Here is a 43,211-nt window from a genome sequence, read left to right as displayed (position 1 = left end):
GTCTTCGTCATGCGCCGCTCCTGTAGCAGGCCGACCATAGGCGCGGCCTGCTATTTGTCAAACCTTCAGAAACTCTATCACCATCGCCGCCGTCCAGGTGAAACGGCCGCCGCCGAGCGGTTCGCCGCTGAGCGGATCATAATATTCGGCAAAGCCGCTTTCGGTGATGAGGTCGAGGCTGGACTGCGTGATCCGCTGGGCAATCTGCGCATGGCTGGCGGCAAGGCCATCGGCGATCATGTAGTTGACCACCAGCCAGACCGGCCCGCGCCAGTAGCGTTTGGCGTCGAAGCGCGCATCGCCGGGATCGTGCGACGGCACGATGTAGCGCGCCTTGCCGGCGATACGCTCGATGGTGTCGGCGATTGCCGTGGCACGGGGTTTCGGGATGGCCGAAAAGACCGGCAGGAGGCCGCCGACGGAGGCGCTGTCGACCAGCCTGCCGGTGACGCGGTCGAGGCAGAGATACTGGTCGTGTGTATCGCTCCACAATCGCTCCATCGCCGAAAGGCCTTTTTCCACCCGGGCGCGATTGGCTTTTGCGATTTCCTTCTCACCGAGTGTATCGGCGAGATCGGCAAGGTCGGTCGCCGATCGGATCAGGATGGCGTTGAAGCCGGGATCGACGATCCGGAACGGCGAGGCGTCGTGCAGTCTCGCATTGTCCCAGCCAAGCGCGCGAAAATGCTGCACCAGCCAGAGATAGCGGTCATATTGCTCTTTTGTCGGCCGGTGCGCCGGATCGGCATGCAAGGTGTCGCGGCGGACATAGGGATCGACGCCTTCGGTCGGCACGCGCTCGAAGGCGTCGTCCCAGTCGATGGAATTGTCGCGGCCGGACTCCCAGGGATGGATGATGGCGACCAGTCCTTCGTCCCTTGGGTCGCGGTTTTCGTAGAACCAGCGGTGCCAGGCATCGATCTTCGGCAGCAGGGCGCGGGCCCGCTCGGCCGCCAGTTTCCTGTCCTTCGCCCGGTCGAACAGGCGGCGCACGGCAAAGCCCGCCACCGCCGGTTGGGTGATGCCGGAAGTGGCCGTCGGGCGGTTGGTTCGCCAGATCTCCGGCCCGGGAAAATAGCCGTCATTCAGGACGTGGAAGACGATGTGCGGCACCATGCCGTCCGGCCACTGATGGGCAAACAGCGTCTCGATCTCTGTCCAGGCGCGCGCCTCGTCATAATGGGCAAGACCAAGCGCGGTCAGGCAGGAATCCCAGTTCCACTGGAACGGATAGAGGCCCTTGGTCGGGATGGTGTAGTCGCCATAGTCGTTTTCCCTGAGTACTTCCACGGCGCGGGCGATGGTTTCGTTGATGGCAAGTGAAGTCATTGAAGCGTTCGTTCTTCTCTGGTCAAAGCGCGTTGGTGGTTTCGGGATCGAACCAGCGGATGCGGTCGGCCTTGGGCGTCAACCGCAGACGGTCGCCGACGGCGACCGTGGCACTCGATTCGAGGATGGCGCGAAACAGCCCGCCCTGGACATCGCAGGTGACCAGCGTATGCGGGCCGAGCGGCTCGATCACCCGCACGGTGGCTTCAAGCCCGCTCTCGCCGGGCTCGACGTCTTCCGGGCGGATGGCGAATTCTATTGTCTGCCTGTCCGTCTTCGGACCGGCAAGCGTCAGCCCGGCGACCGTCCAGCTGCCGTTCGCGGCCTTTGTCGCGGGGATAAAATTCATCGGCGGATTGCCGATGAAGGAACCGACGAAGTGGGCGGCCGGGTTGCGGTAGACCTCGACTGGTGAGGCGGCCTGGACGATGCGGCCCTGATGCATGACGGCGATGCGGTCGGCGAGGCTCATCGCCTCGACCTGGTCGTGGGTGACATAGACGGTCGTGGTCTTCGATGCGGCGAGCACGCCCTTCAGCTCGGCGCGCATTTCGAGCCGAAGCAGCGCGTCGAGATTGGACAGCGGCTCGTCCATCAGGATGACGTCGGGCTCCATGGCGAGCGCACGTGCCACCGCCACACGTTGGCGCTGGCCGCCGGAGAGCTGACCGGAATAGCGTTTCAGCAATTGCTCGATATGCATGAGTTCGGCGGTGCGGTTGACGCGGCGTTCGACCTCCTGCTGCGCCAATTTCTTCATCCGCAGCCCGAAGGCGATATTTTCGAACACGGTCAGATGCGGAAAGACCGCATAGTTCTGGAACACCATGGCGATGCCGCGGTCGCGCGGCGGCAGATGATCGACGCGGCGGCCACCGATCCAGACCTCGCCCTGGCTCGGCGTTTCCAGTCCGGCGACGATCCTCAGCAATGTCGTCTTGCCGCAGCCCGAGGCGCCGAGCAGCACCATGAATTCCTGGTCGGCGATGGTGAGGTCTATCGAATGCAGAGCGGTGAAGCCGCCGAACCGTTTGGCCACGCCCTTGATAGCGATTTCAGCCATGAGCCGTATCCATGTTGCACGTCATCGGTTGGCGATCCCCCACATGGCGAACAGATATTTGCGCACGGCGAAGATGAAGATCAGCGCCGGGATGACCAGCGCCGCGCCGCCGGCGAATTTGAGATAGAGCGGCGATTCGCCGAGGCTCTGCAGCAGGAACGCGGTCAGCGTCCGGTTCTCGATGGTGAGCACGGCGGCGGCAAACACTTCGTTCCAAGAGATGGTGAAGGCAAAGACCGCCGAGGCGGCGATGCCCGGCAGCGCCAGCGGCAGGACGATCTTGCGAAACGCCTGCCAGCGTGTGCAGCCGAGCGTCCATGCTGCTTCCTCGAGCTCCACCGGGATGCCCGAGAACAACGAGAAGGTGATCAGCACGGCGAAAGGCAGCGCCAGCGTGGTGTGGACCAGCGCCAGGCCGATTGCGGTGTCGTCGAGGCCGGTGCGGATGAACATCACCGCCAGCGGTAACGCCAGCAGCGGCAGCGGAAAGGCGCGTGTCATCAGCACCAGGAAGCGGAACGTGCCCTTGCCCGGAAAGTCGAAGCGCGACAGCGCATAGCCGGCGGGAGCGCCGAAACCGATGGACAGGATCATCGTCAGGGAGGCGACCAGCACCGAGTTCCACAGCGCCCTGCCAACGCCGGCGAAATTGATGAAGAAGGCAAGGCTGCCGAAGTCGAAGGACGGGAAGAAGCGCTTGGGAAAGGCGGTCACCTGATCCGGCGACGACAGGGCATTGACGATCAGGAGATAGATCGGCAGCAGCACCCAGACGGACAGCAGGATGACGGTGGCGACCAGCAGCCAGTTGCCGGCCTTGCGGGCCGCGGGCGCGGCGATCGGAATCTCGGCGACCGCACTCATATGCGCGCTTCCTTCGGCACCCGCAGCACGCGCAGGAAGAACAGCGTCAGTCCTACGGAAATGGCGAGGATGAGCAGCGCGAAGGCGGCGGCGACGTTGCGGTCCTGCAGCGAGAACTGCCAGTTGTAGGTCTCACCCATCAGCACCGGCAGATTGGTGCCGCCGAGTGCGGCCACCACGGCGAACACCTCGAAGGCAAGGATGACGCGCAGGATGATCGCCGTCTGCAGGCTGGGGCGCAGCAAGGGCAGCGTGATCTTGACGAAGCGCTTCCACGGGCTTGCGCCGAAGACCTCGGCCGCCTCGTAATATTCCTTGGGGATGAGCCCCATGCCGGCGACCAGGATGACCATCATGATCGCCGTCGCGCGCCAGATCTCGGCCAGCACGACGGCAATGAAGATCGTCAGCTTGCTCTTGTAGCCGAGAAACATCACGGGCTTGTCGACGAGGCCGAGGTTCGACAGCAACGTGTTGAGGAAACCGGACTGGTCGAAGATGGCGAGCCAGATCAGCCCGGCGGCGAGATCGGAGATGCCGAGCGGGATGGCAAAGATGTAGAGTGCCGCCCCGCGCCCGGTTTCGAGCCTGGACACGACGGTCGCCATCAGCAGCGCCATGACCAACTGGATCGGCACGACGATGGCGGCGAGCAGGATGGTGTTCCACAACGCGATCGGGAACTTCCAGTTGCCGGCCATGGTGCGGAAATTGTCCAGCGTGAAGCCGCCGTCGCGGGTGAAAGCCTCGAAGGCGACCAGCGCGAACGGGTAGAGGAAGAAGATGCAGAGGAACAGCGTCGCCGGCATCAGCAGCAGATAGGGCAGGGCCTTGCCATGCATGGCGTGTCCTTTGGCGCGTGGCGGGCGCCCGGAGCGCAACAGACCTCCGGACGCCTCCCTCGGGAGGATTTCTAGTCGACCGGGCAGGCGCCTTCCGACGGCTTGTCGGGCGCCCAGCACGGCGCCTTGGCCTGGTCGACGAGGGCCTTGAGCGCTGCCGCTTGCTCCTCGAGCACGCCATGCACATCCTGGCCGCCGAGCACGATGCGCTCGAAGCTGTCGATATAGACCTGGTTGAACTTGCCATCGAGATCGCCGAGCCCCATTGGCAGCAGTGCCGGCAGCGCATCCGGGGCACCGGTCATGGTGGCGATCGCCGGGCCGAAGGCTTTCACCGAGGCCGGCATGTCGTCGGGCAGCTTGACGTCGACAACGGGAAAGAAGTTGGTGGCCTTGAGCGTCGCGATCTGCGTTTCCGGCTTCAGCATATAGGCGACCAGTGCCTTGGCCTTGTCCATGTCCGGCGAGGTCTTGGGGATGGCGACGCCGGCGACCACCGGCATGAAGCCGCGCCCGGCGGGACCGGCCGGCGCCGGAAAGGCGACAAACTCATCGGGTTTCTGGTTGAAGGCGTCGGCCAGGCGCGCGACATGGTCGAACGCCACCCAGACTTCGCCGGTCAGCAGCGGTTCCTGCATGAAGGCGTAGTTGGTCGAATTCGGATTGGTGTATTGCCAAAGTTCCTTGAACTTGTTCCAGGCGGTCTCGGCCTCCGCCGAGCGGAACTTGGTCACCATCGAACCGGTGTAGGACGGAAGCAGAAAACCTTCGAAAAAACGGTGCTTCAGCCCCTTCGGTCCGGCCGGGAAGCCGAATTTCGGCGAACCGGTCTTCTCGGCGATGTTCTTCGACCATTCGATGAGCTGGTCGTAGGTGATGGTGTTGAGATCGGCGCCGGCCGGCAGATATTGCAATGCCTGCTTGTTGGCCGCCATCAGGTAGGTGGCCTGCATCCACGGCAGGTATTTCTGCTCAGCCGTGCCGAGCATGCCAAGCTTCTTGTAGGCCTCGTTGACCTTGACGCCGCCGACATCGATGCCGGACAGATCGACAAGATCCGCACCCACGCTGGAGAAGTCCCCGTGCAGCCCGCCAAGCACGCCGATGGTTCCGGAGCCGGCCTGCAGTTCGGCCTGGAGACGGGTGAGCCAGGGCCCGACTTCCGCGACCTGATAATCGACCCCGCCATCGAATCCTTTCAGCACCTCGCTGCGCATCTTCTGGGTCTCTTCCACAGGCCGCGCCTGCGTCGACCAGAACAGCACCTGGGCCTGCGCGCCGCCGATGCCGAGCGACAGCGCGAGTGCGGCGCCGGCCAATGTCTTCCACGCATTCATCATGGTTTTCCTCCCTGGTTGTGCGCCGCTACGCTGGCGTCAGTTTTTTCCTGTGGGTGCCGGGCCATGGCTTGCCCGCGATACAAATGTCGGCCGGACCAGTCGCGTCAGCGGCGCGGCCGGCCTTTCGCCGATGACGGTCAACAGCATCTCGCCGATCTCGCGCGCGCATTGGCGGATCGAGGCATCGAATGTGGTGAGGCCCGGCGGCGCATAGGCCGAGGCGGCGATGTTGTCGAAGCCGATGACGGAAAGGTCGCGAGGGATGGTCAGGCCGGCGCGGGCTGCCTCTTCCATGACGCTGAGCGCCAGCTCGTCGAACAGCGCGACGATGGCCGTCGGCCGCTTGGCAGCATGCAGCAACCGGTTGATGGCCTGGATGCGGGCGCCCCGATCGAAGCGCGGCGCTGTCGCCACATCGAGCCTGACCGACGGGTCGCCTCGGCGGGTGATCGCCGCGGCGAGCCCATCCTGCCGCAGATGCCGAAACGTCATCGGCTCGGAAATGGTCACCAGGCCGAAATGGCGATGTCCAAGATCGTAGAGCATGTCGAAGGCTTCGCCGAAGGCATGCGCGCCATCGGTATCGAGCCAGTTGTAGGCAAAGTCGGTGTCGAGCAGCCGGCCATGGGCGACGAACGGGAAGTTGCGCTCACGCAAATAGGCGAGCCGCTCGTCGACCTCGGCGATGCGGGTGACGACGACGCCATCGGCGCGTCCGGATTCGACGACATGGCGAAGCACGGAAAGTTCCGACTGGCCTTGCGCTACAGCGGCAAGGATCAGGTCGGTGCCATGCGAAACCAGTCCTTCGCCGAGCCCGGTGACGAACTCGCCGAGGAAGGAATCGACCAGATTGGGCGCGCGGATCGGCAGCACCATGCCGACAAAGCCGCTGCGGCCGGAGACCAGCGTTCGGGCCGCCGTGTTGGGCACGTAGCCGGCTTGGCGCGCGGCCTCAGCGACGCGTTCGCGCGTCTTCAGTGCGATCTGCTGATGACCTGCAAGCGCCCGCGACACCGTGGTGATCGACAGGTCGAGTTGTGTTGCAAGTTCCTTGAGCGTGGTGATGCGGGCCGGCACTGTTCCTCCCGAACAAAGTGTTTGAAACGTTTGTAATAGCCTCGGCGAAAATTGCAAACGTTTTAAATCAACGTTCGACGTGGCTGCTCAGGTGCAGGTCCAGCCAGGCTCCGGGCGGCAAATGCGAGAAAGCCTGGGGCGATCGCCGCTCCGGCGGGTCTATCGGCACTGCATTTCGAACGGACGCCAACCTGCACGATGGCTCGACAGCGAGCTAAACCTGTTTTGCCCCCCTTGACGTGATTTGAGCCACGCGGCGCTTGACACCGGCGATGCTCTGTGAAAAATTTTGCACTAACTGATAAAAATATCATAGGGCGGAAATGGTTGGTTTTGGCAACGGCCTCCTGCGCGACGATGAAACCAGCATGGCGACCCGCGCCGCCTGGCTTCATTACGCCGGCGGGCTGACCCAGTCGGAGGTCGCCAAGCGGCTCGGCCTCACCAGCCTCAAGGCGCATCGCCTCATCACCAAGGCCAATCAGGAAGGCCTGGTAAAAGTCTATATCGACGGCGAAGTGTCGGAATGCGTCGCGCTGGAAGACGAATTGTCAGGACGGTACGGTCTCGATTATTGCGAAGTCGTTCCGGACTTCGATGCGGAAGAACTGCCGCTCAAGGCGCTCGGCATCGCCGGCGCGCAGTTTCTCAAGCGTGAGATCGAACGCGGCGAGGGCACGCTGATCGGCGTCGGTCATGGCCGCACGCTGGCCGCCTGCGTGGAGTATCTGCCGCGCATTGCGGCCGACGGGATCCGCTTTGTGTCGCTGCTGGGCGGCTTGACGCGCAAGTTCTCAGCCAATCCGCACGACGTTATTCATCGCCTGGCCGAACGCACTGGCGCGGAAGCCTATGTCATGCCGGTGCCGATGTTCGCCAACACGGTCGAGGATCGGGCCGTGCTGCTCGGCCAGAAGGGCATCAGCGAGGTCTTCGATCTCGCCAGATCGGCCGACCTTTTGATTGCCGGCATCGGCACAGCCGAGCGCGAGGCCTCGCTTGTCGCCACCGGCATGATCGAGAAGGGCGAAATGGAGGAAACCCGTCGCAAGGGAGGCGTCGGCGAACTGCTCGGCCATTTCTTCGATGACACCGGAAAGGCGGTCGAAACGACGCTTTCCAACCGGGCGCTGGCGCTGGCGCGCGAAGACATCAGCAATCGCAGGATTGTCGCCGTTGCCGGCGGCAAGGTGAAGGTTCGTGCCATCAAGTCGGTGTTGGAGGGCCGCTATCTCAAGGGCCTGGTCACCGATGAGCGGACGGCGCGAACGCTCGTGGGAGAAACGCCGGTCGGGTAGCCGGCAACATCCAAGTTGAAACTACCCTGTGGAGGAGAAGAAAAATGCATGAGAAAGAAAAAGACCTGATCGACGCGTTCCTGCGCGGACAAGTCGATCGTCGTGGCCTGATCAAGGGCCTTGGCGCAATGGGCCTTGCCGCCGGTACGGCCGGCACGCTGCTCAATCTGGGGCAGACCCGCGCGCTTGCCGCGGATTTCGACTGGCAGGCGCACAAGGGCAAGACCATCAAGCTCTTGCTCAACAAGCATCCTTATGCGGATGCGATGATCGCCAACCTCGAAAACTTCAAGAAGTTGACCGGTATGGAAGTCGTCTATGACGTGTTTCCGGAGGACGTCTACTTCGACAAGGTCACCGCCGCGCTGTCGGCCAGTTCGCCCGAATACGATGCCTTCATGACCGGCGCCTACATGACCTGGACATACGGCCCGGCCGGGTGGATCACCGACCTCAACGAGTGGATCAAGGACCCGGCCAAGACCAACCCGAACTATGCCTGGGACGACTTCCTGCCCGGCGTCAGGAGTTCTTGCGCCTGGAACGGTCAACCGGGCGGAGTGCTCGGGTCGGAAGACGCCAAGCAGTGGTGCATTCCGTGGGGATTCGAACAGAACAACATCACCTACAACAAGGGCATGTTCGACAAGGCCGGCGTCGCCGTTCCCGGCAACATGGACGAGATGGTCGCCGCGGCGGCCAAGCTCACCAAGGATGTTGGCGGCGGCGTCTACGGCATCGGCGTGCGCGGCTCGCGCTCCTGGGCGACGATCCACCCCGGATTCCTGTCGGCTTACGCCAACTTTGACCAGAAGGACCTCAACGTCTCGGCCGACGGCAAATTGTCGGCCGCGATGAACACCGCCGAATCCAAGGCCTTCCACAAGCAGTGGGTCCAGATGATCCAGGAGAGCGGTCCGAAGGACTGGTCGACCTACACCTGGTACCAGGTCGGCACCGATCTCGGCGCCGGCGCCTCGGCGATGATCTTCGACGCCGACATCCTCGGCTACTTCATGAATGGCGGCGACAACAAGATGGCCGGCAAGCTGGCCTTCGCCGCCTTCAAGGCCAATCCTGCGGCCAAGGCGCCGACGCCCAACATCTGGATCTGGTCGCTGTCGATGTCCAACTTCTCCAAGGACAAGGACGCTACCTGGTACTTCATGCAATGGGCATCCGGGCCAGAGCATGCCTTGTTCGGCGCCACCAAGATGGATTTCGTCAATCCCGTCCGTCAGTCGGTCTGGAAGGACGAGGTGTTCCGCGAGAAGCTGAACAAGAGCTATCCGGGCTATGTCGAGATGTTCGACGTCTCGGCGCCCGGCGCCAGCATCAAGTTTACCCCACAGCCGCTGTTCTTCGACCTCACCACCGAATGGGCGGCGACGCTGCAGAAGATGGTGGCCAAGGAAGTGCCGGTCGACGAAGGCCTGGACAAGCTGGCCGAGAGCATCAACGGCCAGCTCAAGGAAGCCGGTCTCGGCTAACCTGCTGCTGGAGGCTGGCCAGCTGGCCAGCCTCACCGATGTTGAATAGTTGCGATGCGGCGCTCCCGGCGCCGCCATTCGCCCAACCGGCCGCCTTGCTCCCTTGGGCGGCCGGCAGGGCGAAGCACAGGAATGACGGGTGAGCCACGATGACTGCGGCAACAATGCAAAGAAACAGGCCTTCCGGCTTCAGGATCAGCAAGCGTGTGCTGCCCTATGTGCTCAGCCTGCCGGCCTTGCTGGTCTGCATTGGCATCCTGATCCCGTTCTTCACATCTGTGGTCTATTCGTTCCAGCGCTACCGGCTGAGCCAGCCCTGGGCGCGGCAGTTCAACTGGGGCGAGAATTACCTCAACTTCTTCACCGACCCGAAATTCTGGAACACGCTCCAGGTTTCGCTGCTCTATGCGGGCATCACCGTGCTGCTCGAACTGCTTCTCGGCCTTGCCATCGCCATGCTGCTGCAGAAGCGCTCGACGCTGAACAACTTCATCTCGATCATGCTGTTGATGCCATTGATGACGGCGCCGGCACTTGCCGCCCTGATGTGGAAGCTGATGACCAATCCCGGCTTCGGCGTGCTGAGCTATCTGGCCAGCCTCATCGGCCTGCAGGATTTCCGCTGGGCCTCGTCGCCGTCGACCGCGCTTTTCACGGTCGTGCTGGTCGACATCTGGGTCTACACGCCCTTCATAATGATCCTGCTGCTTGCCGGCCTGCGCAGCCTGCCAACGCAACCTTTCGAGGCGGCCGCGCTTGACGGCGTGCCGAGGAGCTTCGTCTTCTTCCGCATCACGCTGCCGATGCTGACGCCCTATATCCTGACGGCGACGCTGTTTCGCCTGCTCGATTCCATCCAGCAGTTCGACATCATCTACGCTATGACCCAAGGGGGGCCGGGCGACACGCTGACCGTCTTCCAGGTCGAGGCCTATCTCAACTTCTTCCAGTCGACCAATGTCGGCCGCTCGGCGGCATTGATGATCATCCTGTGGGCGATCACCTATTTCCTGTCGAATATCTTCATCAAGAACTGGCTGCGCCTGCGCGAGCGCGCCCGTGGTCAGGCATAGGAGGCCGGGATGGAACACACCTCGCTTCTCGAACGCATCCTGCGCGGCGTGGCACTCACGCTGGTCGTCATCTTCTTCATGTTCCCGATCGTCTGGATCTTCATGATGTCGTTCCAGACCAACGAGACCATCCTGCGCATCCCGCCGCAGCTTGTCTTCGAACCGACGCTCGCCAACTATACGGCGCTGATCACCGGCAAGCTGACGACGATGTCCGGCACGCTCGATATCGCTTTCATGCGCAATCTCTGGAATTCGGTGTTCCTGTCGGTCACCTCGGTCGCCGTCGCCCTGCTGCTCGGCGTCCCGGCGGCCTACGCCTTTGCTCGGCACAAATTCCGTGGCTCGGAGGACATCGCCTTCACGCTGTTGTCGTTCCGCTTCGCGCCGGCGCTGCTGGTGCTGTTGCCGCTCACCCTCTATTTCCAGAAGCTCGGGCTGGCCAACACCTATATCGGGCTGATCTGGGTCTATCAGTTGATCTGCCTGCCGCTGATCCTGTGGATCGTGCGCGGCTATTTCGAGGACATCCCGGCCGACATCGAATACGCCTATCGCATCGCCGGCCATTCCTGGTTCGCCACCTTCCGCAAGATCGCGCTGCCGCTTGCAGGGCCCGGCATCGCGGCCGCCGGCCTGCTCGCCTTCATCTTCGCCTGGAATAATTTCGTCTTCGCGCTTGTGCTCGCCTCGGCCGACAAACAGCCGGTAACGGTTGGTGCGCTTGCCTTCATCACCTCTTCGGGCATCCAGTACGGGCAGATCTCGGCGGCGATCGTGCTGTCGATCACGCCGACGCTGGCGCTCGCGCTCTACGCGCAGCGCTATCTCGTCGAAGGCCTGTCGCTTGGCGCGGTGAAAGGATAGGTCCGATGGCAAGCCTTGAACTGAAAAACATCGTCAAGCGCTACAAGAGCCAGACCGTCCTCGACAATCTGTCGCTGACAGTCGCCGACGGCGAGACTCTGGTGCTGTTCGGACCCTCGGGAGCCGGCAAGACCGTGCTGTTGCGACTGGTCGCCGGCGTCATCGATCCCGACGAAGGCAAGATCCTGATCGGCGGCGAGGACATGACAGACGTCGACGCCGAGTTCCGCGGTGTCGGCATGGCATTCCAGAACTTCGCGCTGTTTCCGCATATGAGTGCCTTCGACAACATTGCGACGCCGCTTGAGGCCAGGCACTCCTCGCAATCGACGATCAAGGCAGGTGTCGAAAGCGTCGCCAAGCTGCTCAAGATCGGCCATGTGCTCAGCCACAAGCCGCGCGCCCTGTCCAACGGTCAGAAGCAGCGCACCGCGCTCGCCCGCGCCTTGGTCGGCGCGCCGCCGCTGCTGCTGCTCGACGATCCCTTGCGCAATGTCGATGCCAAATTGCGCTTCGAGATGCGGCTCGAGCTGCCAAGGCTTCTGGCCGATCGTGGCGCCACGGTCGTCTACGTCACCCAGGACTACAAGGAGGCGATGGCGCTCGGCGATCGCATCGCGGTGATGTCGCAGGGCGTGATCAGTCAGCTCGGCACGCCCGAGCAGATCTATCGTGAGCCGGCCAATATCGAGATCGCGCGGCTGTTTGGCGACCCGACCATCAACCTGCTCGATGTCAAGCCAGTGCGTGACGGCAAGGGTGTCTATGTCGGCCTTTCTAATGTCCAGGTTCATCTGCCAGCCGCCTACGAAACGGCGGTCGGCCGCGACTGCGTCATCGGCTTGCGCCCTGAAGCGCTGAGCTTCGTCGATGGAGGGGTGCCCGGCGCTATTCCCGTAACGGTCGAGGCCGAGACGCCGCTCAACGAAAAGATCGTCACGCTGGTGCGCACCGTGCGTGGTCGCGAGATTCTGGTGTCGCGTCCGGCCGGAACGCCCGGCCAGGCCGAAGGCAAGGCCCATATCGCCGTCGACAGCAAGAGCGCGCTGTTGTTCGATCAGGCTAGCGGCGAGCGGATAGGCTCGAAGAACGTCGTCAGCCTGCGCAATGGAGAAGCGGCATGAACGCCAGCGCACTCACCATCACCGGCGTCGACAAATTCTACGGCCCCATCGACAGAGGCGTGCACGCCGTCCAGAATCTGACGATGGAGATCGGCAAGGGTGAGATCGTCGCGCTGCTCGGCTCGTCCGGCTGCGGCAAGACCTCGACCTTGCGCATGATAGCCGGCTTCGAAGAGGTCTCGCGCGGCACGATCTCGGTTGCCGGCCGTCAGGTACACAGGCTGGCGCCCGTCAAGCGCAATGTGGCGATGGCGTTCGAGGGCTATTCGCTCTATCCGCCGCTGACCGTGCGCGAGAACATGGCTTTCGCGCTGAAAGCGGCCAGGCTGCCGAAGAGCGAGGTCGACGCCAAGGTCGCCAGCATCGCCAAGCTGCTCGAGATCGAGGATATCCTCGAGCGCTATCCAAGCTCCATCTCGGGCGGCCAGCAACAGCGCGCCAGCCTTGGGCGGGCGCTGATCCGCGAGGCCGACCTGCATCTGCTCGACGAGCCGATGGGCCAGCTCGAGCCGCAGCTGCGCGCCGTGCTGCGCGGCCGCATCAAGCACTTCATCAAGGAGCGTGGCCTGACCGCGATCCTGGTCACCCACGACCAGACCGAGGCCAATGCGCTGGCCGACCGTATCGCGGTCATGGAAGGCGGCGTGCTGCAGCAGTTCGATACGCCTGACAGGATCAAGCAGCGGCCGGCGAACCTGTTCACCGGCACTTTCGTCGGCGAGCCGCCGATGAATGTCTTCGAAGCCTACGTCGGCTCGACGGCCGGCAAGATCAATCTGCGGCTGCCCGACGGGCTCTCGCTCGACTATGACAAGGACGCCTTCAGCGGCCCTGTCCGTGATGCGCTGCTCAACCGCGAGCGGGTGGTGATCGGCGTCAGGCCCTATGCGGTCCGCCGCTCCAAGGACGGCGTGCCGGCCACCGTTTCGGCCAATCAGTGGCTCGGCGACCAGACGCATATCGCCGCCGATTTCGCCGGCGGATCGCTGGTGCTGGTCGAGCATGACCGGACCCGCCTGGAGCTTGGCGCGCCGATCAATGTCAGCATCGATCCGAAGAACCTGCACGTCTTCGACCAGGTCAGCGGTAACGCCATTTCGCACGGCATGGAGCTGGCCTGATGCGGGATGTGCTGATCGGCATCGATGCCGGCACGTCTGTCATCAAGTCCGTCGCCTTCGACACGGCGGGCCGGCAGATCGCTGCCGCCGCGCTGCCGAACAAATATGAGACGTTGCCGGGCGGAGGCGCCGAACAGGATCTCGCGCGCACCTGGCTCGATACCGCTGCTACCTTGCGCCAACTCGCCGACAAGGTGCCCAACCTCGCCAGCCGGGTGATTGCGATCGCTGTGACCGGGCAGGGCGACGGCACCTGGCTGATCGACAGGGAGGGCGAGCCGGTCGCCAAGGGCTGGCTGTGGCTCGACGCGCGCGCCGCGGGGGTGGTCGAGGAAATCCGCGCCCGGCCGGAGGACCGGCTGCGGTTTGAGAAGACCGGCAGCGGTCTCGCCGCCTGCCAGCAGGGATCGCAGTTCGCCTTCATGAAGCGCAACATGCCCGAGATGCTTGGCAGGGCGGCAACCGCATTCCACTGCAAGGACTGGCTCTATTACAAGCTGACCGGCGAGCGCGTCACCGACCCGTCGGAAGGGACCTTTACCTTCGGCGATTTTCGCACGCGCGGTTACAGCGACGAGGTGCTGGATGTGCTCGGCGTCACCGATCTCAGGCATCTGCTGCCGCCGATCGTCGACGGTACCAGGCATAGTGCGAGCCTGTCGCAGGCGGCGGCCGACGCCACCGGGCTCGTCGCCGGCACGCCGGTCGTGCTCGCCTATGTCGACGTCGTCTGCACCGCGCTCGGCGCCGGCCTGTTCGATCGTGAGCGCAGGCCCGGTTGTTCCATCATCGGCTCCACCGGCATGCACATGCGGCTGGCCGAGACGCCGGAAGAGGTGCTGCTGAACGAGGCTGCGACCGGCTACACCATGACGATGCCGGCGCCGGGCGTCTTTGCGCAGATGCAGTCGAACATGGCGGCGACGCTCAACATCGACTGGGTGCTTGGCATCGCCTCCGGCATCCTCGCCTCGCAAGGCATCACGCGGACAAATGGCGAGATGATCGCACTGGTAGACGAGTGGATATCGTCGTCTGAACCGGCCTCGCTGCTCTATCAGCCCTATGTATCGGAAGCCGGCGAGCGCGGGCCGTTCGTCGATGCCAATGCCAGGGCCGGCTTCATCGGCATTTCATCGCGGCACGGCTATGCCGATATGGTCCGCGCCGTCTTCGAAGGGCTGGCCTTCGCGGCGCGCGATTGCTACGCCGCCATGGGTCCGCTGCCCAAGGAGATTCGTTTGACCGGCGGCGCGGCCAGAAGTCCGGCCTTGCGCAAGATACTGGGCGCCGCGATCGGCTCAGACATTCGCACCAGCGAGCGCGAGGAGGCGGGTGCGGCGGGCGCGGCGATGATCGCAGCGGTGTGCGTTGGCCAATACGCATCGATGGATGAATGCGTCGAGGAATGGGTCACGCCGCTGCTTGGCGCGGCCGAGCCGAGCGACCAAAAACTTGCCGCCGTCTACGAGCGGCTTGTTCCATCCTACACATTGGCCCATGAGGCGCTGCGGCCGGTCTGGCGTTCGATGGCCGCGCCCAGAACAAAAACCGACGTGACCAAAACTGGCCTGACGAACTGAGAAGTCGAGTATGCGCAAGATAGCGATCATTGGCGACCGTTTCATGCTTCCCGAAGTGTTCCGCGCGAAAATCGAGGAAGCCTGCGGCGACAATCTCGACATCCGTACCCATGAGACCGCCTGGCCCGACGAGCCGATGCAATTCGGCGATCCCGCCCTCGGCCTCGACAAGGTCAAGGAGTATTTTGGCGATCCGGACGAGGTGGTGGATTTCATCGGCGATGGCGAAATCTTCGTCACTCAGCTCTCGCCACTCTCCGAGGCCATGATGCGGCGTCTGCCGGCGCTCAAGCTGGTTGCGGTGTCGCGCGGCGGCCCGATCAACATCGACATGGCCGCTGCCAAGACGCACGGCATCACCGTCGTCAACGTGCCGGGTCGCAATGCCAGCGCCGTGGCCGAGTTCGCCATAGGCGCCATCCTTGCCGAAACCAGGTTGATCCGGGTGGGGCACGAGGCCCTTCGCAAGGGGGAATGGCGCGGCGATCTCTACCGCGCCGACCGCACCGGCCGCGAGCTCAATGAAATGACTGTCGGCGTCATCGGCTATGGCAACATCGGCACCAAGGTTGTCCGCTTGTTGCGTGCCTTCGGCTGCCGCATCCTGGTCACCGATCCCTACGTGCAACTGAGCGCGGACGACCGCAACGGCGGCGTCGAACTGGTCGCGCTCGACGAGCTTCTGTCCCGCTCCGACGTGATCACGCTTCATCCCCGCGTGACCGAGGAAACCCGCGGCATGATCGGCAAGGAAACCATCGCGCGGATGAAGCCGGGGGTGACCCTCGTCAACACCGCGCGCGGGCCGCTGGTCGACTACGACGCGCTTTATGATGCGCTCGTTTCTGGACACATCGCCAGTGCCATGCTGGAAACCTTCGCGGTCGAGCCGGTGCCCGCCGACTGGCCGCTGCTGCAATTACCGAACGTGACCTTGACGCCGCACATCGCCGGCGCCTCGGTGCGCACCGTCACCTATGCCGCCGAGCAGGCAGCCGAGGAGGTGCGCCGCTACATCGCCGGCCTCCCGCCGGTCAATCCGTGCTGAAAGCCACAGGAGCCATGAAGGACTTGCTACGCATCAAGGGCCCAGTGACATGAGCGGCGATAGCGAGATCGTCGACCTCTTCGTCATCGGCGGCGGCGTCAACGGTGCCGGCATTGCGCGCGATGCCGCCGGCCGCGGCCTTTCCGTCATCCTGTGCGAGAAGGACGATCTCGCCGAAGGCACCAGTTCCCGCTCCGGCAAGCTCGTCCATGGCGGCCTGCGCTATCTCGAATATTACGAGTTCCGGCTGGTGCGGGAGGCGCTGATCGAGCGCGAGGTGCTGCTGGAATCGGCACCGCATATCATCTGGCCGATGCGCTTCGTGTTGCCGCACAGTCCCGACGACCGGCCGGCCTGGCTGGTCCGGCTCGGCCTGTTCCTCTACGACCATCTTGGCGGCCGCAAGCGGCTGCCGGCCACGCGTACGCTGAACCTGCGCACCGCGCCCGAAGGTGCGCCGATCAAGGATGCGTTCAAACGCGGCTTCGAATATTCGGACTGCTGGGTCGACGACGCCCGCCTCGTCCTTCTCAATGCGCTGGACGCAGCGGAACGAGGCGCGAAGATCCTGACCCGGACCGCCTGCACCGCCGCCCGTCGCGAAAACGGTCTGTGGTGGGTCGAGATGCGCGACGGCAGGACCGGTGTCAAAACCACGGTGCGGGCGCGGGCTCTGATCAATGCCGCCGGTCCCTGGGTCAACGACGTCATCAACCGCGTTGCCGGCCAGAATTCCAGGCGCAACGTACGCCTGGTCAAGGGCAGCCACATCGTCGTGCCGAAATTCTGGGAAGGGCGTCAGGCCTATCTCATCCAGAACAGCGACAAGCGCGTCATCTTCATCAATCCCTACCAGAACGATCTGGCACTCATCGGCACCACCGACATTCCCTACGAAGGACGGCCGGAAGACGTTAAAGCTGATGCCAGCGAGATCGATTATCTGATCAAGGTCGTCAATCGCTACTTCAAGCGGGGGCTTGCCCGCGAGGATGTCGTCCATTCGTTTTCCGGGGTCAGGCCGCTCTATGACGACAACGCCGACAATCCGAGCGCGGTGACACGCGACTACATCTTCGAGCTCGACGCTTCGGCAGGGCAGGCGCCGCTGCTCTCCGTTTTCGGCGGCAAGATCACCACTTTCCGCAAGCTGGCCGAACACGCGCTGGACCGGATCGCTCCTTTCTTTCCAGCAATGGGCAAGCCCTGGACGTCGAAAGGGCATCTGCCGGGCGGCGACATCGCCAATGCCGACTTCGAACAGTTCCTCGGCGACCTCGGCCGCGATTATCCCTGGATGCCGGCATCCCTCGCCAAGCACTATGGCCGGCTCTACGGCACACGGACGCGCGTTCTGGTCGGTTCGGCGCGCTCGCTCACCGATTTGGGACGGCGCTTCGGCAAGGATTTCTTCGAGCGCGAAGCCAATTACCTGTTCGAGCACGAGTGGGCGCTGACATCGAGCGATATTGTGGAACGGCGCACCAAGCATGGCTTGCATCTGTCGGCCGCGGAAAGAACCGCATTCGAGAATTGGTGCGCGAGCCGGCTGGCGAAGGCGGGTTGATGACCTTCACGCTGTCCCTCAACACCAATCCGCTGGTCAACCGGTTTGCCGATCCGGACGATCTGATCGATACGATCGCCTACGATATCGGCATCAGGGACGTGCAGTTGACGCATGAATTCGTCAATCCCGGCTGGCCGGCGGCGACGATCGCGAAATTCATCCGGCTGTTCCGCGGCGCGCTCGACCGCACCGGCGTGCGCGTGACATCGGGGATGACCGGCCCCTATGGCCGGCTCAACCATTTCGGCCATCCCGACGCCGATGTCCGCCGCTACTATGTCGACTGGTTCAAGACCTTCGCCGACATTTCCGCCGAACTCGGCGCCGGCGGCATGGGCACCCAGTTCGCGATCTTCACCCACAGGGACTATGACGACGCCGAGCGCCGTGCCCGGCTTCTCGACATCGCCATGGAATGCTGGCGCGAGGTCGCCGAACACGCCAAGGCGGCCGGCCTGACCTACCTGTTCTGGGAGCCGATGTCGGTCGGCCGCGAGTTCGGCCACACGATCGAAAGCTGTCGGGCATTGCACCGGGAGATCGAGGCCGCCGGCATGGCCATTCCGCTGAAAATGATGGTCGACATCGATCATGGCGACGTGACGTCGAGCAACCCCGCAGACATCGATCCCTATGCCTGGGCCGAAGCGTTTCCCCTGGAATCGCCGATCATCCACATCAAGCAGTCCTCGATGAACAAGGGCGGCCACTGGCCCTTCACCGCCGCCTACAACAGGGATGGCCGCATCACGCCGGAGAAATTCCTGGAGACGGTGCGGCGCGGCGGCGGCACCGACAATGAGATCTGCCTGGAACTGTCGTTCCGGGAGCGCGAGCCGGTCGATCACCAGGTCGTCGCCATGATCCGCGAGTCGGTCGACTACTGGGCGCCATTCATCGACGCGGGCAGGGCCGCAATTCTGCCGCGAGCAGGATAATCGGGCAGGAGCCGAAACAGCTCCTGCCCGAGAAACTCTCAGCCGAACTTCGGATCGAGGCTGCCCGACTTGTAGCGCTTGGCCATTTCCGAGACCGGCAGCGGCTTGATCTTCGGCGCGTTGCCGGCGGTGCCGAACTGCTCGAAGCGCTCCTTGCAGAGCTTGCGCATAGCCGCCATCGCCGGCGTCAGATATTTGCGCGGATCGAACTCGCTCGGGTTCTCGGTCAGCACCTTGCGGATGGCACCGGTCAGCGCCATGCGGTTGTCTGTGTCGATGTTGATCTTGCGCACGCCGTGCTTGATGCCGCGCTGGATTTCCTCGACCGGCACGCCCCAGGTCGGCTTCATCTGGCCGCCATATTTGTTGATGATCTCCTGCAGGTCCTCCGGCACCGAGGACGAGCCGTGCATGACAAGGTGCATATTCGGCAGGCGGCGGTGAATCTCCTCGATGACGTTCATGGCGAGCACCGCGCCATCGGGCTTGCGCGAGAACTTGTAGGCGCCGTGGCTGGTGCCCATGGCGACGGCCAGCGCATCGACATGCGTATCCTTGACGAATTCCACCGCCTGTTCCGGATCGGTCAAAAGCTGGTCGTGGCTGACGGCGCCTTCGACGCCATGGCCGTCCTCCTGCTCGCCGCCGCCCATCTCCAGCGAACCGAGCACGCCGATCTCGCCTTCCACCGACACGCCGCCCCAATGCGCCATGTCGACGACGCGGCGCGTGATGCCGGAATTATAGGCGTAGTCGGCCGGCGTCTTGCCGTCTTCCTTCAGCGATCCGTCCATCATCACCGAGGTGAAGCCGTACTGGATCGCGGTCACGCAGGTGGCTTCGTTATTGCCATGGTCGAGATGCATGCAGACAGGGATATCCGGGTGGATTTCGACCAGCGCGTCGATCAGCTTGGCCAGCACCACGTCATTGGCATAGGCGCGCGCGCCGCGGCTCGCTTGCAGGATGACCGGTGACTTGGTCTCCTCGGCGGCCTCCATGATGGCGAGGCCCTGTTCCATGTTGTTCATGTTGAAGGCAGGCACGCCATAGCCGTGTTCGGCGGCATGGTCGAGCAATTGTCTCAATGTGATGCGAGCCACCCAATAGTCTCCCGTGTCTGGTTTCAGGCCTGTGGTTGCGAGCTGTCCGGTCGTCGTTCAGCCCGCTGATGCTTCTGGCCGGATTTCCGCCGGACCGCAACCTTTGGACGCCCCGGCCGGAGCAATTCTTGTTACAGGAAAGCGATCTGGAGAACGATAATATCTCATGTGAATATATCATTATCACAAAGATTTTGATTGGATTGCGATCCTCTGTGTTATAATGCTGTGAGGAATTCGGGGCGTCAGGTCGCCCGGAGAAACTGCGCAATGAAGAGCGACGGCCGGCGGCAAGGCATCATGGATTTTTTGATGGACGCTGGCACGGCGAGCGTCGACGACCTCGCCTCGCGTTTTGGCGTGTCCAGGATGACCGTTCATCGCGACCTCGACGAGCTCGAGGAAAGCGGTTTCCTGCGCAAGGTGCGCGGCGGCGCCTCGATCCAGCCGAGCGGCCTGTTCGAGAGCGATTTCCGCTACCGCCAGAAGCAGGCGCGCGAAGAGAAGCGGCGCCTGGCCGCCGCCGCGGTGGCGGCGATCGAACCGGGCCAGACGGTGATCATCGATGACGGCTCGACGGCGGGCGGCATTGCCGGTCATTTGGCCGATCTGCGGCCGCTGACAGTGATCTCCAACAATCTGGCCGTCATCCAGGAACTGGCCGGCGTTGGCGGCATCACGCTGATCGCGCTCGGCGGCCAGTACAGCAAGAAGTTTCACGGCTTCTTCGGTCTGCTTGCCGAGGACACGTTGAAATCGCTGCGCGCCGATGTCGCCTTCCTGTCATCGTCGGCCATCCACGGCGCCTCCGCCTTTCATCAGGACCAGGAGGTGGTCCAGACCAAGCGTCTGATGATGGCCGCCGCGGCGCGCAGATATCTTCTGGTCGATCACGGCAAGTTCGGTCGCACGGCGCTGCATTTCCTCACCGATCTCAAGGCGTTCGACACCGTCTTCACCGGCCGCGAACTGGAGCCGCCCATGCGTGAAGCGCTGGACGCCGCTGGCGTTGCGGTAACGATTGTCGAAAAGGATTGAGAGGTACGCGTGGTTTACTGGGTCGGTACGAGCTGGAAGATGAACAAGACACTCGCCGAGGCGCTTGCTTTCGCCGAGGCGCTGGCGGGGTTCATCCCCGGTTTCGACGAGCGCATCCAGCCTTTCGTCATCCCGCCTTTCACGGCGGTGCGCGAAGTCAAGAAAGCGCTGTCACGGACACGGATCAAGGTCGGCGCGCAGAATATGCATTGGGCCGATGCCGGCGCCTGGACCGGCGAGATTTCGCCGGTGATGCTGACCGATTGCGGACTCGACCTCGTCGAACTTGGCCACAGCGAACGGCGCGAGCATTTCGGCGAGACCGACCATGCCGTCGGCCTCAAGACCGCGGCGGCGGTAAAGCATGGTTTGATACCGCTGATCTGCGTCGGCGAGACGCTTGCCGAGCGCGAGGGCGGGCGGGCCGATGCCGTGCTCACCGCGCAGGTGCAAGGCGCGTTGCAATTCCTCGAAGGCGAGGCGAGGGGCGAAAAAATCCTGTTTGCCTATGAACCGGTCTGGGCGATCGGCGACAAGGGCATTCCGGCCAGCTCCGACTACGCCGACAGGCAGCAGGCACTGATCAAGCAGGTCGCCGCCGCGCTGCTCCCTGCCACACCGCCGGTTCTCTATGGCGGCAGCGTCAACCCTCAGAATGCCGCCGAACTGATCGGCCAGCCCAATGTCGACGGCCTGTTCATCGGCCGCTCGGCCTGGCAGGCGGAAGGCTACATCGCCATCCTCGGCCGCGCCTCGGCCGCGGTCTGAACCAATCGAACACGCATCAAGTCAAGGAAGGACACGACCATGAAAATAGCCATTGGAGCCGACAGCGCCGGCAAGCCGCTGCTCGACGTCATTGCCGCCCATCTCGCCACCAAGCCCGGCCTCACCGTCAGCGACCTCAGTCAGGCCGGCTACTATGCCGACCTGTCGCAGAAACTCGCCCAGACGATCGTCGATGGCGAGAACGATCGCGGCATCCTGTTTTGCGGTACTGGCATCGGTGTTTCGATCTCAGCCAACAAGGTGCCGGGCATTCGTGCCGCACTCACCCACGACACTTATTCGGCCGAGCGCGCGGCGAAATCCAACAACGCCCAGATCATCACCATGGGCGCACGCGTCATCGGTCCGGAGCTGGCCAAGGCGATCGTCGATACGTGGCTCGCCTCGGAGTTCGACGAAAATGGCCCGTCAGCGGGGAATGTCCAGGCGATCAACAAGCTCGATGCGGCGAAGGCAGGCTAGAGTCCCGGATTGAAATTCAGACGCTTAAACAGTAAGTTAGAGCGGCAAACGGATTCGTCGCTCTAAGCTAGGCCTTTCCGCATCGCGCCGATGACAGTGACAGCCGATGCTGCCCCTGGATCAACGTGCCCGAGCGAGCGCTCGCCAAGCCGCGACGAGCGGCCCTTCGCGGCGATCATGTCCTTGGTCCCCTCGGCACCCTGCTCAGCCGCTTCAAGCGCCGCGTCGAGACTTTCGGCCAGCGTCTTGCCGGTGGCATGCGCGGCGGCCGCTGCCTCGGCCGCCGGCTGCCAGGCGTCGACCATCGTCTTTTCGCCGATCTCGGCCTTGCCGCGATCCCTGATGCCTTGCGCCATCGCCTGCAACATGGCGACCGCATCCGTGTCCGCCAGCGTCGCCTTGCCCTTGACGGCGGCGGCAGCGCGTATGAACGCCGTGGCATAGAGCGGGCCGGACGACGCACCAACGGCGTTGAGGAAGGATTTCGCCGCGGTGTTGAGCAATGCCGTCGGTTCGATCGCCGAAAGGTCGAGCGCGGCCAGCGCATCGCGCACCGCACCGAAGCCAAGCGCCATGGCGATGCCGTGATCGGCGTCGCCGATGACGCCGTCGAGCTGACAAAGCCGGTCCTTGTCGGCCTCGATCGCCACCGCGATTTCATCGAACATTGCTCTCAGGCGAGCCGTGTCTATCATTGTCATGGGTGCTTTCAGCCGGCGCGGAACATGGCGCAGTCGCAGGGGTGGTCGAGCATGGTCTGCAATTCGTCGTCCAGATGCATCAGCGTCACCGAGGCGCCGGCCATCTCCAGCGAGGTGCAGTAATTGCCAACCCAAGTCGCGTGGATGGAGACGCCAATATCGTCGAGCCTCTGCTTGACCCTGCGGTTCATGATGTAGAGTTCCATCAGCGGCGTCGAACCGAGCGAATTGACGAGCACCGCGACCTTGTCACCACGCGACGGCGCCATCTCGTCGAGGATCTTGTCCAGCATCTCGTCCGTGATCTCGTCGGCGGTTCTGAGCTTGCCGCGCGCGATGCCTGGCTCGCCATGGATGCCCATGCCGATCTCCATCTCGTCGGCGCCGATCTCGAAGTTCGGCCGGCGGGTCTGCGGCAGCGAGCAGGGCGACAGCGCCACGCCCATGGTGAAAGTGTGGTCGTTGGCTTTGCGGGCGATGCGCTCGCATTCGTCGAAGGAGAGCATCCGGTCGCAGGCCGCGCCCGCCGCCTTGAAGATGAAGAAATTGCCGGCGACGCCACGCCGCTTCTGCCGCTGGTCGCGCGGTGCCGAGGCGACATCGTCGGTGCTCAGCACCGTGCGCACCTCGATGTCGTCCATCGCCGCCATCTCGGCCGCCATGTCGAAATTCATAACGTCGCCGGCATAGTTGCCATACATGAACAGCACGCCGGCGCCGCCGCTGACCGCCTTGGCGCATTCGAGGATCGGGTCCGGCGGCGGCGAGGCAAAGACGTTGCCGATGGCCGCCGCGTCCGCCAGCCCCTTGCCGACAAAGCCGAGAAAGGTCGGCTCATGGCCCGAACCGCCGCCGATGACGAGGCCGACCTTGCCGGGGCGCGGCCCGTCGCGGGCGATGATCGAGCGCGGGCTGCCGGCAGCGCTTTTGAGGTGGCGCGGATGCGCGGCGAGTATGCCTTCCAGCATCTCGTCGACGGAGCGGTTACCATCGTTGATGATCTTCTTGGTCTGCACCGGCATCCTCCCCAACTCGGCATTTTCGCAAATACTACCGCGTGTTACCGCGATTTCCACCCGGCTGCGAACATTCACGCCGCAAGTTTTTCACGCGCGGCCAGGATATCGACGCAGGCCTTGGCCGCCTCTTTTCCCTTCACTTGGAAATGTTCGAAAAAGAAGCGGTGGTGCTCGGCGCTGTCATGATAATTGTGTGGCGTCAGCACCGCTGAAAGCACCGGCACGCCGGTCGCAAGCTGCACGTTCATCATGCCGTCGATGACGGCGCTCGCCACGAATTCGTGCCGGTAGATGCCGCCATTGACGACGAAGGCCGCGCCGAGGATCGCGGCATAGCGACCGGTTCCGGCCAGGGTCTTGGCATGCAGCGGGATCTCGTAGGCGCCCGGCACGTCGAAGACATCGACGACAAAGCGGTTCTCCCGGAGTACGGCGAGTTCCGCTTCGAAGGCTTGCACGCATTGGTCGACGATGTCGGCATGCCAGCGCGCGCGAATGACGGCGACGCGGACAGTTTCAAAGTTTTGTGGGAATGCTGATTCATGGGTCCATCCTTCCGTTTCGAAGCAGAATCAGGACGCACGATACGGAATCCGGTCCGTCGAGACGGTCCGTCTTTCGCTCGTTCTCTTCCATCCGGACTATACCGTCGGCTCCGGAATCACACCGGATCTGCTGACCCTTCCGGCTAACCGGAAAGCGCTCGCGGGCTTGGGCAACCAGAAAGTGCCTTTACCGCCGGTGGGGACTTTCACCCCGCCCTGAGAACATTGACGGCGTTGCATGGAAGGGCAGGGCACTGATGTCAATCACGGCCGTTGCTGCCGCCGCCGTTCACCCGCGTTCGGGAAACATCGCCTTCAGGCCCTCGCGCGATGCCTTGGCAACGCCGCGTTCGGTGATCAGGCCTGTGACCAGGCGCGCCGGCGTCACGTCGAAGGCGGGGTTTGCCGCCGGCGTAGCCTCCGGTGACACCCGCACCTGCGCAATCTTCCCATCCGCGGTCTTGCCCCAGACTAGCGAAACCTCGTCGGGCGAGCGCTGCTCGATCGGGATTTCGCCAAGCCCGTTGCCCACCGTCCAGTCGATGGTGGGTGAGGGGAGTGCGACATAGAACGGCACGTCATTGTCGGCTGCAGCCAGCGCCTTGAGATAGGTGCCGATCTTGTTGCAGACATCGCCGTCGGCGGTGGTGCGGTCGGTGCCGACGATGACCATGTCGATCTCGCCGCGCTGCATCAGATGGCCGCCGGCATTGTCGACGATCAGCGTGTGCGGCACGCCATGACCGGCCATCTCCCAGGCGGTGAGTTGCGCACCCTGGTTGCGCGGCCGCGTCTCGTCGACATAGACGTGGACCGGAATGCGGGCTTCGGTTGCGAGATAAATCGGCGCCGTGGCGGTGCCGTAGTCGACGGTCGCCAGCCAGCCGGCATTGCAATGGGTCAGGATGTTGACCGGCTCGCTCTTCTGCTTGCGCGCCGCGATCGCCCTGATGATTTCAAGCCCGTTGGCGCCGATGGCGCGGTTGAGGCCGACATCCTCGTCGGCGATTTCGCCGGCGCGCCGGTAGGCGGCTGCGGCGCGTTGTTCAGGTGGCAGCGGCTTGAGGAAGCGCCGCATCTCATCCAGCGCCCAGCGCAGGTTGATCGCGGTTGGCCGCGTTTCATGTAAGGTCTCCCAGACCGCGTCGAGCGCGGCGTTCGAAGGGTCGTCGGCCATCCGCATGGCGACGCCGTAGGCCGCGGTGACGCCGATCAGCGGCGCGCCGCGCACCCACATGTCGCGGATCGCCGTGGCGATGCCGGCAACGGTGCCGATCCGCTCGACACGAAAATCATGCGGCAGCCAGCGCTGGTCGATGATCTCGACCGAGCGCTTGTCGTCACTTAGCCAGATGGTGCGATAATGGCGGTCGCCGACGTTCAAACTCTGCTCTCCTGCTCGATCAGCGCGGCCAGATTGTTGACCTCGTCGATGCTGTGGATCTGGCGCCGGTTGACGGCGAGGTGGCGGCCGAATTTCAGCGCCTTGGCCTCACATTTGGCGCGCAAATCCTCGTCGGCAATGGTCTCGAAATCGGCGTTGTGCGCGAGGCCAAGGATGCGCCGGTGGATCTCGATACCGGCAAAGCCCAGCAGATCGTCCCAGATCTGATGCAGCACATGGTCGAGCGCCTGTTCGGCGCCGAGCCTGTCGCCCTGATCCTCGAACAGGCTCTTCTGGTAGAGCATGCCGGTGCGCTCGGTGCGCCACAGATATGAGAACTCGGCGCGGAAGACGGACCACGTCTCTGTTGTGACGCCGAGCAGATAGGCGCGCATGGCGTCGCGCTTTCCCGCCTGCTCGTGGCCCCGCTGCGAGAAGAAGGCCATCCAGAAATTGGCCAGCAGCATGCCGATGTCGAACGCCATCGGTCCGTAAAAGGCGAATTCGGGATCGATCATCCGTGTTTCGGTGTCGGTGACCATGATCGAACCGGAATGCAGATCGCCATGCAGCAACGTTTCGGCATTGGCCGCGAACAGATGCTTCAGCCGCTGAGCCTCGACCTTGAGGTCGCGGTCGGCGCGCAGTTCGGCGACCAGGCTGTCGAGCTGCGGTGACGTATGCCGGTTCATCTTGGCATCAAAATAGGGATCGGAGAACACCAGATTCTCGGTGATGTCGCAGAGCTCGACATTGTCGGCGAACAGCGCCAGATCCGCCTTGCGATCCCTGGTCACCATCGAGAGGTCGGAGCCGCGAAACAAAGTGCGGGCCATGAACAGGCCGATATCCCTCGCAATGTTGGGCAGTTGCCGGCCTTCGATCAGCGCCCGCCGCAGGATGATGTGTGGCGACAGATACTCCATGATGATCAGCGCCTGGCTTTCGTCGAAGTGGTAGATGGCCGGCACCGAGCCGGGCGCGCGCGCCTCTTGCCGTGTCAGCGCATGATATTCGAAGAAGGAGCGCTTCAAAGGCAGCGGCCAGCTGTCGCCGACCAGGCGGACATAGGGCAGGGCCTGCTTGACGATGGCCGCACCCGTGGCGCCCTCGACGATGAAGACCAGGTTCAGATTACCGTCGCCGACTTCACGGACCTTCCAGTTCGCCGAGTCCTTGCCGATCCGCGCGCACAGCGCATCGTTTGTGGCAAGGCGCGTCGAAAGCGTCTCGACCGATAGTGCTTCGAACGGCAATTTCCCAGTCATCGTCATCCTCCCGCATATGCGCTCCTGATATAACGGAGGCATGGCGACTGGGCCAAGCTAGGAAGCCCTCTGGCAATTGTCAATCGTGTTGACAATTGCCGATGGAGCCCATAGCGTCACGGTCAGGGAGGAACGAATGGGCAATGATGCCGTGTTCCGCGTGGACGGCCTGAGGAAATCCTTCGGCCATATCGAGGTGCTTGGCGGCGTCTCGCTCGACTTGCATGCCGGCGAAGTCACCGTGCTGATGGGCGCCAACGGCGCCGGTAAATCCACCCTCGTCAAGATCATCAGTGGCGTCTACGACCATGCCAGCGGCACGATGAACCTCGCAGGTCACGAGTTTGCCCCCAATACGCCGGCGGAGGCGATCCGCGCCGGCGTCGTTACCGTTCACCAGAACATCAATGACGGCGTCGTCGCCGATCTCGACGTCGCCACCAATCTGACGCTGGACCGGCTGAGCGGCGGCAGTGCGCCGTTCCTGTTCAATCCGGGCCGTGTGCGCCGTGAGGCCAAGGCCGTTGCCGACCGCATGGGGCTGGCCATCGACCTCAAGGCCCGCATCAGCGATCTTTCGCTGGCCGACCGCCAGATGGTGGCGATCGCGCGCGCCATGGCGCATCAGCCGAAAGTGCTGATCCTCGACGAGCCGACGTCTTCGCTCTCCAGCGCCGAGGCCGACCGGTTGTTCGCTTTGCTCGACCGGCTGCGCGAGCATCAGGTGGCGATCCTCTACATCTCGCACCGCATGTCCGACATCAGGCGGCTTGCCGACCGTATCGTCTCGATGCGCGACGGCGTCATCTCGGGCGCCTTCGACAAGAAGCCGCTTGACTACGAGGGCGCGGTCAACGCCATGCTCGGCCGCAAGATCCATCTCGCTCGCATCGTCGCCAGGAACTCGGCCAAGGCCGTCCTGACGGTCGACGGGCTGCGCATTGCGGAAGGCGCCCGGCCATTCTCGTTGACGCTTGGCGACGGCGAGGTCGTAGCCGTCACCGGCCTGGTCGGCGTCGGCAAGACAGCGCTGGCCGAGACGCTGTTTGGCGTGCGCAAGCCTCTGTCCGGCACCATGATGCTGAACGGCAAGCCGTATGCACCAGGATCCACGGGCGAGGCGATCGCCGCCGGCGTGTTCCTCGTCGCCAAGGACCGCGGTGAAAACGGCATCGTCGGCGGCTTCAACATCCAGGAAAATATCAGCCTGCCTTTCCACAGGCGGATGTCGCATTTCGGTGTTCTCAAGCGTCGCCTCGAACGCGCAACCGCGCGCCGGCAGATCGAGGAGTTGGGCATCGTCTGCCGCTCGGAGAAGGACGAAATGCCCACGCTTTCGGGTGGCAACCAGCAGAAGGTGATGGTCGCCCGCTGGATGGCTCAAGATGCAAAACTGTTCATCCTCGACGAGCCGTTTCAGGGCGTCGACATCTCCGCCAGGCGCGACATCGCGGCCAAGCTCAGGGCAAGCGCCAACGGCCGGGCGACGCTGCTGTTCGTCACCGAACTCGACGAGGCGCTGGAAACGGCTGACCGCATCCTGGTGATGTCGGAGCAGACGATCGTCGGCGAACACCGCAACGGCGACGTCGACATGGATCGCCTGCTCGCGGAAGTCGCGGGCGGGCCGCTGCACAGCGCGGCATGAGATCGCAAGACGATGATGAGACGTGGAACGGATGAAGGCATGAGTTCAGTTTGGGTAGAAATGGCGATAGCGCGCGGGAGTGCTGAATGACGCTGCGCGACTACGCCATTCGCTACGGCTTCATCCTTCTGCTGTTCGGGCTGATCGCCTATTTCGCCATCGCCGCCGACGGCTTCGTCTCGCCGCAAAGCGCCGTCTTCATCTTCCAGTCGGTCGCCATCACCGGCGTGCTGGCGCTCGGCGTCACCGCCACGCTGGTCGTCGGCGGCTTCGACCTGTCGATCGGCTCCGTTGCCACCAGCGCCATGATGGCGGCGGCCTATGTGATGGTCGTGCTGGAGCAGAATGCCCTCGTCGCTGTCATCGCCTGTCTCCTGATCGGAGCCGTGGTCGGCCTCATCAATGGCTGGCTGATCGTCTATATGCGCGTGCCCGATCTTCTGGCGACGCTCGGCATGATGTTCCTGCTTGTCGGCTTGCAGCGCATCCCGACCGAGGGCCGCTCGATCGCCACCGGCATGACCATGCCCGACGGCTCGGTCGCCAATGGCAAATTCTCCGACGCTTTCCTGGCGCTCGGCCGCCACCGCTTCGATTTCTTCATCCCGAACCTCATTCCGGTGTCGGTCGTGGTCCTGATCGTGCTCGCCGTGCTGATCTGGTTCTTTCTCGAATACACCCGTTTCGGCCGCATGATGTATGCGGTCGGCAGCAATGAACGGGCTGCCGAACTCGCCGGCGCGCCTGTCAAGACATACAAAATCTGGGCCTACATTATATCAGGCGTTTTTGCCTCGATCGGCGGCATTTTGCTTGCCGCCCGGCTTGGACGCGGCGACATCGCCTCGGGTAATAATCTCCTGCTCGACGCCGTCGCCGCGGCGCTCATCGGCTACGCGGTGCTCGGGGCCGCCAAGCCGAACGCCTTCGGCACGGCCGTCGGCGCGCTGTTCGTCGGTATCCTGCTGCAAGGCCTCACCATGATGAACGCGCCTTACTACACGCAGGATTTCGTCAAGGGCGTGGTTCTGGTCGTCGCCCTTGTCTTCACCTTCGCCCTTTCCGGCCGGGGCAGGAGGTAGCTTTCGACCGGATCCGATTTCTGAGTTCAACAAGTGGAGGAAACAAAGTGAAGATCACAAGAAGACTTCTGGGCAAGGCAGCCCTCGGGCTGGCCTGTGCAACGATGCTGATGCAATTCCCGGCTCTTGCCGCGGACAAGCCGGCGCCCTTCGACAAGCCGGGCGTCAAGATCGCGCTCGTCCGCTATCTCTCGACCGGCGACTTTTTCCAGGCCTATCTGTCCGGCGTCGAAGCGCAATCGAAGGCCCTCGGCGTCGATTTGCGCGTGCTCGACAGCCGCCAGGACGCCGCGCTTCAGGCCGACATGGTCGACCAGGCCATCGCGCTCGGCGTCCAGGGCATCATCATCCAGCACGGTCTGACGGAATCGATGAAGGACGCCGCCCAGCGCGCCGTCGACGCCGGCATCAAGGTGGTCGCCTTCGACGTCAATGTCGAAAACCCCAAGATTCCGCAGATCGAGCAGTCCGACCGCGACCTCGCGCGGCTGGCGCTCGAACAGGCGGTCAAGGACAATGGCGAGAGCTGGAAGGCCGGCTACGTCTATGTCGCCGGCATCGCGCCGCTCGACCGCCGCAACGAGACCTGGGTCGACGTCAAGAAGAAGTACTCTGGCATCAACGAAGTCGCCATGTTCGGCACGCTCGACAATCCGATCGCCAATTCCGTCGCTAACCAGGCGCGTTCGGTGCTGTCGGCCCACCCCGACATCAAGGTGATGTTCGCCCCCTATGACGAATTCGCCAAGGGCGTCAAGATCGCCGTCGACGAGGCAGGGCTGAACAAGGACATCAAGATTTACTCGGCCGACATCTCGACGTCCGACATTGCCGCCATGCGCGAGCCCGACAGCGCCTGGGCGGCGACTGCCGCCACCAATCCGGCCGTCGTCGGCCAGGTCTCCGTGCGCGCTCTGGCGCAGTTGCTTGCCGGCGAAGACCCCGGCCACAACGTCATCGTGCCGCCGACGCTGATCACCCAGAAGGAACTGATCGACAAGGACATCAAGAACATGGAAGACCTGTCGGCCAAGCTGCCGCAATTCGCCCATGCCGATGTCGCCATGCCGGCCTGGATGCCGAACCCGAACGCTAACTAGCGTTCGACCTCGAACGAACGAGAGGGCCGCCAAGGGGCGGCGCTCTCTATTTCCGTCGCGCCGATCAGAGATCAAGGCCGCAGGCGCGGCGGATCGCGATCTGTACCGGGGATGGTGGCAGGGCCGGATCGAAACCGCCCTTTGGCAGCAATGGCGGCTGCGCCAGGAAACGCGGTTGCGTTCCGCGATGCGGCTGCGCGGCGTGCACGATGAAGGGGTGGCACAGGAAGACCGTTCCGGCACCACCGGTTGCCAGGACCTCGTCGCAGGTTTCCGTTTCGCTAAAGCCGTTCTCCGCCAGTTCCTGCAGCGTCATGCCTTCCGGCCCGCGAGGCAGCAGCCGGCGCGCGATCATATGGTGCGAGCCAACCCGAATTCTCGTGGGCGCATCGTCAGGTCCCACGTCTGAAAACAGGAAGAGCATCAGCAACGCGCGTCCCTTGCTTGTGACGTTGATCCGCCATTGCATGAAATCCGCATGGTCAGTTCCGAAGCTCGTATCGACATGCCAGCCGGCATCGCCGGAATCCTGCTTCGAAGGGAAACGGATCGGAAACGTTCCAAGCCCCGCCGGAGCGATCCATCGGCCCTTTCCTGCGAGCGCGTCATAGGCCTTGTGAAGCCGTGGCGTGTTGGCTGCTTCAACGAATGGGCGTTGCGTCATGACGCCGAGGCGAACGACAGGCTGTTTCCATTCTTCCGGGCGATCAGGCGCAAGGCTCATCTCTGCCCACAACATGTCGCGGCACGTCCGGGCAAGGGCGCCGCTGAACGCACCCTCCAGCACGACATACCCGTGATCGATGAATTGACCGACCTGAGCCTCGCTCAGGCCGAATTGACTGGATCTGGTCATTGTCCATTGTCTCCACTCGGCGACCGATACCGCGTCGCCGTCAAACTGCTCGACGCATCAAGCGCCCCGAAACGTTGCTCGGGTCAGGCGAGCGGGAAGAATGTGGACATGAACATAATGCATCCGAAGTAGGCCGGCGCCGCCCGCAATGCAAGCGCGCTAGGCCAGCGTCGTTGGAAATGCAGGCAGCTCTTGGCGTGCCCTCAAGCGATCCCTACCGCAGCGCCGCCGCGATATTGCCGCCATCCACTGTCGTCACATCCGCGGTGGTCCGCTCGGCCAGCGCCTGATGCAGGAAGGCCAAAGCCACGTCCTCGGCCGTCACTTCCTGCCCGAGCAGATTGCCGGACATGTATTCCTTCTCCGACACGCCGCGCGCGCCCGAGCGGCTGGCAATCATGGCGTCGGTCAACAGTCCGGAGCGGATGCGGTCGGCATTGACGGCGTTCGAGCGGATGCCGTGAGCGCCGTAGTCGAGCGCATATTGCCTCGACAGGAACAGTGTCGCCGCCTTCGGTATGCCGTAGGCGCCGAACTTCGGCCCCGGATTTACCGCCTGCTTGGAAGTGTTGAACAGGAGAACGCCGCCGGTGCCCTGTTCGAGCATGATGCGCACCGCGTTTTGCGCCGCCGATTGGTGGGCGAAGAAATTGAGCTCGAAGCTCCTGCGCAAAATGGCGTCGTCGAGTTCCCCGATCCGGCCTTCCCAGGCAGCGCCTGCATTGGAAACCAGGATGTCGACACCGCCGAAGACGGCGATGGCCTTGTCGAACGCAGCACGCATCTGAGCCGGATCGGTGATGTCAGTGCCGATGCCGATCGAATTGTTGCCAGCCTTCCTTGCCGCTTCGGCAGCCTTCGTCGCGTCGAGATCGACAATGACGGCGTGCGCCCCATTGTCGGCGAACAGCTTCGCGGTGGCGGCACCGATCGCCCCGGCGCCGCCGGTGACCAGCACCACCTGGCCGGTCAGCGGCTTCGGCTTGTTGGAGGCGAGCTTGGCCTGTTCCAGCGACCAGTATTCGAGCGGGAACAGGTCGGCTTTCGACAGCGGCCGGAAGTCACCGACCGCTTCTGCGCCGCGCACCGCCTCGATCCACATCTCGCCGACATCGGAGGCGATCTTCGCGTCCTTGAGCGTGCGGCCATGGCCGAACATGCCGAGGCCCGGCACCAGCGTCAGGCGCGGCATCGGGTCGAGCATCGTGCGCTTCACATCGTCGAGCCCGTCATTGCTTTCGAAATAGGCGCGATAATCCTTGGCGAATGCCTCGACGTGGCTGCTGATGACGGATTTGTAGTCGTTTATTTTCGCCGCGTCGGGCGCCGGCAGCGCCATCGGTCCGGTCTTGATGCGGATCGACAGATCAGGCGTCGACACCCCGCGCCCGGCATAGTCGGCAATCCTGGCCGAATTGATGAAATCGACGATCGCGTCCGAGGTGCGGAAGTCGCTGATCATGCGGTCGAAGCGGCCTTCGCCGCGCGCTACCGCCACTGCGCCGCGCAGCATCGGTGCGACTTCCGCAGCCGTCGCCAGTCTCGAAGGCAGGACGGCTTTTTCGGTGCGAGGCTTGCCCTGCCTGGCGATGAAATCCTCGGCGACGTTCACGTAATGGATCATGCGGTCATAGGCCTGCCTGGCATCGTCGCCGAAAGTGAAGATGCCATGCTTGTCGAGGATCAGGCCTTCGACCGTCGGATCGGCTTCGAAGACATCGGCGGCCGCTTTCGCCAGGTCGAAGCCCGGCATGATGTAGGGCACGTAGCCCATCCTGCTGCCGAAGACCTTCTCGCTCAGCGCCTCGCTGTCGTCCTGGTCGACGATGGCCAGAACGGCGGTCGAATGCGTGTGATCGACGAATTTATGCGGCAGGAAGGCATGCAGCAGTGTCTCGACCGAAGGATTCGGCGAGGATGGATCGATGAGGTTCGCCCGCTGCAGGGCAACCATGTCCTCGTCGGAGAGTTTTTTCAGCGACCGCGCCTTCAGCAGCGCGCCGAGCTTGACCGCCGGCAGGCCCTGGGGCTCGATGACGCCCATGTCCCAGCCGCTGCCCTTGACGCAGAGCACGTCCCATTCGTCGCCGACGAGGTCGGTCGCCTTCGTCTTGCAGGAGGTGTTGCCGCCGCCATGCAGGACAAGCCGCGGCTCGCCGCCCAGCAGCCGTGTCGTGTAGACGCGCAGCGCCAGATCCCGGCCGACGCCCTTTTTCGCATAGTCGGCAACCAGCTTTTCCGCGTCGCCGTCATTCCACAGGTTCTTCATCTTTGCTTGGTCCGATTGTTTTGTCGTTGTGAACAGGAATGCCGCGACGCCTTGATGACAATGCGCCTGCGGCAAGAATTGCGCTTGCTATGGGGCCGTTTCTGCCGCCGGTCCGGCATGGTCCAGCAGCCGCCGCGCCATTCGCGCACCGACCACGAGATGTGTGCACAGCCCGCCGGCGATCGCCGCGATCAGCGGTTCGAACTTGCTGTCCTCCTGCACGACCATGAGTCGCTTTTCGATCTTGCGCAGCGATGACAGCGCCGCCGAAATGACCCGCCGATTGTAGCTGCAGTCGAGCGCCTTGCCTTCGGCGTCGATGATCTGCCCGGCGATGACGCCGGCTGCCCCCGCCTTTCGCAATGCCGCCATCTCCTCGGCCGTCAGCGCGCCGCATTTGACGACGTGGCTGTCGGCATCGACGGTGCCGACCGAATAGAGCGCCAGGTCGCAGTCGCCAATGCCCGACAACTGCTCGCGGATCACCGGCTCGGCGCGCAGGCCGCGCGCCAGTTCTTCCGTCGTCAGCACCAGCGGCGCATAGAAATTGAGCCCCTTTGCGTTGAGCCGGCGCGCGATCTCCATGGTGCATTGGTCGGGCCGGTACGAATAGGGGGCTCCGAGATTGCCGCAGAGCTGCACCACCGTGACGTCCTGCAGGTCGGCATAGGACATGATGTCGGCGATCGTATAGACCGTGCGTCCCCAGGCGACGCCGATGCGGTCGCCCTTCTTGACCAGTTCGAGGAAGACGCTCGCCGCAAGCACCGCGATATCGATCGACGGATCGGCGACATGGCCGTTCTCCGGCGCGATCCAGACCGCGTCGAGCTTCAGCGCGTCTTCGAGCTTGCGCGCCAGCACATCGTCGGTGAAGAGCTGTGTCGAGGTCGAGATGTTGACGATGCCGGTCTCGCGCGCCTTGCGCAGATACATGGCGACCGAGGCGCGGGAGATCTTGAGCTGGCTGGCCACCTGGTCCTGGCGCAGGCCATGAGCATAATAGAGCCAGGCGGCCTTGTGGATAAGCTGTTCTGCCGGTCGGATCGCCATGCCATCTCCCTCTCTGACATTATTCACGGCTCTCGACAAAAGTCAACGAAGCTAAGGTGTGGTTGGCCTCCGTTATGTCAGCAATTGCGCATTTATTGTTATTGCCGTACCTTTGGGTCAAACAGGAGGTACGAGAATGAACGTATCATTGGGAGACCGCTGGGAAACCTTTGTGTCCAACATTGTGAAGCATGGTCGCTATGGCTCTGCCAGCGAAGTCGTGCGCGAGGGCTTGCGTCTGGTCGAGGAACGCGAGGAAAAGCTGAAGGCGCTGCGCGCCATGCTCGACAAATCGTTTGCCGACGACGGTGAAGCGACCGAACACGATATTGATGCGGCCATGGAAGCCAAGGCTGAGCAACTCGCAAAGGAAGGCTTCTAGGAGTGCCACGGCTGCGCATGTTGCCGTCGGTACAGACAGACCTGGTCGATATCTTTGAATACATAACTCGCGAAAGCGGCAGTCTGGTGATTGGCCGACGTTTTGTGGATGCTCTGCGCCAGAAATGCCGTGATCTGTCGAGTTTGCCGGCGACGATTGGCCGAGCTCGTCCCGATCTACGGCCGGATGTCCGAAGTTTCGCTTTCAGAGGATACGTGATTTTCTTCCGCTATGACGGCGATTGGTTCGAGGTGGCGAACATCGTCGAAGGGCATCGGGACATCGATGGTTTGTGGTCGGAAGGTGAGGGCGGGGAGCGGCGTCAGGAATAGCTGAGTCTCGTGGGTTCGATAAAATGGGGAGGACGGGGATGGGCAATCGGTATGAACAGGATCTCGACAGGAACGCGGCCAACTACCAGCCGTTGACGCCACTGACCTATCTGGAGCGGGCGGCAAGCACCTACCCCGATCATGTCGCCATCATTCATGGCCGCCAGCAAACCACCTATCGCGATTTCTGGCGGCGGTCGTTGAAGCTCGCCTCGGCGCTTTCGAAACATGGCATCGGCAAGGGCGACACCGTTACCGTCATGCTCTCCAACACGCCGCCGATGCTGGAAGCACATTTCGGCGTGCCGATGACCAGGGCAGTGCTGCATTCGCTTAACACCCGCCTCGATGCCGCGGTCATCGCCTTCCAGTTCGACCACGCCGAGACGAAAGTGCTGATCGTCGACCGCGAATTCGCCGGCGTCGTCAGGCAAGCGCTGGCCATGGCCAAGGTCAAGCCGCTGGTCATCGACTATGACGATCCGGAGTACGCCGCCGACGCGCCATATCCCAAGGGCGAGTGCATCGGCACGCTCGACTACGAGGAGTTTGTCGCCGGCGGCGACGAGGATTTCGCCTGGTCGATGCCCGACGACGAATGGGACGCGATATCTCTCAACTACACCTCCGGCACCACAGGCAATCCCAAGGGCGTTGTCTACCACCATCGCGGCGCGGCGCTGATGGCCTACACCAACACCATCCATGCCGGCATGGCCAAGCATGCTGTCTATCTCTGGACGCTGCCGATGTTCCATTGCAACGGCTGGTGTTTTCCCTGGACGCTGGCCATCCAGGCCGGCACCCATGTCTGCCTGCGCTGGGTGCGGCCAAAGCCGATCTACGACGCGATCGCCGACCATCGCGTGACCCATCTGTGCGGCGCGCCGATCGTCATGTCGGTGCTGATCAACGCCAGGGATGAGGATAAGCGCGAGTTCCCGCAAACCGTCACCTTCAACACCGCTGCGGCGCCCCCGCCGGAAGCCGTGCTGTCGGGCATGGCCGATGCCGGCTTTGCCGTCACCCATCTTTACGGCCTGACCGAGACTTACGGGCCGGCCGTCGTCAACGAATGGCATGGCGAGTGGGATGGGTTGGACAAGGGTCCGAAGGCGGCGAAGAAGGCCAGGCAAGGCGTGCGCTATGCCGCACTCGAAGGCCTGACCGTGATGGATCCCGCGACGATGGAAAAAACCCCGGCCGATGGCGAGACGATCGGCGAGGTCATGTTCCGCGGCAACATCGTCATGAAGGGCTATCTGAAGAACCGCAAAGCCAGCGACGAGGCCTTTGCCGGCGGCTGGTTCCACTCCGGCGACCTCGGCGTCATGCATCCCGATGGCTATATCCAGCTCAAGGACCGCTCCAAGGACATCATCATTTCCGGCGGCGAGAACATCTCCTCGATCGAGGTCGAGGACGCGCTCTACAAGCATCCGGCCATCGCCTCCTGCGGCGTGGTCGCCAGATCCGACGACAAATGGGGCGAGGTGCCGGTCGCCTATGTCGAACTGAAGCCAGCCAAGACGGCGACAGAGGCCGAGATCATCGAGCACTGCCGCTCACTTCTTGCCCGCTTCAAGGTGCCGAAAGCGGTGATCTTCGCTGAAATCCCAAAGACCTCGACCGGCAAGATCCAGAAGTTCCGGCTGCGGGAAATGGCAAAGGGCGCCTGATAGGCGGCCCCGGACTTCGGCAAACATCAGTCGATTCTGTCACCATATGTCACCAGGCGTACACGTACGTCGAAATCGCATTGACAGATCGTTGGTTTCGATTTACGAGTGACGAAAGTTGAAATTCGTCACTCGTAACTGACAGAGAGCTATGTCTGAAACCGCCCACATAGTGGCCGACCCCACCCGCCAGGAGAATGTGACGCGCATTCTCGACTGCGCCGAACGCCTGTTTCGTCACTATGGCTACGGCAAGACCAATGTTGCCGACATCGCCCGCGAACTCGGCATGTCGCCGGCCAATATCTATCGTTTCTTTGCCTCCAAGGTCGAAATCCACCAGGCCGTGTGTGGCCGGATGCTCGGCGCAAGCTACAAGATGGCCTACGAGATTTCCCGTCTGCCGATCAGCGCAGAGGAGCGGCTGCGGCGCTACGTGCACGCGCAGTACAAAATGACGATGGAGGTCATGCTCGACGACCAGAAGGTCCATGAGATGGTCATCGTCGCCCTTGAGCGTGACTGGGGCGTCATCGACAAGCATGTCGACAGCATCCACGATCTGTTCGCCGAGGTGATCCGCGAGGGCATCGAAGCGGGCGAGTTTGCCGACCAGGATCCGGTGATCGCCTCGCGCTGCTTCGGCGCCGCCACAGTCATTCTGTGCCACCCGCAGATGGTGGCGCAGTGTCTTGCCAAGACCAATCGGGCAATGCCCGACGATCTCATCGACTATGCGATCAAAGCCTTGAAGAAATAGCCGCCGCCAGCCGGCGCCGGTGTCGACAACTCATCTCCAGTCAGGAGTGCGAAAGTGTCTTTGTCCAGTTCCATCATCCGCAGGTTGCCAGTCGCCGGCCTTGTCGTTGCCACGCTCGGGCTGGCCGCCTGCTCGCAGGAAAAAGCTGAAGTCAAGGAGATCATTCGCCCGGTCAAGGTGGTCGAGATCGCCAAGGCGAACGACACCCGCGAACTCTCCTACTCCGGCTCGGTGCATGCCCGCACCGAGATGAATCTTGGCTTCCGTATCAACGGCAAGATCACCGAGCGCCTGGTCGATATCGGCGACAGGGTGAAGCCGGGCGATGTCCTTGCCCGCATCGATCCCGCCGACTACGAGCTCTCCGTCAGCAGCGCCAAGGCAGCACTTGATGCCGCCGAAAGAGGGGTCGAGACAGCGGGTCTTGCGCGCCGTCGCGCCGAACAATTGTTTACCAGGAACGTCTCGTCAAAATCGCAGTTGGAGCAGGCAACTCTCAGTTACGATCAAGCGGTCGCCACCCGGGATTCCGCTCGGTCGTCGCTGGACCAGGCGAAGAACCAGGTTCTCTACACCGACCTCAAGGCGGACAGGAACGGCATCGTCACATCGGTCGCCGCCGATGTCGGCCAGGTGGTTGGCTCCGGCAGTCCGGTCGTGACCGTTGCCGTCGATGGCGAAAAGGAAGTGCTGATCGCCGTTCCGGAAATGGACATCGCCCAGTTCAAGCCGGGCAAGGACGTCAAGGCAGGCTTCTGGTCCGACGATGCGCTGACGCTCGACGGCAAGGTTCGCGAAGTCGCCGGCAGCGCCGATCAGCAATCGCGTACCTTTGCCGTTCGTGTCAGCCTGCCAAACGATCCGCGTGTGCTTCTCGGCATGACCGCGACCATTGAAGCCTCTATATCCAACAGCCAGCAAAGCGTTGCGATCCCGTTGAGCGCGCTGGCGCAGAAGGATGGCCAAAAGATCGTCTGGACCGTGGACCGCAACGGCGACACCGTCCATGCACGGCCGGTCAAGGTCGCCGAATTCGCTCCCGACGGCGTGCGTGTTGCCGAAGGGCTGAAGCCCGGCGACGTCGTCGTCGCTGCCGGCACGCAGTTCATGACCGAGAATCTGAAAGTAAAGCTTTCCGGCGATGCGCTGCAATCCGCGTCGACCGAGGATGACGGTGACATCACCAGCAGCCTGCGCTGAAGCGCAGGGCGAATGAAGGCCCCACTTGTGTGATTGCCGAGGCGCAAGCCGCGGGTGGGCACGGTTTCTGGGCGGCGAGCGCCCGATTGTCGAGACGCGAGGTCGATGTACCCCCCACATCGATCCTCGTGCCCCACCACGACGAGTGTCTCTCCGCTCGGAAAGCCTCGCCGCCCGGAAGCCAGATCGAAAATTCATGAGCAGCAAGCGCGAGCGCTGCCGATCAATTGGACAGGACTGGCGTCATGACCACCGACAGCACTGAAAAGCGGCCTTTCAATCTTTCGCGCTGGGCAATCGGCCACCCGAGCATTGCGCGGTTTCTGTTCGGCCTGATCATCATTGCCGGCGCGCTCGGCCTGATGCGCATGGGCCAGAAGGAAGATCCGGATTTCACCTTCCGCGTCATGGTCGTCCAGGCCGTCTGGCCGGGCTCCTCGATCAAGGAGATGGAGGACCAGGTCGTCAACAAGATCGAGCGCAAGCTGCAGGAAACGCCGCATCTCGATTTCATCCGCTCCTATACGCGCGCCGGCAGCGCCATCATCACCGTTCAGATCAAGGGCGACACCAATCCGGCGCAGGTGGCGGACGCCTTCTACCAGGTGCGCAAGAAGGTCGGCGACATATCAGGCGACTTGCCGCAGGGCTTGCTCGGCCCATACTTCAACGACGAGTTCGGTGACACTTTCATCACGCTGCATTCGATCAGCGGCGATGGCTACAGCTATCCCGAGCTGAAGAAATTCGCCATCCAGGCGCGCGACATGCTGTTGACGACGCCCGGTGTCGAAAAGGCCGTCATCATCGGCGACCAGCCCGAGAAGCTCTATATCGACGTTTCGTCGAAGACGCTTGCAGAGCGTGGCCTGACGCTCACCGATCTGCAGAATGCGATCAAGGGGCAGAACAATGTCGATCCGGCGGGCTCGGTCGATACCGGCGCGAACTCGGTGCGCATCTCGGTCGAAGGCGACGTGACCAAGGCTGCCGACATCCGCGAGCTTCGCCTGCGCGCCGGCAACCAGGTGACGCGGCTGGGCGACATCGCCACCGTCACCTCCGGCCTCGAAGACCCCTATCAGCGCAAATACCGCTACAACGGCCACGACAGCGTCCAGCTCGGCGTAGTCATGGCCAAGGGCTTCAACGTCAGGGACGTCGGCAAGGATGTCGAGGCGACCTACCAACGCTTCGAGGAAGGGCTGCCCTATGGCGTTGCGGTCGACCAGATTTCCGACCAGCCTGAGGTCGTCAAGGACGCCGTCAACGAGTTCATGGAAGCGCTCGGCGAGGCGCTGCTGATCGTGCTTGTCGTCTCGTTCCTTTCGATCGGCTGGCGTTCCGGCCTGGTGATCGCGATCGCCATTCCGCTGGTGCTGGCCGCCACTTTCGCCATCATGTACGAAATCGGCATCGATCTGCAGCGCATCTCGCTCGGCGCGCTGATCATCGCGCTCGGTCTCCTGGTTGACGACGCCATGATCGTTGTCGAGATGATGGAGCGAAAGCTCGAGGAAGGATTGGTCAAGATCGAGGCGGCGAGCTTCGCCTATTCCTCCACCGCCTTCCCGATGCTGACCGGCACGCTGATCACCACCGCAGGCTTCATCCCGGTGGGCTTCGCGGCTTCGACCGCCGGGGAATATGTGCGCACCCTGTTCTACGTCGTCGGCATCGCGCTGGTCGTGTCCTGGTTCGTGGCGGTCTATTTTACGCCCTGGCTCGGCCATATGATCCTCAAGCAGCGCAAGCACGCCGGCAGTCACCACGATGCCTTCGACACAAGCTTCTACCGCCGGCTTCGCGCCACGGTCGGCTGGGCCGTGCGCCATCGCATCATCGTGCTGGCCATGACGCTGATGACCTTCGCCACCAGTCTCTGGGCATTCCAGTTCATTCCGCAGAACTTCTTCCCGCAATCGTCGCGTCCGGAAATCCTTGTCGATCTCTGGCTGCCGGAAGGCACCAGCATCAAGGAGGTCGAGACGCAGGCCAAGGCGCTCGAATCAAGGATGATGGACGACCCGGACAAGCGCTTCATCGCCACCTATATCGGCGAAGGCGCGCCGCGCTTCTTCCTGCCGCTCGACCAGCAGCTCAGGAATCCGAACTTCGCCCAGCTCCTGGTGATGGCCAAGGACGAGCCGGCCCGCGAGCGGCTGATCGTCAAGATGCGCACCATCCTGGCTGAGGATTTCCCGTCGATCCGCGCCAAGGTCGACCGCCTGTTCCTCGGTCCGCCGACCGGCTGGCCGGTGCAGATGCGCGTCATGGGTCCGGACCGCCAGGAAGTGCGCCGCATCGCCGACGAGGTGAAGGCGAAATTCCAGGCAAACCCGCTGCTCGGCGCCGTGCACGACGACTGGCTGGAGCCGGTGCCGGCGATGAAGCTGGTGATCGACCAGGATCGCGCCCGCGCGCTCGGTGTCACCTCGCAACGCATTCGCCAGATGCTGCAGGCGACGATGTCCGGCGCGCCGCTCGACGACTTCCGCGACGGCGAGGAGACGGTTTCCATTGTCGCCCGCGAGCCGGAGGCGAGCCGCAAGCTGCTGTCGTCGGTTGACTCCGTCTACATCCCGACCGATTTCGGCGGCTTCGTGCCGCTGTCGCAGGTGGCCAAGGTGGTGCCGGTGCTCGAGCAGGGCATCGAATGGCGGCGCGACCGCCTGCCGACCATCAGCGTGCGCGCCACGCTGCCGGACGGCGTGCAGTCGAACGACGTCGTCACCAAGATGTACAGCGACATGAAGGACCTGCGTGCGGGTCTGGCGCCCGGCTACAAGATCGAGATCCAGGGCGGCGCCGAGGATTCGGCTGAAAGCCAGGCTTCAATCGCGGCCAAGGCTCCGATCATGCTGGCCGTCATCGTCGTGCTGCTGATGATCCAGCTGCAGCATTTCGGCAAGGCGATGCTGGTGCTGGCGACCGGCCCGCTCGGCATCATTGGTGCTGCGGCAGCCCTTTTGATCAGCGGCGCGCCGTTCGGCTTCGTCGCCATCCTTGGCGTCATTGCGCTGCTCGGCATCATCATGCGCAACTCGATCATCCTGGTCGACCAGATCGACCAGGACATCGCGAGAGGCATGGAGCGCTCGGAGGCCATCATCGGCTCGGCCGTCCGCCGTTTCCGGCCGATCGTGCTGACGGCTATGACGGCGGTGCTGGCGCTGATCCCGATCTCGCGCGCGGTCTTCTGGGGTCCGCTGGCCTATGCCATGATGGGCGGCATCCTGGTGGCCACCGTGCTCACCATCCTCGTCCTTCCGGCTGGCTATGCCCTGTTCTTCGGCAGGGAGCCCAAGAAGGCTGCCGAGCAGGCGCCCGGGGCAGGGGGGGCGGAAGAAAGCGAAAGGCCCCAAATGCAACTGCCCCTGGCGGCCGAGTAATCCTTGCTGGCGCATAGGATGCGCCGGCCAAAAAATGCTAGAACGCCGTACGTCTGACGTGCGGCGTTGTGGCGTCCTCCATTACAGGGCGGCTATATGCCCGCCTCACAAGGAGGAACACATTGACCCTGGCTCAGACCTCGATAGACCCACGCCTGCCGATCGACGGACGCCATCGCCAGATGTTCATCGATGGCGCCTGGGTCGACGCCCGCTCGGGCCGCACCATGGAGACCCGCAATCCGGCGACCGGCGCGGTCATCGCCACGGTACCGCGTGGCGATCGCCAGGACATCGACTTGGCCGTGGCCGCGGCGCGCAAGGCCTTCGATGGTCCATGGAGCCGGTCCAAGCCCTATGAACGGCAGGTGCTGCTCCTCAGGATCGCCGACCTTTTCGAAAAGCATTGGGAAGAGATCAGCCGGTCGGACACGACCGACATGGGCATGCCGATCATGCGCACCCGCGCCAACGGCAACCGCGTCATCGGTATGCTGCGCTATTATGCCGGCATGGCCA

38 protein-coding genes and 1 riboswitch (1 of these 39 only partly in view) are annotated in these 43,211 nt (G+C 63.3%); of the genes, 23 read left to right on the top strand and 15 right to left on the bottom strand.

What is annotated here, in order from left to right:
* Positions 1 to 57 precede the first annotated feature (57 nt).
* The 6 genes from CN311_RS01500 to CN311_RS01475 form a co-directional block, all read right to left on the bottom strand.
* A complete protein-coding gene (locus tag CN311_RS01500) occupies positions 58 to 1,329 on the bottom strand; it encodes an amylo-alpha-1,6-glucosidase (RefSeq protein WP_097571662.1) in 1,272 nt (423 codons plus the stop codon).
* Positions 1,330 to 1,351: 22 nt separating this feature from the next.
* On the bottom strand, positions 1,352 to 2,392 hold the full coding sequence (locus CN311_RS01495; protein ID WP_097571661.1) for an ABC transporter ATP-binding protein: 1,041 nt from the start codon (positions 2,390 to 2,392) through the stop codon (positions 1,352 to 1,354).
* 21 nt (positions 2,393 to 2,413) lie between these two features.
* Positions 2,414 to 3,256: a carbohydrate ABC transporter permease gene (locus CN311_RS01490; RefSeq protein WP_097571660.1), complete on the bottom strand. Its 843-nt coding sequence runs from the start codon at positions 3,254 to 3,256 to the stop codon at positions 2,414 to 2,416.
* Positions 3,253 to 4,098 carry a carbohydrate ABC transporter permease gene (locus CN311_RS01485; RefSeq protein WP_097571676.1) on the bottom strand — a complete coding sequence of 282 codons (846 nt, stop codon included), beginning with the start codon at positions 4,096 to 4,098 and terminating at the stop codon, positions 3,253 to 3,255. Before CN311_RS01485 ends, CN311_RS01490 begins: the two co-directional genes overlap by 4 nt.
* Before the next feature lie 71 nt (positions 4,099 to 4,169).
* Positions 4,170 to 5,438: an ABC transporter substrate-binding protein gene (locus tag CN311_RS01480; RefSeq protein WP_097571659.1), complete on the bottom strand. Its 1,269-nt coding sequence runs from the start codon at positions 5,436 to 5,438 to the stop codon at positions 4,170 to 4,172.
* Between the two features lie 36 nt (positions 5,439 to 5,474).
* A complete protein-coding gene (locus CN311_RS01475) occupies positions 5,475 to 6,518 on the bottom strand; it encodes a substrate-binding domain-containing protein (protein WP_097571658.1) in 1,044 nt (347 codons plus the stop codon).
* A 323-nt stretch (positions 6,519 to 6,841) separates the two neighbouring features.
* On the opposite strand from CN311_RS01475, the gene CN311_RS01470 reads away from it, so the two are divergent.
* The 10 genes from CN311_RS01470 to CN311_RS01425 all read left to right on the top strand — a co-directional run bounded on the left by CN311_RS01470 (position 6,842) and on the right by CN311_RS01425 (position 18,630).
* Positions 6,842 to 7,816, top strand: coding sequence for a sugar-binding transcriptional regulator (locus CN311_RS01470; RefSeq protein ID WP_097571657.1), 975 nt, complete (start codon positions 6,842 to 6,844; stop codon positions 7,814 to 7,816).
* A gap of 44 nt (positions 7,817 to 7,860) precedes the next feature.
* Positions 7,861 to 9,306: an ABC transporter substrate-binding protein gene (locus tag CN311_RS01465; protein ID WP_097571656.1), complete on the top strand. Its 1,446-nt coding sequence runs from the start codon at positions 7,861 to 7,863 to the stop codon at positions 9,304 to 9,306.
* A gap of 149 nt (positions 9,307 to 9,455) precedes the next feature.
* Complete coding sequence (locus CN311_RS01460) at positions 9,456 to 10,379, top strand: carbohydrate ABC transporter permease (protein ID WP_097571655.1); 924 nt, start codon at positions 9,456 to 9,458, stop codon at positions 10,377 to 10,379.
* 9 nt (positions 10,380 to 10,388) lie between these two features.
* Entirely contained in the window at positions 10,389 to 11,246 is an 858-nt protein-coding gene (locus CN311_RS01455; protein ID WP_097571654.1) for a carbohydrate ABC transporter permease, read from the top strand.
* A gap of 5 nt (positions 11,247 to 11,251) precedes the next feature.
* The gene (locus CN311_RS01450; protein WP_097571653.1) at positions 11,252 to 12,370 is read left to right on the top strand and encodes an ABC transporter ATP-binding protein; all 1,119 of its coding nucleotides are present in this window, start codon (positions 11,252 to 11,254) and stop codon (positions 12,368 to 12,370) included.
* The gene (locus CN311_RS01445) at positions 12,367 to 13,491 is read left to right on the top strand and encodes an ABC transporter ATP-binding protein (RefSeq protein WP_097571652.1); all 1,125 of its coding nucleotides are present in this window, start codon (positions 12,367 to 12,369) and stop codon (positions 13,489 to 13,491) included. Before CN311_RS01450 ends, CN311_RS01445 begins: the two co-directional genes overlap by 4 nt.
* Positions 13,491 to 15,074: an FGGY-family carbohydrate kinase gene (locus CN311_RS01440; RefSeq protein WP_097571651.1), complete on the top strand. Its 1,584-nt coding sequence runs from the start codon at positions 13,491 to 13,493 to the stop codon at positions 15,072 to 15,074. The genes CN311_RS01445 and CN311_RS01440 overlap by 1 nt, the downstream gene beginning before the upstream one ends.
* A gap of 10 nt (positions 15,075 to 15,084) precedes the next feature.
* Positions 15,085 to 16,122 (top strand): 2-hydroxyacid dehydrogenase, encoded by a 1,038-nt coding sequence (locus tag CN311_RS01435; RefSeq protein WP_097571650.1) that lies wholly within the window; start codon positions 15,085 to 15,087, stop codon positions 16,120 to 16,122.
* A gap of 49 nt (positions 16,123 to 16,171) precedes the next feature.
* Positions 16,172 to 17,689, top strand: coding sequence for a glycerol-3-phosphate dehydrogenase (locus tag CN311_RS01430; RefSeq protein ID WP_097571649.1), 1,518 nt, complete (start codon positions 16,172 to 16,174; stop codon positions 17,687 to 17,689).
* Positions 17,689 to 18,630: a sugar phosphate isomerase/epimerase family protein gene (locus CN311_RS01425; protein ID WP_097571675.1), complete on the top strand. Its 942-nt coding sequence runs from the start codon at positions 17,689 to 17,691 to the stop codon at positions 18,628 to 18,630. The genes CN311_RS01430 and CN311_RS01425 overlap by 1 nt, the downstream gene beginning before the upstream one ends.
* Positions 18,631 to 18,668: 38 nt before the next feature.
* Here CN311_RS01425 and fba read toward each other — a convergent pair whose 3' ends face one another.
* Positions 18,669 to 19,733 carry a class II fructose-bisphosphate aldolase gene (gene fba / locus CN311_RS01420; protein ID WP_097571648.1) on the bottom strand — a complete coding sequence of 355 codons (1,065 nt, stop codon included), beginning with the start codon at positions 19,731 to 19,733 and terminating at the stop codon, positions 18,669 to 18,671.
* Positions 19,734 to 20,003: 270 nt separating this feature from the next.
* On the opposite strand from fba, the gene CN311_RS01415 reads away from it, so the two are divergent.
* The 3 genes from CN311_RS01415 to derI are packed head-to-tail and all read left to right on the top strand — an operon-like array spanning position 20,004 to position 22,022.
* Positions 20,004 to 20,771 (top strand): DeoR/GlpR family DNA-binding transcription regulator, encoded by a 768-nt coding sequence (locus CN311_RS01415; RefSeq protein WP_097571647.1) that lies wholly within the window; start codon positions 20,004 to 20,006, stop codon positions 20,769 to 20,771.
* 9 nt (positions 20,772 to 20,780) lie between these two features.
* Positions 20,781 to 21,539, top strand: coding sequence for a triose-phosphate isomerase (locus tag CN311_RS01410; protein WP_097571646.1), 759 nt, complete (start codon positions 20,781 to 20,783; stop codon positions 21,537 to 21,539).
* 39 nt (positions 21,540 to 21,578) lie between these two features.
* A complete protein-coding gene (gene derI, locus CN311_RS01405) occupies positions 21,579 to 22,022 on the top strand; it encodes a D-erythrulose-4-phosphate isomerase (protein ID WP_097571645.1) in 444 nt (147 codons plus the stop codon).
* A 62-nt stretch (positions 22,023 to 22,084) separates the two neighbouring features.
* Here the strand turns inward: derI and dhaL are convergent, their stop codons facing one another.
* The 5 genes from dhaL to mtnK all read right to left on the bottom strand — a co-directional run bounded on the left by dhaL (position 22,085) and on the right by mtnK (position 26,939).
* Positions 22,085 to 22,723: a dihydroxyacetone kinase subunit DhaL gene (dhaL, locus tag CN311_RS01400; protein ID WP_097571644.1), complete on the bottom strand. Its 639-nt coding sequence runs from the start codon at positions 22,721 to 22,723 to the stop codon at positions 22,085 to 22,087.
* Positions 22,724 to 22,731: 8 nt separating this feature from the next.
* Complete coding sequence (locus CN311_RS01395) at positions 22,732 to 23,739, bottom strand: dihydroxyacetone kinase subunit DhaK (protein WP_097571674.1); 1,008 nt, start codon at positions 23,737 to 23,739, stop codon at positions 22,732 to 22,734.
* 74 nt (positions 23,740 to 23,813) lie between these two features.
* Complete coding sequence (locus tag CN311_RS01390; protein ID WP_165779547.1) at positions 23,814 to 24,239, bottom strand: 6,7-dimethyl-8-ribityllumazine synthase; 426 nt, start codon at positions 24,237 to 24,239, stop codon at positions 23,814 to 23,816.
* 123 nt (positions 24,240 to 24,362) lie between these two features.
* Positions 24,363 to 24,515: riboswitch (FMN riboswitch) on the bottom strand.
* Positions 24,516 to 24,576: 61 nt separating this feature from the next.
* Positions 24,577 to 25,671 carry an S-methyl-5-thioribose-1-phosphate isomerase gene (mtnA, locus tag CN311_RS01385; protein ID WP_097571643.1) on the bottom strand — a complete coding sequence of 365 codons (1,095 nt, stop codon included), beginning with the start codon at positions 25,669 to 25,671 and terminating at the stop codon, positions 24,577 to 24,579.
* Positions 25,668 to 26,939 carry an S-methyl-5-thioribose kinase gene (gene mtnK / locus CN311_RS01380; RefSeq protein WP_097571673.1) on the bottom strand — a complete coding sequence of 424 codons (1,272 nt, stop codon included), beginning with the start codon at positions 26,937 to 26,939 and terminating at the stop codon, positions 25,668 to 25,670. The genes mtnA and mtnK overlap by 4 nt, the downstream gene beginning before the upstream one ends.
* 136 nt (positions 26,940 to 27,075) lie before the next feature.
* On the opposite strand from mtnK, the gene CN311_RS01375 reads away from it, so the two are divergent.
* From CN311_RS01375 to CN311_RS01365, 3 genes are all read left to right on the top strand, one after another.
* Positions 27,076 to 28,587, top strand: a complete 1,512-nt coding sequence (locus CN311_RS01375; RefSeq protein ID WP_097571642.1) for a sugar ABC transporter ATP-binding protein — start codon at positions 27,076 to 27,078, stop codon at positions 28,585 to 28,587.
* An 86-nt stretch (positions 28,588 to 28,673) separates the two neighbouring features.
* Positions 28,674 to 29,669 carry an ABC transporter permease gene (locus tag CN311_RS01370; protein ID WP_097571641.1) on the top strand — a complete coding sequence of 332 codons (996 nt, stop codon included), beginning with the start codon at positions 28,674 to 28,676 and terminating at the stop codon, positions 29,667 to 29,669.
* A 47-nt stretch (positions 29,670 to 29,716) separates the two neighbouring features.
* Positions 29,717 to 30,769, top strand: a complete 1,053-nt coding sequence (locus tag CN311_RS01365) for a substrate-binding domain-containing protein (protein ID WP_097571640.1) — start codon at positions 29,717 to 29,719, stop codon at positions 30,767 to 30,769.
* Positions 30,770 to 30,833: 64 nt separating this feature from the next.
* On the opposite strand, the gene CN311_RS01360 is transcribed toward CN311_RS01365, so the two are convergent.
* The 3 genes from CN311_RS01360 to CN311_RS01350 all read right to left on the bottom strand — a co-directional run bounded on the left by CN311_RS01360 (position 30,834) and on the right by CN311_RS01350 (position 34,947).
* Positions 30,834 to 31,625, bottom strand: coding sequence for a phytanoyl-CoA dioxygenase family protein (locus CN311_RS01360; RefSeq protein WP_097571639.1), 792 nt, complete (start codon positions 31,623 to 31,625; stop codon positions 30,834 to 30,836).
* Between the two features lie 214 nt (positions 31,626 to 31,839).
* Positions 31,840 to 33,894: a bifunctional aldolase/short-chain dehydrogenase gene (locus CN311_RS01355; protein WP_097571672.1), complete on the bottom strand. Its 2,055-nt coding sequence runs from the start codon at positions 33,892 to 33,894 to the stop codon at positions 31,840 to 31,842.
* Between the two features lie 87 nt (positions 33,895 to 33,981).
* The gene (locus CN311_RS01350; protein WP_097571638.1) at positions 33,982 to 34,947 is read right to left on the bottom strand and encodes a sugar-binding transcriptional regulator; all 966 of its coding nucleotides are present in this window, start codon (positions 34,945 to 34,947) and stop codon (positions 33,982 to 33,984) included.
* Between the two features lie 136 nt (positions 34,948 to 35,083).
* Here CN311_RS01350 and CN311_RS01345 point away from each other — a divergent pair, with 136 nt between their 5' ends.
* The 7 genes from CN311_RS01345 to CN311_RS01315 form a co-directional block, all read left to right on the top strand.
* Positions 35,084 to 35,329: a type II toxin-antitoxin system ParD family antitoxin gene (locus tag CN311_RS01345; protein WP_097571637.1), complete on the top strand. Its 246-nt coding sequence runs from the start codon at positions 35,084 to 35,086 to the stop codon at positions 35,327 to 35,329.
* 2 nt (positions 35,330 to 35,331) lie between these two features.
* Positions 35,332 to 35,661, top strand: coding sequence for a type II toxin-antitoxin system RelE/ParE family toxin (locus CN311_RS01340; protein ID WP_097571636.1), 330 nt, complete (start codon positions 35,332 to 35,334; stop codon positions 35,659 to 35,661).
* A 38-nt stretch (positions 35,662 to 35,699) separates the two neighbouring features.
* On the top strand, positions 35,700 to 37,340 hold the full coding sequence (locus CN311_RS01335) for an acyl-CoA synthetase (RefSeq protein WP_097571635.1): 1,641 nt from the start codon (positions 35,700 to 35,702) through the stop codon (positions 37,338 to 37,340).
* Between the two features lie 151 nt (positions 37,341 to 37,491).
* Positions 37,492 to 38,100 (top strand): TetR/AcrR family transcriptional regulator, encoded by a 609-nt coding sequence (locus CN311_RS01330; RefSeq protein ID WP_097571634.1) that lies wholly within the window; start codon positions 37,492 to 37,494, stop codon positions 38,098 to 38,100.
* 54 nt (positions 38,101 to 38,154) lie between these two features.
* The gene (locus tag CN311_RS01325) at positions 38,155 to 39,300 is read left to right on the top strand and encodes an efflux RND transporter periplasmic adaptor subunit (protein ID WP_097571633.1); all 1,146 of its coding nucleotides are present in this window, start codon (positions 38,155 to 38,157) and stop codon (positions 39,298 to 39,300) included.
* Between the two features lie 245 nt (positions 39,301 to 39,545).
* Positions 39,546 to 42,692 carry an efflux RND transporter permease subunit gene (locus CN311_RS01320; RefSeq protein ID WP_097571632.1) on the top strand — a complete coding sequence of 1,049 codons (3,147 nt, stop codon included), beginning with the start codon at positions 39,546 to 39,548 and terminating at the stop codon, positions 42,690 to 42,692.
* A 182-nt stretch (positions 42,693 to 42,874) separates the two neighbouring features.
* Positions 42,875 to 43,211 carry the start of an aldehyde dehydrogenase family protein gene (locus tag CN311_RS01315; protein WP_097571631.1) on the top strand. The gene runs 1,097 nt beyond the window's last position, so only the first 337 of its 1,434 coding nucleotides appear in the window; it begins with the start codon at positions 42,875 to 42,877; its stop codon lies beyond the right edge, outside the window.

Source organism: Mesorhizobium sanjuanii (assembly GCF_002529485.1).
Taxonomy (GTDB): Bacteria; Pseudomonadota; Alphaproteobacteria; order Rhizobiales; family Rhizobiaceae; genus Mesorhizobium; species Mesorhizobium sanjuanii.
Note: the sequence above shows the minus strand (reverse complement) of the source record. Positions and strands in the feature narration are given on the sequence as shown.

Coding starts and splice junctions, on each gene's coding strand:
- CN311_RS01500 (WP_097571662.1), bottom strand. CDS start 1,329: ATGACTTCACTTGCCATCAACGAAACCATCGCCCGCGCCGTGGAAGTA.
- CN311_RS01495 (WP_097571661.1), bottom strand. CDS start 2,392: ATGGCTGAAATCGCTATCAAGGGCGTGGCCAAACGGTTCGGCGGCTTC.
- CN311_RS01490 (WP_097571660.1), bottom strand. CDS start 3,256: ATGAGTGCGGTCGCCGAGATTCCGATCGCCGCGCCCGCGGCCCGCAAG.
- CN311_RS01485 (WP_097571676.1), bottom strand. CDS start 4,098: ATGCATGGCAAGGCCCTGCCCTATCTGCTGCTGATGCCGGCGACGCTG.
- CN311_RS01480 (WP_097571659.1), bottom strand. CDS start 5,438: ATGATGAATGCGTGGAAGACATTGGCCGGCGCCGCACTCGCGCTGTCG.
- CN311_RS01470 (WP_097571657.1), top strand. CDS start 6,842: ATGGTTGGTTTTGGCAACGGCCTCCTGCGCGACGATGAAACCAGCATG.
- CN311_RS01465 (WP_097571656.1), top strand. CDS start 7,861: ATGCATGAGAAAGAAAAAGACCTGATCGACGCGTTCCTGCGCGGACAA.
- CN311_RS01460 (WP_097571655.1), top strand. CDS start 9,456: ATGACTGCGGCAACAATGCAAAGAAACAGGCCTTCCGGCTTCAGGATC.
- CN311_RS01455 (WP_097571654.1), top strand. CDS start 10,389: ATGGAACACACCTCGCTTCTCGAACGCATCCTGCGCGGCGTGGCACTC.
- CN311_RS01450 (WP_097571653.1), top strand. CDS start 11,252: ATGGCAAGCCTTGAACTGAAAAACATCGTCAAGCGCTACAAGAGCCAG.
- CN311_RS01445 (WP_097571652.1), top strand. CDS start 12,367: ATGAACGCCAGCGCACTCACCATCACCGGCGTCGACAAATTCTACGGC.
- CN311_RS01440 (WP_097571651.1), top strand. CDS start 13,491: ATGCGGGATGTGCTGATCGGCATCGATGCCGGCACGTCTGTCATCAAG.
- CN311_RS01435 (WP_097571650.1), top strand. CDS start 15,085: ATGCGCAAGATAGCGATCATTGGCGACCGTTTCATGCTTCCCGAAGTG.
- CN311_RS01430 (WP_097571649.1), top strand. CDS start 16,172: ATGAGCGGCGATAGCGAGATCGTCGACCTCTTCGTCATCGGCGGCGGC.
- CN311_RS01425 (WP_097571675.1), top strand. CDS start 17,689: ATGACCTTCACGCTGTCCCTCAACACCAATCCGCTGGTCAACCGGTTT.
- CN311_RS01415 (WP_097571647.1), top strand. CDS start 20,004: ATGAAGAGCGACGGCCGGCGGCAAGGCATCATGGATTTTTTGATGGAC.
- derI (WP_097571645.1), top strand. CDS start 21,579: ATGAAAATAGCCATTGGAGCCGACAGCGCCGGCAAGCCGCTGCTCGAC.
- dhaL (WP_097571644.1), bottom strand. CDS start 22,723: ATGACAATGATAGACACGGCTCGCCTGAGAGCAATGTTCGATGAAATC.
- mtnK (WP_097571673.1), bottom strand. CDS start 26,939: ATGACTGGGAAATTGCCGTTCGAAGCACTATCGGTCGAGACGCTTTCG.
- CN311_RS01375 (WP_097571642.1), top strand. CDS start 27,076: ATGGGCAATGATGCCGTGTTCCGCGTGGACGGCCTGAGGAAATCCTTC.
- CN311_RS01370 (WP_097571641.1), top strand. CDS start 28,674: ATGACGCTGCGCGACTACGCCATTCGCTACGGCTTCATCCTTCTGCTG.
- CN311_RS01360 (WP_097571639.1), bottom strand. CDS start 31,625: ATGACCAGATCCAGTCAATTCGGCCTGAGCGAGGCTCAGGTCGGTCAA.
- CN311_RS01355 (WP_097571672.1), bottom strand. CDS start 33,894: ATGAAGAACCTGTGGAATGACGGCGACGCGGAAAAGCTGGTTGCCGAC.
- CN311_RS01350 (WP_097571638.1), bottom strand. CDS start 34,947: ATGGCGATCCGACCGGCAGAACAGCTTATCCACAAGGCCGCCTGGCTC.
- CN311_RS01345 (WP_097571637.1), top strand. CDS start 35,084: ATGAACGTATCATTGGGAGACCGCTGGGAAACCTTTGTGTCCAACATT.
- CN311_RS01335 (WP_097571635.1), top strand. CDS start 35,700: ATGGGCAATCGGTATGAACAGGATCTCGACAGGAACGCGGCCAACTAC.
- CN311_RS01330 (WP_097571634.1), top strand. CDS start 37,492: ATGTCTGAAACCGCCCACATAGTGGCCGACCCCACCCGCCAGGAGAAT.
- CN311_RS01320 (WP_097571632.1), top strand. CDS start 39,546: ATGACCACCGACAGCACTGAAAAGCGGCCTTTCAATCTTTCGCGCTGG.